Here is a 56,947-nt window from a genome sequence, read left to right on the forward strand (position 1 = left end):
CCTCCTTGTAAGGGAGGTGCTCTCCCAGCTGAGCTAAACGACCTGGGAATATTGTCTTCACCTGCTGTGAAGAAATGGTGGGTCGTGCTGGATTCGAACCAGCGACCAATTGATTAAAAGTCAACTGCTCTACCGACTGAGCTAACGACCCTCACCACGACCAGTGCCGACTGCATTACTGCTCCGGCTCTGACGGCGGCCTATATTACGGATTTATCATCCTGGCGCAATAGAAAAATCTTAAATTAAATCTGATTGTTCACTGCGCATACAAAGCAGAGAGTTCTTTACAAGAGTGTTACGAAAACAGTGACATGCAGCAATGTCACAGCTTGGCCAGACTCTGTTTGGCCAGCTGGGCCGGCGAGGTGTTGGGGTAACCCTTGATCACCTGCTCATAGAAGGCCTTGGCCTCTGCTTTTTTGCCGTCAAGCTGGGCGAGCATGCCGAGTTTCAGCAGGGCATCGGCCCGCTTGGGTGACTTGCTGTATTTGTTCGCCACCGTGGAGAACTGGCTCGCGGCCCCCGCCCTGTCGCCCTTGTTGAACATCAGCTGGCCAAGCCAGTAGTGGGCATTGGGAACATAGCTGGAGTTCGGGAACTGCTTGATGAACCCTTCGAAGGCAGGAATGGCCTTGTCGTAGTTCTTCTCCTTGAGCACCATGTTCACGGCCGCGTCGTAGGCCTGGTTCTCATCCTGGTTGGTGGAGTAGTTGGCTGCCGCGGCAGGAGGCGTTGCAGCAGGTGTTGCGGGCGCGGCGGCAGGCTGGCTGTTGGCCACCTTGTCGAGCTCTTGGTAGAGTTGGCGCTGGCGCTCCTGGGACTGCTCCATCTGGTAGGTCTGCTGTTCCAGCTGACCACGCAGCTCGGAGACCTCCCCTTGCAGGGAGTCGACCTGTTGCTGCAGTTCGGCCTGCAGACGCAGACGGGCGTTGAGGGTACGCTCCAGCAGAGCAACCCGGTCTTCCAGGCTGCCGGTCGGTACGATGGCACCATTGTTGCCGCTCAGCACCACGCCGCTGCTGCCAGAATCCCCGCTCAGATCGCTCACGGGTGCCGCCGCTTGCGCATTCAAAGCAACCAACACGGCCAGCGCAACACCAGCTTGCTTGTACACAGATTTCATTCGGATCAAACCTTAGCGTTTAGTGCAAATAAAACGGCCAGCGCATAATCGCTCGCTGATACAGATTTCATTCGGATCAAACCTTGACGTTTAGTGCAAATAAAACGGCCATCGAAATGGCCGCTTGCATATAAACGAACTTCGTTCGACTCAAACCTTAGTAAACCAGGACCGCACGGCGGTTCTTGGCAAAGGCTTCCTCGGTGTGGGACAGATCCAGCGGCTTCTCTTCGCCATAGCTGACGATGGAGAGCTGCTCGGCCTGCACACCCAGGGTTTGCAGATACTTGGCAACAGCCTTGGCACGACGCTCACCCAGCGCGATGTTGTATTCCGGCGTACCGCGCTCGTCGGCGTGGCCTTCGATCAATACCTTGACGCTCGGACGTTCACGCAGGTAGCTGGCGTGGGCATCCAGCAGGTCGGCGTACTGACCCTGAATGTCGTAACCATCGTACGGGAAGTAGATCACGTTGTCGCGTTGCAGCGCTTCGAACTTCTGACGCATCTGCTCTTCCGGGGACAACATGCCGTTGGCGCCGCCGGTTTGTACACCGCCCATGCCGTCGGTCATGCCGGACTCGGCGCCAGCGGCGTCGGAGTCGGAAGAGGAGCTACAGGCAGCCAGGGTGAACAGTGGCAGTGCGATGGCCAGACCCTTGAGCAGTTTATTGAGTTGCATGCTATTTCCTTAAACCTTTATAACAAAACAAAAAACAATCGATTTTTATCAATTCAAGAAGGGCGACCAAGCTGGTGCACGAATTTCACCGCTACTGGTCGGAAGCACTGCCTTGAAGCGACCGTCGGTCGACACCAATGCGAGACTCTTACGACCCTGATAGATGGTGGCATAAATGATCATGCTGCCATTGGGAGCCACACTTGGCGATTCATCCAGAGCACTCTGGGTCAGTACCAGCATGGCTCCATTTTCCATATCCTGGCGAGCGATGCGATATTGTCCCTGAACCCGGGTCACCATCACCATGGACTTGCCGTCCGGTGTGATGGATGCCCCCTGGTTGGAATCCCCTTCCCAGGTCATCCGGCGAGTCATGCCAGTCGCCAAATTTACGCTATAAATCTGGGGTTTGCCACCACGTTCAGAGGTGAACAGCAAAGTTTGACCGTCCGGCATCCAGGAGGGTTCGGTGTCGATGGTACGGTTATTTGTGACTCGAGTGAGTTGCTTGCTAGCAACATCAACGACATAGATGTCAGGCTGCCCATCTTTGGACAGAACAATAGCCAAACGACGACCATCTGGAGACCACTCCGGCGCACCGTTGATGCCACGGAAGCTGGTGATCAGACTGCGCTGCTGGGTGTAGATGTCCTGCACATAGATCTCGGACTTCTGGTTCTCGAAGCTCACGTAAGCCAGCTTGCTGCCATCCGGCGACCAGGCCGGGGACATCAGGGGTTCACGGGAGCGCAGCAGAGTCTTCTCGTTGTAGCCGTCGTAGTCGGAGATCCGCAGCTGATACGGGAACTGGGTGCCCTGCTGCACGGAGACATAGGCCAGACGAGTCAGGAAGGCACCACGCTCACCGGTCAGACGCTCGTAGACGATGTCGGAGATGCGGTGGGCAAACTGGCGCATCTGGGCACCCGGGATGGTCGCCATGCGGCTGTCCAGGATGTAACCGTTCGCTTCACCGCCCTGGGTCTTGGCCAGCTGGCCTTTCAGGACGTCGACCAACTCGAAGTTGATCTTGTAGGTACCATCACCCACGGCGGCGATGGAGCCGACCACCACGGCTTCGACCCCCTGGGAAGCCCAGGGTGCGAAGTTGATCTCGCCGCTGGTGCTCGGCGTCTGTGGCATCTGGCCACGGGCCAGCGGCTTGAACTTGCCGCTGCGCATCAGGTCGTTGGAGACCACTTCCGCGATATCCTGCGGCAACTGGCCATTGCCCTCCCACTTGAAGGGGGCGATGGCGATGGGGCGCGCACTGTCGATACCGCCGGTGATGACGATGTCCAAGGCCGCCTGAGCGCTCTGGCCTAGCAGAAGGCAGCCAACCAAAGCAAAAAACACTTTTCTTATCATGGCTTAAATACTCTGTTCCAAAAAAATGAGAGGTGAAATCCCTTTATCAGCAGATGCTGCCAACCACGGTCATTGACCCCGTTCTATCACGCTTAGATGCTCGGTTCTAACTTGAGGTTAAACTCCTTCAACATCTCGAATGCCGCCGGATCCTTCGGCACCGGCAACTGGTTGGCCTTCAGAACCGCCGCCTTGCCGGAGCGGCAGACCGCCGGATCACCCTGACCGTTGTCCACCGAGATGACGAAGCCGCTACTGGCCAACTTGACACCGATAGTACATGTTTTGCCCCGCATGGTGGGATCCAAAATCATGTAACGCTCGACCGTGGCCTTGATGAGGGCGGCATACTTGTCGACTTCGCCCTTGGCGGCTGCCGATGCTGCCTGACTGCGCGCATTGGCCTCGGCGGCCAACTGCTGCTCCATCATGGCTTCCATCTCTTTTTGCAACTTGGCCTCTTCGGCCGCCTTGCGCTTGCGCTCCGCCTCAATCTTGGCCTTTCTGTCGGCCTCGGCCTTCGCCTTCTTCTCTGCGTCAGCTTTTGCCTTCTTGTCAGCCTCTTCCTTCGCCTTCTTCTCGGCCTCGGCCTTGGCTTTCTTCTCGGCTTCCGCCTTCGCCTTTTTCTCGGCTTCGGCCTTGGCCTTCTTCTCGGCTTCCGCTTTCTTGGCCTTGGCCTCTTCCGCCTTGGCCTTCTCTTCAGCCTGCTTCTTCTCCAGCTCTTCTTTTTTCTTCTTGAGCGCCAGCGCCTTGGCCTCTTCCGCCGCCTTGCGTTCGGCTTCGGCCTTCTTGGTCTTCTGCTCTTCCAGCTTGCGGGCTTCCTCGGCTTTCTGGGCCTTCTCTTCCGCCTGCTTCTGTTCAGCCTCTTTCTTCTGCTTGTCGGCTTCGGCCTTGCGGGTCGCCTCTTCGGCCTGCTTGCGCTTGGTCTCGGCGATACGCAGACGCTCCTGCTCCTGTGCCAGCTCGCGTTTGACGCGCTCAGCGTCTTCCTTGTCCTTCTGCTGCTGTGCAGCCTTGGGCTGGGCCTGCTTCTGCTGCTGGACCTGCTGCATCTGCTGCATCTGCTGCTCCAGCATTTCGCTGTCCATCATGACCGCATTGACGATCTGTCCCTTGGACTCGGGGCGCTTGGGTTTGCTGAAGTCGACACCGACCAGCAGGATGATGCCGATGATCAGATGCAGCAGCAGCGACGCGACGAGATAACCGGAAATACCACGCTTCACATCCATCTCCGTCAGTTCACCGGATCCGTCATCAGACCAACCTGAGGCACACCGGCTTTCTTGAGGGCCACCATCAGCAGGATCACCTCCTCGTAGCGCACGGACTTGTCACCGGCGACCACCACGGGCGCGTTCTGGTTGATGGCCAGATAGCCCATGGCCTTCTCGGTGATGTACTGCTGCATCGCCTCTGGGGTGCCGCTCGGTACGGGCTCGTCATCCGCCTCGCCGGCCTTGATGACGTACTCACCCTCGGTATTGACGCTGACGATGAAAGGCGGCTTGGAGTCTTCCGGCAATTGCTCGGACTCCGCCTGGGGCAGGTCGACCTTGACCCCCTGCGTGATCACGGGCGTGACCGCCATGAAGATGATGAGCAGCACCAGCATGACGTCGATATAGGGCACCACGTTGATCTCGGCGACCTTCTTGCGTTTGAGCCGCTGATAGGTTTGCATTACTTCTCACCCTGCTGTGCGATTTGGCGGTTCAGAATGGTGGTGAACTCGTCCATGAAGTTGGCGTAGGCGTTTTCCAGCCGTTCGACCTTGTTGGTGAAGCGGTTGTAGAAGATAACGGCCGGGATGGCGGCAAACAGACCCATGGCGGTGGCGATCAGCGCCTCCGCGATACCCGGTGCCACCATCTGCAGGGTCGCCTGCTGAACCTGGCCCAGAGCGATAAAGGCGTTCATGATCCCCCAGACGGTACCGAACAGACCGATATAGGGGCTGATGGAGCCGATGGTCGCCAATACCGGCAGGTTGGACTCGAGATCGTCCACTGCACGGGACAGGGAAACGCGCATGGCGCGATAGGTACCGTCCATCACCGCATCCTGACCGCGGGCACCGGCCTTGAGCAGGCGAGCATACTCCTTGAAGCCGGAGTAGAAGATGTCTTCCATGCCTTCGATGTCGTCACGACGGGAGGAGGACTCCTGGTAGAGACGATTGAGGTCGACCCCGGACCAGAATCTGTCTTCAAACTGCTCCGAGGCGAGGTTGGCCGCCTTGATGGCCTTGGAGCGCTGGATGATCAGCGCCCAGGAGACGACCGACATGCCCATCAGGGTCATCATGACCAGTTTCACCAACAGACTGGCTTGCCAGAACAGGCCAATAAACGAAATTTCAGCGTGCACTTAACAGCACTCCCTTGATTTTTTCAGGTATTGCAACAGGTTTCATTTGCGGATGACTGACACAGGCGATCTGTACCATGGCCTGAGTGATCAGCCGTCCATCAGCCGCCAGGATCTGCTGTGAAAAACGCATGGAAGCGCGTTTCACCTCAGTTACTTGCGTCATTACGGTCAGCAGTTCATTGAAGCGGGCCGCCGCGCGGAAGTCGATTTCGGCGCGACTCACCACAAACGCGATCCCCGCCTGCAGCAGGACATCCTGTTCGATGCCGCCTGCGCGCAGGAATTCGGTGCGGGCCCGTTCCATAAACTTGAGATAATTGGCGTTGTAGACGATGCCTCCGGCATCCGTGTCTTCGTAGTAGACACGCACCGGAAACTCAGAGACTTCCCCCATAAAAATCTGTGATCCATTCGACAGTCAGATGGGGGGCTATCATAGCGCAGGGCTGAATAGGAAAGAAGCAGGGGGAGACAGGGAAATCCCCTCTCACCCTGTTTTTTATGGCGTGCTGCGGCGCCGACAGGCCGAAGACCACAGGGCTGTCAGCATCGCAAGAAAAGCGGACAAGAGCAGTGGCTGCGAGCGGCGTGACGAGCGAGGTTCTGTCGCTCTGACCGGGCGACGGCACGCCCCCCAAAAAAGAAGAAGGAGGTGGGCTGATGCCGACCTCCTTCATCATTTATGGCAGGTAGTAGCTGCTGGTCAGCCAGAGCCCGTAGAGCAGGCTGGGCAGGGCGAGCCAGGGGAAGAACAGCACGCGACCCACCAGGCTGCGCGGGTGAAACCCCAGTCCATGCATGACACCGCAACAGACCGCCCACATCAGCCAGGGCGCAAGCCAGAGGCCGTGCTCACTGGTGTTGGCCGCGACCAGGTTGGGCGCCTGCAAGATGGCGACAGCCAGCAGGGCCGCCGCCAGCAGCATCAGACCTTGCCATGGCTGGCGCTCCAGAGGAGCGGCCAGCCGGGCGAGCCTGTCACTTGTCTTCATCAATCTGACGATCCAGGTTCTCGGTGTGCTCCAGCCAGAGCGCATTGATAATCCCAAACGCACAGGCCAGCAGCAGCCCCAGGATCCAGGTGAAATACCACATATCAGGGCACCTTCTTAGTAGAGCGATTGTTGGTTGTCTTCGATGTGCTTGTTACTCACCCGGCCGAACATCTTGATGTAGGTCCAGATGGTGTAAGCCAGCACGGTCGGCACGAAGACGACTGCGACTACCGTCATCACCTTGAGGGTGTTGAAGGAGGCGGTGGAATCCCACATGGTCAGGCTCTGGGACGGCTCGAGGCTCGAAGGCATCACGAACGGGAACATGGAGAAGCCCGCGGTCAGGATGATGCCGGCGATGGCCAGGGAGGAGAACAGGAACGCCACCCAACCCTTGTCCAGCTTGGCCGCCACGGCGGTCAGCAGACACATCACCAGACCCAGCACGGGTGCGGCAATCATCCAGGGATAGAGGTTGTAGTTCTGCATCCAGGCACCGGCCTGCACCACCACTTCCTTGTGAAGGGGGTTGGTGACGGCGTCGGTGGCGACGGAGCCCACAATCACATAACCATCCATGCCGCTCACCCAGACACCGGCCAGGGCGAACAGCACCAGGGTCAGCAGGGAGAAGATCATGGCGGCGGTGCGAGAGCGCGCCAGCACTTCACCTTCGGTCTTCATCATCAGCCAGGTTGCACCCTGGGTGATGATCATGAAGAGGCTCACCAGACCGGCCAGCAGACCGAACGGATTGAGCAGGCCGAAGAAGTTGCCGTGATAGGTCATCATCAGGAACTGGTTGAAGCTGAACGGTACACCCTGCAGCAGGTTGCCGAACGCCACCCCGAAGATAACAGGGGGAATGGCGCTACCGGCAAACAGAGCCCAGTCCCAGTTGGAGCGCCACTTGGCGTCTTCCTGCAGGGAGCGGTACTTGAAGCCGACCGGACGGAAGAACAGCGCCATCAAGGTCAGGATCATGGCGATGTAGAAGCCGGAGAAGGCCGCCGCATAGACCATGGGCCAGGCGGCGAACAGGGCTCCACCGGCGGTCACCAGCCAGACCTGGTTGCCTTCCCAGTGCGGCCCCATGGTGTTGAGCATCACGCGACGCTCCACATCCTTCTTGCCGACGAAGGGGAGCAGGGCGCCCACCCCCATATCGAAACCGTCGGTGATGGCAAACCCGATCAGCAGCACGCCGACCAGCACCCACCAGACCAGACGCAACAGTTCGTAATCAAACATGGGTCACTCTCCTTATGCCTTGCTCTGTTCGAAGTGGTACTTGCCCGTCTTCAGGCTGCTTGGGCCCAGGCGCGCATACTTGAACATCAGGTACATCTCGATGATCAGCAGTACTGTGTAGAACAGGAAGATCCCGATCAGAGAGAACCAGATCTCGGACGCAGGAATGTTGGATGCAGAGACATAAGTCGGCAGCATCTCGGCGATGGTCCAGGGTTGACGACCATACTCAGCGACAAACCAGCCAGCCTCGATGGCGATCCAGGGCAGCGGAATGCCGTACAGCAGCGCCTTGAGCAGCCACTTGCGCTCGCCGATCTTGTGGCGGGTGCTGTCATAGAAGGCCAGACCGATCAGCACCAGCATCAGGATGCCGCAGGCAACCATGATGCGGAAGGCGAAGAACAGCGGCAGTACCTGCGGGATGGAGTCATCCACGGCAGCCTTGATCTGCTCGTCGGTGGCGTCGGTCACGTTGGGGGTGTAACGCTTGAGCAGGAGACCATAGCCCAGATCCTGCTTCACTTCGTCGAAGCGGGCGCGGGTATCGTCGGACTTGTCACCGGATTGCAGCTTGGTCAGCAGGTCGTAGGCGGTCATGCCGTTGCGCACGCGCAGCTCATGCTCGCTCTTGAGATCCTTGAGACCAGTCACCTGACCGTCGAGGGAACGGGTGGCGATGATGCCGAGGGCATAGGGGATCTTGATGGCGTAGTCGGTGCGCATCTCCTCCTGGTTCGGGATCCCGAACAGGGTGAAGGATGCCGGAGCCGGCTCCGTGTTCCACTCGGCCTCGATGGCCGCCAGTTTCACCTTCTGCACTTCCCCGGTCTCGTAGCCGGACTCGTCACCCAGCACCAGCACGGAGAGGATGGAGGCCATGCCGAACGCGGCCGCGATGGCGAAGGAGCGACGAGCGAACGCCACATCACGATTCTTCAGCAGGTAATAGGAGGAGATCCCGAGCACGAACATGGCGCCCGTGGTATAGCCTGCCGCCACGGTGTGGACGAACTTGACCTGTGCAACCGGGTTGAACACCAGGTCGGCGAAGCTCACCATCTCCATGCGCATGGATTCGAAGTTGAACTCGGCACCCACCGGGTTCTGCATCCAGCCGTTGGCGACCAGGATCCACAGTGCGGAGAGGTTGGTCCCGAGCGCCATCAGCCAGGTAGCCGCCAGGTGCTGGCGCTTGCTGAGACGATCCCAACCGAAGAAGAACATACCGACGAAGGTGGACTCCAGGAAGAAGGCCATCAAGCCTTCGATGGCCAGCGGGGCCCCGAAGATGTCGCCGACATAGTGGGAGTAGTAAGCCCAGTTGGTACCGAACTGAAACTCCATGGTGAGCCCGGTGGTAACCCCGAGGGCAAAGTTGATACCGAACAACTTGCCCCAGAACTTGGTCATGTCCCGGTACACTGTGTTGTTGGTCATCACATAGACAGACTCCATGATCGCCAGGATGAAGGCCATCCCCAGCGTCAAGGGTACAAACAGGAAGTGATAAAGGGCCGTCGCAGCAAATTGGAACCGCGATAGGTCTACCACATGCTCAGCAATCATGATGTTTCCTCACCGATTATTGGCACGGCTATTTTAAGTTTTAAGGACAAAGCTTCCATTGGAAGTCCCCGAACGGTCGGTCACCCCTCGCGGACTGACCGGATTCGACTGCCACCACATTAACAACAAGGCAATATACAGGAACAAAAAAAGCTAATGTTTAACATCTAATAAACAATAGCCAGGGTTCTATTCCCGCCTATAATGATCGCTGTTTTATATCACCTTTATTTGATTGAAATCAATGTAAAACCGCCCTCAATACATGTTTTTTCAAGGTAACTTATGGGGCTTTCCCCATTAATTATGGGAGCTTCATCACAAAAAAACGATAAGTCGTAAATAATTGATTTAAATCAATTTTATGACTCACTAAAATAGTTTCAATTCTGTTAAACAAATACGCAACCCCGGAAATAAAGCCTTCGCATCTCGATTATTTCAATAAATGGCCAGGCTCATCCAAAAATCAATTTAAACCCAGTAAAAACACATGTTTATGCGGATTGACACCCCCACCAAAATCATTAGTTTATCTAATCAAAAGCCCATAGATTTTCTTGTTTGCCCCACCCGGAAAGAGCTCCTACAATGCGCCTCGCAGTGAGGGCATACCTCTGAATACAGGCCGGTCATTCCGGGTTCCCGGTACGTATTCGATGAACATTTCGAACCTGTTTGTTGGGATTAATGATGAAAAAGTTTGTTGCCAAGACCATCCGTTACTACAAGCTTTCTTTCGTTCAACTCTATCAAATGAACCGACTCTGAAGCCTCGCGACGGCTCCTCTGTTTTTTCCCGACCGGTCTGCAGACGCGCTCACTGTCTGTGAACATCCATCCTGAATTGTCTTTGCCCACCGCCTGTGCCGTGGGCTTTTTTTTGCCTGCAAAACAAAAAGCCGCCTCAAGGGCGGCTTTTTGGTTCATATCGCAACGTCTACTGATCTGCCGGTCGTTCCAGACCAAAGTGTACGTAGGCTCTCTGAGTTGCGATCCGCCCTCTGGGTGTACGTTGCAGATAGCCTTGCTGGATCAGATAAGGTTCCAGCACGTCTTCTATGGTGTCCTTCTCCTCACCGATGGCGGCGGCCAGGTTGTCGAGCCCGACGGGCCCCCCCATAAACTTGTCGATGACGGCCAACAATAGCTTGCGATCCATGAAGTCGAAACCTTCATTGTCCACGTCCAGCATGTCCATGGCTCGGGCCGCAATGGGTCCGTCAATTCGCCCGTCAGACTTCACCTGGGCAAAATCTCGTACCCGCCTTAACAAACGGTTAGCAATGCGCGGCGTCCCCCGGGAGCGACGGGCTACCTCGAGAGCGCCGTCTTCCGTCATGTCGAGCCCGAGGCAGCGGGCGCTGCGAGAGACGATGTCGGTCAGGTCCTTGACGTTGTAAAACTCGAGGCGCTGCACGATGCCAAACCGGTCACGCAGGGGGCTGGTGAGGGAGCCGGCCCGGGTGGTGGCACCGATCAGGGTGAAGGGAGGGAGATCGAGCTTGATGGAGCGGGCCGCTGGCCCCTCCCCTATCATGATGTCGAGCTGGTAGTCCTCCATGGCCGGATAGAGCACCTCCTCCACCACCGGGCTGAGACGGTGGATCTCGTCGATGAAGAGCACATCGTTCGGTTCTAGGTTGGTGAGGAGTGCCGCCAGATCGCCGGCCTTCTCCAGCACGGGGCCCGAGGTGGTCTTGATGTTGACCCCCATCTCGTTGGCGACGATGTTGGCCAGCGTGGTCTTGCCAAGGCCGGGAGGCCCGAAGATCAGCAGATGATCGAGGGCCTCCCCGCGCTGGCGGGCGGCCTCGATGAAGATCTCCATCTGATCGCAGACGTGATCCTGTCCGGTGTAATCGGCCAGCTTTCTGGGCCGGATGGCCCGATCGATGATCTCGTCCTCACGGGCGGCACCGGCCGAGATGAGGCGATCCGCTTCAATCATTGTCTACCTCACACCAGGCTGCGCAGGGATTCACGAATGATCTCCTCTACCGACATGCCGTCGGCGGCCACCTTGCTGACGATCTGGCTGGCCTGCTGCGGCTTGTAGCCGAGGGCCACCAGTGCACTGGCCGCCTCCTCGCTCGCATCCGGGGCACGCAGCGGGCTCTCTTTCGCGGGCAGGGTGATTTCGGCCGGGGAGAAGAGATCGTGGCTGACCCAGCCCTTGAGGCGGTCTTTCATCTCCACCACCAGGCGCTCGGCGGTCTTCTTGCCCACGCCGGGCAACTTGACCAGGGAGCTTATCTCCTCGCGCTCGACGCTCATCACAAACTGGGTGGCCGTCATGCCGGAGAGAATGGCCAGGGCCAGCTTGGGGCCGACCCCGTTGGTCTTGATCAGCTCGCGAAACAGCGCCCGCTCCTGCTTGTGGTTGAAGCCGTAGAGCAGCTGGGCATCTTCACGCACCACGAAGTGGGTGTGAATGACGGCCTCCTTCCCGAGTTCGGGCAGATCATAGAAGCAGCTCATGGGCATATGAACCTCATATCCCACCCCTCCGACTTCCAGCAACACCTCGGGGGGTTGCTTCTCGATGATGACGCCTCTCAAGCGACCGATCATGTTCTTTTCCTCGCCACGCAGACTCTCGCAAATTGGGTCATAGCATAAAGAATAACTGGATAAGTATCCAGCATAGGTCCATGCAGATCATGGGATGACCCGCTCTTCATACCCGGCCATTTCCCTCGTTCAGAACACAGTCTGTCACTTTATTTTCCATCGGGGATGGCACATCTTCGTCATTGATTGAACACTGAAATGGTCTTGTTCGGCACCAGGGAAGGCTTGAATCATGAAAATCGTCACCACATCCAACCTCGGACTCACCATTCTGCTCGGCTGCACCCTGGGCATGGGGGGGATCGGCTGGTATGGCAGCCAGCGGCTGGCTGATCTGCTCTCCTACGTCCTGGGTGCCGCCTGGCAGACGGCAGATGGTGCCATGGAGGGCTCCATCGAACTCGGCAACCAGTCGCTCTATATCCAGAAAATGCTCTCGGGGATCCCCCTCGACGCACCGGAGCTGCAACGGGCCAAAGAGGCGGCCAGCGACGCTTTGCGCCGGGTGGAGCAAGGCGGGCTCATCGATGCGGCGGCCATTACCACGCTGAAGCAACATGAGCAGACCTATCAGCAAGAGCAGGCACAGCTGCTGACCCTCTATCGCACCTTCACGAGCGCCGATGAGGCGCTGCGCGCCAGTTCGGAACGCATGTCACGCCTCTCGACCAGGCTGGAGGTGATCGGTGACGAGGCCGTCGAGAGCCTCACCCGCTCACCGGATCAGGCCATCAGCTGGAACGGCGGCCTCGCGACCCGCTGGCAGGCGGCCGATGGCGGCATGGAGGCCAACATCGGATTCCTGCGCCAGCTCTATGCGCTGGAGAAGATGCAGAGCGAAGGCCCCACTCCTGCCATCCAGGCCGAGCTGGCACAAGCCACCCGCTTCTATCAGGACGCGGTTGACGGCATGCTGGCAACCGGCCAGTTCGATGTGCCCGGTGACGGGGAGTTTGCAGGCCAAATGCTCTCCACCCAGTATCGCGCCCTGCAAGCCGACAATGCCCGCCTGATCCGTGAATGGACCACAGCCCTGAGCGCTTATCAGAACCAGCTGGCCCGTTACGAAGACAGTGCCGACCAGCTCAGGCTGGCTCTGGTCGAGGTCGAGGCCCAGGGGGACGCCACCGTCGAGGATCAGGTTCACCAGCTCAACGCCATCATCGACTACACCAGGGGACTCATCCTGGGGGGCTTGCTGCTCAGCCTGCTGATCGTCACCTGCTGCGGCTTCTGGCTGGTACGCACCATTGTTCGCCCGCTACTCCAGGTCGACAAGCGCATGCAGGACATCGCCGCCGGGGAGGGAGATCTCAATGCCCGCATCAACCTCTCACGCGACGACGAGATTGGCTCCCTGGCCGGCAGCGTGGATCGCTTCATCGAGAAGCTGCAGAAGATGATCAGCGCCACCATGGACAACAACCGGCACATCAACCAGCACGTGCACACCTCGGTCAACCGGGTCCAGGCCATCAGCCAGAGCAGCCGCCAGACCGCAGCGCATGCCCAGGCGCTGCACCACGACAGCGAGCGGATGGTGCAGGTGGCCACCACCATCTCGGACAACTGCAACCTGGCGGCACACAACGCCAACGAGGTGCGCCAGCTCACCACGCAAAGCAGCCAGTATGTCTCCTCCGCCACCGCCGGCATGCAGCGGGTGGTCATGGAGGTGGGTGAATGTGCCACCGCCATCAACGCCCTCAAGGAGCAGGCAGGGCAGATTGGCCAGATCATCTCCACCATCAGCAATATCTCGGAGCAGACCAACCTGCTGGCACTCAATGCCGCCATCGAAGCCGCCCGGGCGGGCGAGATGGGGCGCGGTTTTGCCGTGGTGGCCGACGAGGTGCGCACCCTGGCCAATCGCACCGCCACCTCCAGCGCCGAGATAACGGACGTGATCAACAGCATCCAGCAGCAGACAGAGCAGGCCTATCTGATGATGCAACGCAACCTGAAAACCGTGGAATCGGGTATGGCGGACTCCGACAACACCAAACAGATCCTGTTCAAGGTAGAAGAGGCCATCGATCAGCTCGCCGACATGGTGCAACAGGTGGCAGAGGCGACCAGCCAGCTCTCCCACACCCTGGGGCACACCACGGGCAAGGTTTCGGATATCAGCCTGCAGGCCCAGACGGGCGAACAGGAAGCCCAGGAGTGCCTGCAACTGGCCTCCTCCCTCCATCAGGCCAGCCAGCAGCAACAGCAGTTGCTGTCGCAATTTCGGGTCTAGTGCGGGCGGAGCAAGGCCCCCGCCCTCCCCCCAGCGCCGCTGAATTTAGCCCTTGGGCCGGGGGGCTTCGCCTGTTAAAATTCCGCACTTGAAATTTTCCAGGGCCAAGCCGCCCGAACTAGCGAAGGTCTACCGCGATGCGTACCAGCCAATATCTGCTTTCCACTCTCAAGGAAACCCCCTCCGACGCTGAAGTTGTCAGCCACCAGCTGATGCTGCGCGCCGGGATGATCCGCAAACTCGCTTCCGGCATGTACGCCTGGCTGCCGACCGGCCTGCGGGTCCTGAAGAAGATTGAAAACATCGTCCGCGAAGAGATGAACAATGCGGGTGCCGTCGAAGTATCCATGCCGGTGGTACAGCCCGCCGAGCTGTGGCAGGAGTCCGGCCGCTGGGATGACTACGGCCCCGAGCTGTGCCGCCTGACCGACCGTCACAACCGCCCCTTCGTGCTGGGGCCGACCCACGAAGAGGTGATCACCGCGCTGGTCCGTTACGAAGTGAACAGCTACAAGCAACTGCCGCTGAATCTGTACCAGATCCAGACCAAGTTCCGCGATGAAGTGCGCCCCCGTTTCGGCGTGATGCGCGGCCGCGAATTCCTGATGAAGGATGCCTACTCCTTCCACATCGACAAGGCCTCCCTGGTCGATACCTATGAGAAGATGCACGCGGCCTACTGCACCGCCTTCACTCGCATGGGTCTGAACTTCCGCCCGGTGCAGGCCGATACCGGCTCCATCGGGGGCACCGGCTCCCACGAATTCCAAGTGCTGGCCGAGAGCGGTGAAGACTTGATCGCCTTCTCCGATACATCCGATTACGCCGCCAACATCGAGATGGCCGAAGCCCTGGCACCGGCTGGCGAGCGCGCTGCCGCAACCAAAGCCCTGACCAAGGTGGCCACCCCGGCCGTCCACACCATCGACGAAGTGGCCGCTTTCCTGAACGTGGCGCCGACCGCCATCGCCAAGACCCTGCTGGTACTGGCCGAGGAAGACGAGCACGGCAAACAGGCCGTCATCGCCCTGGTACTGCGTGGCGACCACGAGCTGAACGAAATCAAGGCCGAGAAGCTTTCTGGCGTGGCTAACCCGCTGACCTTCGCCAATGACGAGCAGATCAAAGCGGCCGCCGGTTGCGACGCAGGCTCCATCGGCCCGGTCGGCTTTGCCGGTCGCATCATCGTCGATCGCAGCGCCGCCCATCTGAGCGATTTTGTTTGCGGCGCCAACGAGACCGGTTTCCACCTGACCGGTGCCAACTGGGATCGCGACATCGCCGCTTACGAAGTGGCCGACCTGCGCAACGTGGTGGAAGGCGACCCGAGCCCGTGCGGCCAGGGCAAGCTGCTGCTCAAGCGCGGTATCGAAGTGGGCCACATCTTCCAGCTGGGTACCAAGTACTCCGAAGCGATGAAGGCGAGCGTGCTGAACGAAGGCGGCAAGTCCGTCACCATGGAGATGGGTTGCTACGGTATCGGGGTTTCCCGTCTGGTGGCTGCGGCCATCGAGCAGAACAACGACCAGTACGGCATCATCTGGCCGGATGCCATCGCCCCGTTCGAAGTGGCCATCGTGCCGATGAACATGCACAAATCCGAGCGCGTGGCCGAACAGGCGCAACAGTTCTACGCCGAGCTCAAAGCCGCCGGTGTGGACGTGCTGTTTGACGACCGCAAGGAGCGCCCGGGTGTGATGTTCGCCGACATGGAGCTGATCGGTGTGCCCCACGCCATCGTCATCGGTGACCGTGGTCTGGACAACGGCGTGGTGGAGTACAAGTGCCGCCGCACCGGCGAGAAGCAGGAAGTGGCCATCGGCGAGATCGTTGCCCTGCTCAAGGCCAAGCTGGGTCGCTGATAACGCCGACACCGCCTTTCGCTTTTCATAGGAAAGCCCCGAGTGCCACGGCATTCGGGGCTTTTTATATGGCTCTCAGCCATGATGCACAAAAATGCGTCTCCAGCGTGAACCAATGAGATAACTGCATTGCCCTGTACACGGTACGGCTGATTTCCTAGACTGGCGCTCTTTACCCAGCTTGCCCGAGAAGTTATGTCCATCGCCTCAGCCAATACCGTTGTCGTGCTCGACTTCGAGACCACAGGGCTTTCACCCGGACAAGGGGATAGAGCCATCGAGATCGGTGCCGTCAGAATCAAGGATGGTCATATCAGTGAGCGTTTCTCGGCATTGATGAATCCGGGCTTCAACGTGAGCAGTTTCATCGAGCAATATACCGGGATCAGCAATGCCATGCTGAAACAGGCTCCCCCCTGTAACGAGGTGATGGCGGATTTCGTCGACTTTATCGGTGATGACAATCTGGTCGCCCACAACGCCTCCTTCGACAAGCGCTTTCTGGATGCGGAAATAGAGCGATTGCCGGCGCAATACCGCGGCCAGTTCGCCTGTTCCCTGCTGCTATCGAGGCGCCTGTTTCCCGATGCCCCGGATCACAAGCTGGGTACCCTGGTGCAATACCGGAGCCTGCCCAATGACGGGGTGTTTCACCGTGCCCTGGCGGATGCAGAGGTGACGGCCCACCTCTGGCTTGCCTTGTTGGAAGAGCTGGCGTGTCGACATGGCATTATCGACCCGGACTTTGCATTGCTGCTGACCCTTGGCAAGAAGCCAAAACAGGTGATTCCATCCTTCCTGCGGGAATATGCGACTCGGAAATAATATGTGCCGATATGCATCATCAATCATCCATGCCATGTCGGCACTGAATTTCCCCGCCTTCAAATCCATGATGGCCCGGCGTAAAGAGAGGCAGGCAAGCAGATAATTTAGCACTGCACATCAATGAAAAAGCGCGCCAAATGGCGCGCTTTTTTTCCTTGTCATCTGGCGACGGGGCCGGTTCACGGCGCTTCAGGCATTGCGACCGATAAAGAGATCGGTCACATGGCAGCTGCTTCTCGCGGCCAGCGCATCCAGCATGTAGGCTGCCGCGTCTTCCGGCGTCATGAAACCACTCGAATCCACGTGATCCGAATTCTCCCAGAACTCGCTGCGGATCCCGCTCGGATAGAGGTTCACCAGTCGCAGGGGAGCACTCTTCAGCTCGGCCCGCAAGGATTCGAGAAAGCCGCGCATCCCCCATTTGGAGGCGCAATAGAGGCTCTCGTTGGCCTTGCCGGTCTGGGCGGCGGAGGAGAGCACATTCGCCAGCACGCCGCCCTGGTCGCCGATGAGGCGCACCGTCTGCTGGGCCACCAGTATGGTGGAGATGAGATTGCTCTCCACCACCCGGCGGATCTGCTCGGCGGTGTAGACACCCACCGGGCCGAACTCGCCGACACCGGCACAGTGGATCACCATGTCGGGCAGGCCGCCCCACTCCACCGCAGCGGCAAAGGCGACATCCACCTCTTCGTGGTGTGCGAGATCGGCGGCAATGCCGATCACCGCCTTGCCGAGCAGCTCTTCCTGCTCCTGCAGTTTCTGGTAACGGCGACCCATCATGGAAACCTGATGGCCGCGTTCAACCAGCCCTATGGTCAGGGCGCGGCCCAGTCCGGACCCCGCGCCAGTCACTATGATGTGGCCCATGTGTGCTCCTCAGGGAGATCAGAAGGTGAATTCACCACCGATGAACCAGCCGTCGATGGTCTGATCGACGCGGTCGAAGTCCATCTCGGCCTCACGCCAGCCGGCGCGGATCTTGAGCGGCACGGAAGAGAACTTGTAGGAGCCGCCCAGACGGTAGTCGTAGTTGTCGGCATCCTGCACGCGGGCATCACCGAAGGCGGCAAAGCCGGTCCCCGGGATGCGCACTTCGGCGCCGGTGTAGGCCATCAGCACATCCTTGTCATAGGAGTAGTGCTGGGTGTTGAAATCACCGTCGTAGCGACGACCGGTCAGACCCAGGTCGATCTGGAACAGGTCGTTGTTGAACAGGCGATAGTAGAGGCTCAGGTCGTAAGCCAGCAGATCGTTGTTGAAGCTGCCGCCGCTGCTGCTGAAGTCGGACATTTCGAACTTGGCGTTGGGCAGCAGCAGGATGCCGTGCTCCAGTTGCAGGTAGCCGCTCCAGTTGTAGTTCTCGTCGTAGCTGCCATCGGCACCCACGCTGCTGACCTGGCCACTTCCCTGGGCATTCCACAGATCGGCACCCGCCGCAAAACGCCAGTCATTGGCGGCCATGGCCCCATGGCTGAGCAGAGCCATCACAGTGCCGGCAATCAGGGTCTTCTTCATCACTTCGCTCCATTTTGGACTGGAAAGGCCATCATTTTACCCGCTGGGCAAGGAATACCTAGAGTAAAAAGCTGAACAAGCGTCCATAAATGTCAGTGCGTCATCCCTTTCATGGGTTCGACCGGCTTCACGGGCAGGCTCAGTGACAGCGTCTGTCCATCGTCCAGGGTCAGGGTCAGCGGGAAGGGCGTGCCCTGGGCCAGGGTATGGATGTCGAACAACATGATGTGCAGGCTGCCGGGCTTGAGCACGGCCTCCCCCTTGGCCGGGATCTCGATGCTCTCCACCTGGCGCATCTTCATGACGCCGTTCTCGTGCAAATGGGTGTGCAGCTCGACACGGCCCGCCTCAGGGGACGCCCCCGCCACCAGTTTCACCGGTTTGTCCCCATCGTTCCTGAGCACCATGAACGCCGCCGTGTTCGGCGAGCCAGGGGGCAGCAGGCGCACATAACCATCGACCGCGTCGACCTTGGCCAGGGCCGGGGCGGCCAGAAGCAGTGCCATGGTGGAATAAAACGCACGTTTAAACATGGTTGAAATCCTTTTATGATGTTGTTAAACGAGACAAAGCTTACCCCTGTGGCAAGCTTTTGACAGCCCCCGACAACAAGGATTCAGACATGGCCCTCACAATTCTGGCCGAACAGCAGGACGGCTTGCTCACCCTGACCTTCAATCGACCGGAAAAGCGCAATGCCCTCAACACGCAGACGTATCTGGCGCTGACCGACGCACTGCGCCAGGCCGCCCGGGACGAAGAGGTCCATGTGCTGCTGTTGCAGGGCCAGGCGGAGTGCTTCACCGCCGGCAACGATCTGGCCGACTTTGTTGGCAAGCACGCCCTTGAGCCGGACGATCCCATCCTGCAATTTCTGCACACCCTGGCCGACTTCCCCAAACCGGTGATCGCCGCCGTGGGCGGCCCGGCAGTCGGCATAGGCACTACCCTGCTGCTGCACTGCGACCTGGTCTATCTGGCTGACAACGCCCGGCTGCAGCTGCCTTTCGTCGAGCTGGGACTGGTGCCGGAGTTTGCCGCCAGCCTGCTGCTGCCACGCGCCGTCGGTCACCTCAAGGCGGCGGAACTGTTGCTGCTGGCAGAGGCCATCGATGGAGAAGAGGCGCTGCGTCTCGGGCTCGCCAACCGGGTGCTGGCCCCGGCGGACCTGCTCCCCTTCGCTCGGGAGCAGGGACTGAAACTGGCGGCCAAGCCGCCGATGGCGCTCCAGAAGAGCAAGGCGCTGCTCAAGCAGGAGCTCAAACAGGCGGTGCATTTCGTCATCGACCTGGAAGCGCGCGCCTTCGCCCAGGCCCTGCAAGGGGAAGAGGCGCAAAGCCGCATCGCCAGCAAGCTGCAAAAACGGCGCTGAACTCAGTTGAGACGGAACCGGCCTATCAGCTCGCAGCCCTGCACCCTGTCCTGCACCTGGATAAGCCGGGCAATCTCCGGATTGGGGTGGCGCTTCAAGAAGGAGAGCAGGGCAGCGCGACAGCAGCCCAGCTCGCTGATGAGGGATTCGCACTCCCGGTTGGGGCACTGGGGCACCAGGGCGGTGACCAGCTCGGAGGCGAGCTTGAGGTAGCGCAGTTCATAGGCGGGCTCTTCCATGGCACGCCAGAAGTCGGCCATGCGGTGACAGGTGGCGACCCGCATGCTGGCCAGTTCGTCCAGATCCCCGGAGGCCAGCTCATAGACTTCCCCCAGGGCCTGCTGATAGAGGCAGATCGCCGTGCCCAGAGCCCCCATGCCAAGGGCATTCTCCGCCTCCAGCATGTAACGTTGCCAGTTCTGATGTTCCATGTTCCTCTCCTTTGCCGACACGAGTGGAGTCTGTATCATGGCCAATCGAGAACAAATATCAACCAGACCCTTTGTGCTGGTTTTTATAGCACTTGGCTACCTGGGGGCGTCTCGATTACGATCCTCACCCTCGATATTCAACTGCATGCATCACTCATGACGCCTCGTCTCCCTCAAATGCTGGGCTGCTCCCTGCTCTGCATCCCCCGCATGCTGGTCTGGATCTATTAGCTGCGCTCAATCGAACGCCACTAACCAGATCCATCAACAAGAGGGAATACCAAGATGAAACCCTGCAAGCACTGGTCTCAGGTCGAATATCTGCACCTGACTGTGACCAATCCCAACATCTGTCTCAAAGGGAAGCACAGCTACTACTCCGGCGCCTGGGACGGTCCGTTCGAAGACGCCGCCGTACGCTATCTACATGGCGACAGCTTTAGCCGCCATCCCGACACTGGCTGGGAACCGCTATGGCATATCGACAGACTTCACATCGGCGACTACGTGCAGATCGCCGCAGGTGTGAAGATCCTGATGGGGGGCAACCATACCCACAATACCGACTTCATCAGTACTTATCCGTTTCTGGAGATGGAGGCACTCAAGCGCAGTTATCGACCGGCTGGCGATACCCGCATAGGCAATGATGTCTGGATCGGCATGGACACGATGATTATGCCCGGAGTCAGTATTGGTGATGGTGCCATCATTGCAGCGCGCTCGCTGGTCAATCAGGATGTCCCCCCCTACGCCATGGTCGCAGGGACGCCCGCCAAAGTCCTGCGAATGCGTTTCGGCGATGACGACATCGTGCGACTGCAGGCGCTGGCCTGGTGGGACTGGCCCGATGAAAAGGTACAGGCGCTGCTCCCCTGGATCCAGCAAGGGGAAGTGTCCCTGCTAGAGCAAGCGGCCAAGCAGTGGCAAGAGCATTCGAGCCCACTCACTGGGCGCTGAATACAAAAAAGGGCGACCCGGTGTCGCCCTCTCTTGTGAATATATTTGCTCATTTCGCAATTTGTGACGGATTGACGCGACACTGCTTGCCGGGGTAACCAGGCAGATCCGCCGCCTTGCTGCTGCACGCCAGCCGTTTGGCTTCGGCGAGGCGATCCGCGAGGTTGACCTCATCGATCGGCTGCCAGGCCATCTGCTGGCCGAGCCAGCTGGCCCAGGCAAACTCGACGAAGTAGACCTGATCCTTCTTGCTGAAGTAGCCCGCATCCTGCAACAGCCCCGCCAGGGTGCGGTAGGGATAATCCGGCAACTCACCGATATGGCCGGGCAACTGCTCGGGAGTCAGGGGTTGACCCCGTTCATCCTTGAGCCAGGCCCAGTGGTTGTTCTGCATCTGGCTACAGAAATTGGCCCTGTCCTGCAACCGTGCAATCACCTTGACCCTGACCTGCTTCACCCCCTGCTGCCACAGCGCCTTGGTCAGGTGGTGCCTGTCCACCAGCCAGTAACCCCCATCCGGCGCGATGACGATAGGGATCTCTTTCTTTTTCATCAGCTTGTCGAGCTGCTTCTCGCTCTTGTCCGCCAGCTCCCGGGCTGTGGTATCCACCTGCAACTGCCCCACGCCGCCCTGGGTGGGGTGCAGCGCCTCTATGTTCACTTCGCACCAGCTTCCCACCGGGCTGCTCTTCTCGCACGGGGACAACGCCCAGGCGCCCTGGCTCAGCACGCAGGCCAACAAGATCCATGCTCTCATCACTCTCTCCTTTTCCTGGCGCTCACGGCGCCCCCTCGTTGACAGCCGCATCGGATATCATGGGACTCATGCTGGCGGTCTGACCAGCAAAGGGGATATCATGATTTCCCATCTGCCGGCGATGCATTCTCGCCGAGTTTTCTCCCCGCTTCACACATTTTGAAGGATTCACCATGAAAGGATGGAGCCCCCTGCTGGCCCTGCTGGGCTGTGCCTGCGTCCAGGCCGCCGATGTGCCGCCCGGTACCCCACTCGCCGCTGAACAGGCCGTCGTCCGTCATCTCAAGGATGAACCGGCGAGCCTGAGCCCCCTCAAGCTGGTGGGACTGCCGGAGCTGCAGGTCCTCAGGGACCTTTACGAGGGGCTGCTGACCCAGGGACCGGACGGCAAGGTGCTGCCCGGGGTGGCCGCGAGCTGGGAGAACAAGGACAACCGGCAGTTCACATTCCATCTGAGGCAGGATGCCCGCTGGTCCAACGGCGACCCCGTGCGCGCCGCCGACTTCGTCTATGGCTGGCGCAAGCTGGTTGACCCCAGGGAAGCCGCCACTTTCGCCTGGTTCGCCCAGCTCGCCCGCTTCGACAAGGTGGACGACATAGTGGCAGGCAAGCTGGCCCCCGATGCGCTCGGGGTGGAGGCCGTCGATGACCATACCCTGAAGGTGACCCTCTCCCAGCCGGTGCCCTATTTCCTGAGCCTGCTGACCCATCCCAGCCTGTCGCCCCTGCACCGGGCCAGCATGGAACAATATGGCAACCAGTGGACCCAGCCCGGCAAGCTGGTGGGCAACGGCGCCTTCGTGCTGAGTCACCGGGTGGTGAACGAGAAACTGGAGCTGACGCCCAATCCCTACTACTGGGATCGCGCTCACACGGTGCTGACCCGCGTCACCTTCGTGCCCATCAACCAGGAGAGCGCGGCCACCCACCGCTATCTGGCCGGGGATCTGCACATCACCGAATCCTTCCCCAAGGAGCAGTACCAGAGCCTGATGGCCCAGATCCCGGGGGAGGTCTATACCCCGGAACAGCTCGGCACCTACTACTACGCCTTCAACACCCAGCGCCCGCCCCTCAATGATGTGCGGGTGCGCCAGGCGCTCTCCTACACCATCGACAGGGGCCTGATTGCCGACAAGGTGCTGGGCACCGGGGAGAAACCGGCCTACCACTTCACCCCGGACGTGACCGCCGACTTCGACCCCAAGCCCAATCTGCTCTCCACCAGCAGTCAGCAGGCGCTGGACGAGCGTGCCAGAGCCCTGCTGAAAGAAGCGGGCTACGGCCCAAGTAATCCCCTCAAGCTGACCCTGCTCTACAACACGGCGGAAATTCACAAGAAGATGGCGCTGGCCATCGCCAACCTGTGGAAACAGAAGCTGGGGGCCCGGGTCGAGCTCACCAACCAGGAGTGGAAGACCTATCTCGACAGCCGTCAAAGCGGCCAGTTCGAGGTGATCCGCTCCTCCTGGGTCGCCGATTACAACGACCCCTCCGCCTTCCTCGGGCTCTGGGGATCGGGCCACAGCGGCAACATGGCCCGGTTCGCCAACCCGGCTTACGACAAGCTGCTGGCGCAGGCGGCCAACAGTCAGGATCCCGCAGAACGGGCCCGCCTGTTCGATGAGGCCGAGGCCATCTTGCAGAAGGAGGCCCCCATCGCCCCCATCTACCAGTACACCAATGCCCGGCTCATCAAGCCCTGGCTCAAGGGGTATCCCATCAACAACCCGGAAGACGTGGCCTACAGCCGTCAGCTCTACCTCGTCAAACACTGAGTCCGGGGAGGGGTCGGGACATCTGACCCCTCCTGGCACTGTTCCTGTTCAAGTTCCCGGCATAAAATGCCGCCTCTTTTCATTCATCAACCCCGTGATCCGATCCTGCCATGCGTGCTCTGCTCCTGATTGCCCTGTTTGTTGCCCTTCCCGCCAAGGCCGCCGATGAAACCGAATGCCGCCAGGCCTTCCTCGAATGGATGTTGAGCCAGCAGAAGCAGTTCAGCGACCGCAAGGCCAGCAAGATGGAGCGGCGCAATGCCGAACGAGCCATCGATCAGGCCCGGGATGCCTTCGCCAAGCAGGAGAGTTTCTGCCAGGCCATGGCCTGGGTCGCCAGCGCAGAAGACAATGACCCCCGCTTCAAGCCGAGGACGGGGGAGATCCACGACTTCACTCCCCGCGGCTGAGCCGCCATCTACGACTTTTTTCAGCCTTTCCCGTGTTGATTTATTGACCCAAGCCAAGGTGGTGTAACAGTCCGCATCTACAATGACGCCGTAACAATCACAAAAATAAAAAATAACTTTATCAGTTACTTGGCTCATTCAGGATGCGCACATGACCACAACCCGGCACGAAGGGGAGATCCGTTTCCCCGATCACATATCACTGATCTCGACCACGGATCCCGCCAGTCACATCACTTATGCCAACCAGCACTTTTGCGATGTGGCGGGCTACAGCGCGACCGAAATGGAAGGGGAGCCCCACAATCTGGTCCGCCACCCCGACATGCCCAAGGCCGCGTTCGCCGACATGTGGCGCCGCCTGCAACAAGGCAAGAGCTGGATGGGGCTGGTAAAGAACCGCGCCAAGAGTGGTCAGTTCTACTGGGTCAACGCCTACGTCACGCCGATTCTCAACGATCAGCAGCAGATCATCGAATACCAGTCGGTCCGCACCCGTCCCCAGGATCACGACATCGCCTGGGCAGAGCAGCTCTATGCCCGGATCCGTGACGGCAAGGCACTGCCCTGGCTGACCCGGCTGACCCTGGAGCCGGGGCAGCTGTGTCTGCTGCTCTCTGGCACCGCCCTGCTCGGCATGGGGGCCAGTCTGGTCACCGGCCAGCCGGGGTGGGGAGTCATCACTCTGCTCTGCTTGCTGGCCCAGATGGGACATGGCTGGCATCTGCAACGGCGGCTGGCCAGGCTGCTGGCCACGGCGGGCGAGGAGCAGGGCAGCGCCCTTTGCCAGGTGCTCTATGCCAGGCGTCAGGACAGCCTGGCCGCCCTTGAACTGCTGCTGCGCATGAAGAAGGCGGAGCTGCGCGCCGTGGTAGGTCGCAGCGCGGACACCAACCAGCAGATCCTGCAGGCGGCGGAGGATGACAGGGGGCATATCCAGACCATAGACACTCACCTGCAACAGCAGCGGGCCCAGAGCGAGCAACTGGCGGCGGCCATCACCCAGATGAGCCAGTCCATCCGCGATGTGGCTGACAATGCCCACCAGGCCAATGCGCTGGTGGGCGAGGTCCAGCAGGTGTCCGCCAGTGGCCAGCAGGCGCTGGCCACCACCCGGGATTCGGTCGACAGGCTTCATCAGGAGCTGGACGCCAGCCAGGGCGTGCTGGCGCGCCTGACCCAGGACAGCCAGAAGATCAACGGCATTCTGGAGGTGATCGGGCAGATTGCGGATCAGACCAACCTGCTCTCCCTCAATGCGGCCATCGAGGCGGCACGGGCCGGTGAACAGGGGCGCGGCTTTGCGGTGGTGGCCGACGAGATACGGGCCCTGGCCCAGAAGACCCGCAGTTCCACCGGCGAGATAAGCGACATGATAGGGGCGCTGCAACAGAGCACCCGGCAACTGTCCGATGGCATGGAGCAGGGGGCCCAGACATCAGTGCTCTGCCAGCAGCACATGGGGGCCACCGCCGAGGTGCTCGACCAGATCAACCGGATGCTGGCCCGGGTGACCCACACCAGCGACGAGATAGCCCAGGCGGTGAGCCAGCAGGCGGATGTCACCAGCACCCTGGATCAGGGGATCCACCAGATCCACCAACTGGCGAGCCACACCGCGGACAACAGCCGTCAGGCCCTCGATGGCATCACCCTGCTGGTGGAGCGGCTGCAAAACCTCTCCCGCCTGATCAACCAGTTCCACGACTGACCCCCTTGCCGTGTAGTTTGGCGCGCCCCCGGGCGCGCTGCCGATCTCTCCTCTCCTTCACGACGACAGGCTCCCGCCGGGGGCAGGAAGTCCGTCTCAGGATTTGCCCTTGAACTGCTTGATGCTGCGCTTGCCCTGGGTGCGACGGTTCGCCTGCTTGTCTCTTGGCGCCCGTTTGCTCTCCCCGCTGGCGGGTTTGTCGGTCACCGGGAAACCTGCCAGCGCCGCCAGGGGCAGGGGCCGACCGGTCAGGGCCCGGATCCCCTCGAGCGCCTCCCCATCCCCGTGGCAGGTAAGGGAGATGGCCAGACCGCTCTGTCCGGCACGGGCGGTACGACCGATACGATGCACGTAGACGGGCGCATGCTCCGGCAGATCCAGATTGATCACCACGGGCAATGCCTCCACGTGGATGCCGCGCGCCATCAGGTCCGTGGCCACCAGCACCCGCACCCTGCCCTCCTTGAAATCCGCCAGCGCCTGCTCCCGCGTGGCCTGATCCTTGTTTCCGTGCAGGGCCGCCACCGTCATGCCAGCCCTGGCGAGTTTCTTGGCCACCCCGTCCGCGTCGTCCCTGGCACTGATGAAGACCAGCACCTGGGGCCACTCTCCGGCCTCCAGCAGGGCGATCAGCGCAGGCACCTTGCTGCTCCTGTTGACCAGATAGAGCCGCTCCTCGATGTCGTTCACCAGGCTGTTGAGCGGCTCGGCCTCGATGCGCACCGGATCCTGCAGCAGGCCCGAGGCCAGGCTCTCCAGCTCGACCGGCAAGGTGGCGGAGAAGAGCATCTGCTGCCGCGCCTCCGGCATTGCCTTCATCAGCCACTGGATATCGGGCCAGAACCCCATCTCCAGCAGGCGATCCGCTTCATCCAGCACCAGCATGCGCAGGGCACCCAGCCCCAGCGTCTGCTGGGCCAGCAAGTCCCGCAACCGTCCGGGGGTCGCCACCAGCAGTTGGGGGCCGAGAGCCAGTTCCCGCTCCTGCCACTCCTGGGCCACCCCGCCACACAGGGTCAGAAGGCGCACCCCCAACCCGTCGGCAATCTCCTGCAGGGCGGCGCTCACCTGGCTTGCCAGCTCCCGGGTGGGGACCAGTACCAATCCCTGTACCCGGTCGCTGGCTGCGTCCAGCCTCTGCAGCAGCGGAAGGCCGAATGCCAGGGTCTTGCCACTGCCGGTCCTGGCCAGGGCAAGCAGATCCCGTCCTGACAAGGCAGCAGGAATGGCTAGCTGCTGAATGGGGGTCGGTTTTTCCAGCGCGGCGGGCAGCAGGGGCAACAGGGCGGGGTCAAGGGCGAGTTCGTCAAACGTCATGGGGATCGCAGATACAGGCTGAACGAGGATGTGGAGGCGAAGTCTAGCCAGACCCACCCCATAAGTAAAAGGTTCGGGAGCGCAATAAAAACGGCCTGCCCCGTGTGAACGGGGCAGGCCGTCAGGCAATCAGCCTGTGGCGCGACTTACAGAACGGCCAGGGCGGCGGCGTAGTTCGGCTCGTCGGCGACTTCGGCCACCAGCTCGCTGTGCAGCACCTTGTCGTGCTCATCCAGTACCACGATGGCACGGGCAGCCAGACCCACCAGCGGGCCGGAGGAGAAGGCCACGCCGTAGTCCTGCAGGAAGGAGACGCCACGCAGGGTGGAGAGGTTCACCACCTTGTCCAGACCCTCGGCGCCGCAGAAACGGGCCTGGGCGAACGGCAGGTCGGCAGAGATGCACAGCACGACGGTGTTGTTCAGAGCGCTTGCCTGCTCGTTGAACTTGCGCACGGAAGTGGCGCAGGTCGGGGTGTCGACGCTCGGGAAGATGTTCAGGATCTTGCGCTTGCCGGCGAAGGTCGCCAGGGTCGCATCGGACAGATCGCCAGCAACCAGGGAGAAGGGCTTGGCCTGCTCACCGGCAACGGGGAAGTGGCCGGAGACGGAGACGGGGTTGCCTTGCAGGGTGACGGTATTGCTCATGTTAGGTCCTTGATGATTGATGTGGGATCCAGGGTCCCCAGTATAGGCCCGCCACGGGATGACAAACACCCGCTAATGAAAGGGATTTGGCATCCCTTTGCATCCCCCCTGCTCCAGAGGCAGCTCAGCGGCCACTGACATGGCCCCGGACAAAGAGGAGAAGAGGGCTTGACCTTGGACTTTACACCAAGGTTTACACTCGGCTCAGTCATCCAGGATCCCGCAGGGGCGGGATCCCTCAAGAGGAACGCATCATGAGCAAATCCTGCTGCAGCCATCAACACGCCGCTGCCCCCATCAAGGCCGTCAGCAAGGCCGCCACCCCACAGGCCGGGCACAGCCACACCAGCCACTGCTGCGACAACGGGGCACAGGCCAGTGGTGTCGCCAACCCGACCCGCCACGATCATCAGGGGCAAAGTGGCGCAGACGGCCCGGGGGATGAAGAGCCCCCCAGAGGCACTTGCGCCACCGACACAGCCCACGAGCACGATCATCATGAGCAGGGGCACGAGCACGCCCACACGGCCGCCGCGACCGAGCCGCCGCTGGCTACCCCCGAGCAGAACAGCCGCCGCCATAGCTGGCAGGTGCTGGGCATGGATTGTCCCAGCTGTGCCCGCAAGATAGAGACCGCCGTCAGCCGGGTGGAGGGCGTACAGCAGGCTCGGGTGCTGTTTGCCACCGAGAAGCTGGTGGTGGATCTGGCCCCCGGCCTCTCCCCCGATCCCGTTACCGCCGCCGTGCTGGCCGCCGGCTTCCAGCTCAAAGGAGGCGTTCAGAACACGGCTCGCAGCGAACCGGGCCGCAGCCCGCAGATGCAGAGGGTCAGTAACCTGCTCGGCAAATACTGGCAGCCCCTGTCGCTCGCCGGATTGATGGGGATGGCGGCCCTGCTGCCGAACCAGCTCGGTCAGCCGCTCTTTACCCTGGCCACCCTCTGGGGGCTGTGGCCCATCTCCCGCAAGGCGTGGGCACTGACCAGAAGCGGCTCCCCCTTCGCCATCGAGACCCTGATGACGGTCGCCGCCGTGGGGGCCCTGTTCCTCGGCGAAACCGCCGAAGCGGCCATGGTGCTGCTGCTGTTCATGCTGGGGGAACATCTGGAAGCCTACGCCGCCGGCCGCGCCCGCGCCGGGGTCACCGCCCTGATGGCGCTGGTGCCCGACAAGGCGCTGCGCATCCGCACCACTGCCGAGGGCGAGGTGCGGGAAGAAGTCGCTGCCGACCAGCTGCGCCCCGGTGACATCATCGAAATCGCCCCGGGTGCCCGCCTGGCCGCCGATGCCCGCCTGCTCGACCCCCTCGGCGCCTTTGACGAGAGCGCCCTGACCGGCGAATCCATCCCGGTGGAGCGCCGCCGGGGTGACAAGGTCCCCGCCGGCAGTCTGGCGGCGGATCGGGTGCTGCGCCTCGAGGTGGTGTCCGAACCCGGCAACAACGCCATCGACCGCATCCTGCACCTCATCGAGGAAGCCGAGACCCAGCGCGCCCCCATCGAGCGCTTCATCGACCGCTTCAGTCGCTGGTACACCCCGGCCATGATGCTGGTCGCCCTGCTGGTAGTGCTGGTACCGCCGCTCGCCTTCGGCCAGGGCTGGGATGAGTGGGTCTATCGCGGGCTGGCGCTGCTGCTCATCGGTTGCCCCTGCGCCCTGGTCATCTCCACCCCGGCGGCGGTCACCTCGGCGCTGGCGGCAGCCACCCGGCAGGGGGCCCTCATCAAGGGGGGCGCCGCCCTGGAGCGCCTCGCCCACATCGATACCCTGGCCTTCGACAAGACCGGCACCCTGACCCTGGGCAAGCCGCAGCTGACCGAGCTGGTGAGCCTCAATGGCCAGCCTGAGGCCGACCTGCTGGCGCTGGCGGCCGCCATCGAGCAGGGCTCCCACCACCCGCTGGCCCGCGCCGTGGTGACGGCGGCCAGCGAACGGGGCCTCAGCCTCGCTGCCGCCCAGGAGCTGCGTGCCCTGCCCGGCATGGGGGTGGAAGGTCGCATCGACGGCTCCCTCTGGCAATTGCTGGCGCCGAGCCGGGTCGCCACCCTGGATGCCGCGATGCAGGCCCGGGTCGCCACCCTGGAGCAGCAAGGCAAGACAGTGGTGGTGCTCGGTCAGCCCGACGTCGCCCCGGCCGCCCTGCTGGCCCTGCGCGACCAGATCCGGCCGGAGGCGGCTGCGGCGCTGCAAGAGCTCAACCAGCTTGGCCTGCAGAGCATCATGCTGACCGGGGACAACCCCCGCGCCGCCGAGGCGATCGCCACCGAGCTCGGCATGGGCTGGCGCGCCGGCCTGCTGCCGGAAGGCAAGGTAGAGGAGATAAGCCAGCTCGCCAGCACCCGCAAGGTGGCCATGATCGGCGACGGCATCAACGACGCCCCGGCCATGAAGCGGGCCAGCATAGGCATCGCCATGGGAGGCGGTACCGACGTGGCGCTGGAGACCGCCGATGCGGCACTGACCCACAACCAGCTCGGCGGGGTCGCCGCCATGATCCGGCTCTCCCGCGCGGCGCTGGCCAACATCCACCAGAACATCGCGCTGGCGCTGGGGCTCAAGGCCATCTTCCTGGTCACCAGCCTGCTCGGCATCACCGGCCTGTGGATTGCGGTGCTGGCCGACACCGGCGCCACCGCCCTGGTCACCGCCAACGCCCTGCGCCTGCTGCGAAAACGCTAGTCCGGCCGTTAACGGTACAACCAACAGCCGCCCCAACGGGGCGGCTTTTTTATTGCCTCGCCCACAGCAAAGAAAAAGCGCGGCTGCCGGTCGGCAGTCGCGCTTTGCTTACTCTCTCGGTGTTATCCCGCCCTTGGCGAGGCGGAATTCAACCCGGGGCTGCCGAGCCAGCCCCGGGCTCGATGGGAAAGACTTACTTGGCGCTGCACTCCTGGATGATGACGCTGCCCACCTCGCCGGAAGTCTGGGTCGGGTCAACCTTCACCAGGAAGCTCCACAGACCCTGTTCCAGCGTGATGCTGTTGTTGCCCATGCCGCCGTCGCCGTGCTGGAGCGGGTAAACCTGCTCGGGCTCCAGTGCGATCAGGGTGCCACCGGCATCCTTCACGAAGAACTGCTTGCTCCAGTTGCCATCGTCGTTGGCAAACTTGAAGTCAAAGCTGCCCGCGTAGTTGAAGGCGGCCTGATAGATGGCGAGGTTGCCTTCCATCCCCTTGTAGCTCAGCTGGTAGGCCGGCTGGGCGTTCCAGTCGCTCAGACTGCCACGCACATAGAGCGGGAAGCCGAGCGGATTGCCCGCGACGGTATCCAGCACCTTGCAGCTCTGCGCCGGTTCGGTGTAGCTGATACTCAGGGTCGGCTTGTCCTTGTTCATGGCGGTAAAGACGAACTTGTAGGTGCCAGCCTTCTCCACGTTGAACGGCAGATCCCCGCCATTGGCACAGAGCGTATTGACCTGGCCGGTCGCAAGCTGGTCGGTATCGCTGCACTTGCCGTAATTGACGGGGCCGCTCCACTCGTTGCCAGCGATCTTCACCTGGGTCGACCCCAGCTGATCCGCCGTCACCTCGGTGGTGAACTCATAGGTGAAGTTGCCACTGAAGTTCATCTTGTTGACCGGATCCCACTGATTCAGGAAACCGCGCACGAACACCTCGGTGTCACCGAAGGGAGGCAAGGTGCTCAGATCCGTCTTCTTGCTCACCGGCAGCCCCGCGCCCTGGGCACCGCTCTGCGGCTTGACGAACACCGCCGCCGACCAGGCGCCAAGGGTCAGCTGACCGCTGTCATTGGCCGCACCGCTGGCGATGCTGTCGGAGTCACGGTGGGCACCGCTCAGGACCATGCCGGTCAGATCGATGGGCTGATCCTTGCCGTCACGGAAATCGCCGATGCTCTGGGGCTGATTGGTGGCGTTGATCATCACCACCAGGCCGTCGATGGCCGGATCCAGATCCGCACCGGCGCCCACCCCGTCATCCACGCTCATCACGATGAGACCCGGGATCTGCTCAGGGCCGGTGTTGCGGAAGTCGACCCGCTTGATCACCTCGGCGCCGCTGCCAAGACGCAGCAGACGAGAGGATTGACGCAGTTCGGAGAGCTCCTGGTAGAAGTTCACCATCTGATGCATCTCGGCCGAACCCGGCTTGGCGTGCTGGCCGAGCACCTGCTCGATCAGCTCGTAGTTGGCCTCGTCCTTGTCCTTGCGCGGCAGCCCTTTGTCAAAATTATTGTCACTTAAGCCGTAGTCGACCCGGTTGTACCAGTCACCGGAGTCGTAGCTGTCCCGCTCCATGGACTTGGAACGCAGCAGCTCGACACCCGCGTGGGTGAAGGGAATGCCCTGACCCAGCATGGCGGTCGCCAGAGAGACCCCCTGCATCCGCACCAGGTCGGCCCCGGCGGGTGCCTTGTACACCAGGTTGTCGAACAGAGTCTGGTTGTCGTGCTTGTCGACATAGTTCTGGATTTCGGTCGGATCCTGGGCATAGCCCGCCGGTTGACCGTTGTAGTCGATGTCGGAGCCTTTCTTCGGAATGCCGTCCTTGTCGGTCAGCACGAACTCCTTGAGGTTGCCCGCCATGCCGAGGCGCACCAGATCGGACTGATGCAGGGCGGTGGCGAGATCGACGCCGTCCAGCTCGTTGGCATCCACCAGGGCGCCGTTGCCAAAGCCCTGGGTCTTGCGAATGGCTTCGCCGCCGTCGAACGGGCTGCCGCCGCGCACCGCATCACGCAGCCGGTCGGAGAAGGAGCCGATGCCGGTACCGGCCAGGTGCTTCTGGGTCGCCTGTACGAAGCGCTTGTCATCCTGTACCTCACCGAAGTTCCACCCCTCACCGTAGAAGTACATGTCCGGATTGACCTTCTTCACCTCGGCCAGGGCCTGCACCATCTGATCTTTCGGGTGATGGCCCATGAGGTCGAAGCGGAAGGCATCGATCTTGTAGTCCCGCGCCCAGGTGACCAGGGAGTCATCCATCAGCTTGGCGAACATGGCGTGTTCCGGCGCCGTGTTGGAGCAGCAGGTGGAGTTTTCCACCGAACCGGTCTCCGGATTGAGGCGCTGGTAGTACCAGGGCACAATCTTGTCGAGCACGGATTTGGAACCGAGACCCGCTTCGTTGGTGTGGTTGTAGACCACGTCCATCACCACGTTCATGCCGATGTTCTGCTTGATGGCCTGCACCATCTCGCGGAACTCCTTGATCCGGGTCGTCCCCTCCGCATTGGTGGCGTAGGAGCCTTCCGGGGTGGTGTAGTGGTAGGGGTCATAGCCCCAGTTGAAGGAGTCCACCCCGCGCAGATAGCCGTACAGCTCCTGCACCACGGGGTTCTCCTTGCTGTCGCTGGCTTGCAGATCACCGAGCACGGCTTCGATGGTCTCGCCGCCACCACAGTGGCTGGCAAACCTGGAGTTCTTGACCTCGGGATTGACCTCGCACAGCTTGCTGAAGTCATCGCCGATGTTGGCCACCTTGGCCGGGTCCTCGTTGACGGTGGCGATGTCGAACACCGGCAGCAGGTGCAGGTGGCTGACGCCGCTCTTGGCCAGGGATTTCAGGTGGGTGACGGGCACGCTGTCGCTGTCGGTCAGCCCGAGGAACTTGCCGCGGTGCTCCACCGGCGTCGACTCGTCGTTGCCGGTCAGATCCCGGACGTGGGCCTCATAGATGGTGATGTCGGCGGGGTTCTTCTGGCTGTGGGGCGCCTTGAGGCTGTCCCAGCCTTCCGGCTTGAGGGCCGGATCGTCGAGATCCACCACCTGGCTGAACTCGGAGTTCATCGCCAGGCTCAAGGAGTAGGGGTCGGTCACCTGATAGGATTCCAGCTTGCGGCTGACCGGGTGATAGACCTGGATGTCGTAGCGGTAGTATTTGCCGACAAGATCGCTGCCCCCCTGCACGCTCCAGCTGCCGCTGGCCTCGTCCAGGGTCATGGCGCGCTCGCCAAGCGACTTGTGCTGCTCGTCGAACAGCGCCAGCTTGACCGACTTGGCGGTCGGTGCCCAGAGCCGGAAGGTGACATTGCCTCCCTCCACCACGGCGCCGTAGGCCAGCTTGGTGGCCGCTTCGCTGTAAAGGGCATCGAGGGCACCGGCACTCTGCACCAGGGTCGCCCCCTGCAGGATGCCGTCCGCATCGGTCCCGATGGCGACCAGCTCACCCTTGAGCAGGGGCTTGAGATCTTTCCCCGCAGGCAGGGCGAAGGCGGCGGCATCCTTGAGGTGCGGGTATTTGGCCTGCTGCTCTTCGGTCAGGCTGGTCGGAGTCAGCTTGAGGTAGGGGAAATCGAATACACCCTCGCTGTTTGCGGTGATGGTGCCTGACTCTGTGTAGTAGAGGCGCACATAGGGCTTGTCCTTGCCCCCTTGCCAAATCAGGGTGTTGTCGTCGATGAGGTGGGCACTGGCCCCCGCCACGCCGAAGGCGGCGGTGAAGGCTTCCGCCCGGCTGCCGAAGATCTCGTTCTTGCCGGCGACGATGGCCACGGTGCGATCCGGGTGGTCGTTGAAGACCACCTTCATGTCGCTGCCGGTCAGGTTCGCGAGATCGCCGTTGCGGGCGATGAAGTTGATGCAGCCTTCCATCTTGGAGAGCGGCACGACCCAGGCCGGACCAAAACTGTCCGCCGCGGACGGCGTCTTGCTCTTGTCATCCCAACCGGTGTTGAGGCCGCCCTCCGAGGTCGAGTTGCAGGCGTCGTTGTTCCACAGGTGCAGGCTGTGGCTGGCGAACGGGCCGGTGACACCGCGCGCCGCGCTGGTCTGGGTATCCACCAGGGCGATGACCGCTTCGTCGGGGCCGGCCGTCAGCAGTTCGGCCGGGGGCTGGACGTTGGGAAGACGAGCGACGGGCTCATCCTGAGGGGCAGGAGCAGAAGAACTGTTGTCGTTACAGCCTGACAAAAGCGCGAGCAGTGAGGCTGTTACCAGCGCCACTTTGGTCTTTTTCATATCCATTTTTTTATAATTCCCGCTGTAGTTAGTCTCGATATCCGAGTACCCGGTCATTGCCGAGCGGTGTCATATTAATCAGCGGGAATTGCCGTAAATGTGAGCGGATGGGCAAAAAAAACCAATCCGCATCAACAAGATAACGTTTTCATAACGAAAATTCGATCGCGCTCACAGACCTGGCACCGCTTTCGGCCCATACCAGCGAGAAGAGGGGAGCGAGTGACGAAATCAATGTCCAATCAAATGGATAGAGGGGGCTGGGTGATGAAACGGATTGAGGAGCAGGCCAGGCGGCTGGACCAGGAGTATCAGGGCATTGCCCAGTTGTTCGATCAGTTCTGCCAGCAGGCCGGCGTGCTCGCCGAACGCTATCACTTCTTCAACTGGCCGGATTATGAAGAGAGCCCGCCCCTCGCCCGCGCCTTCACCCTGCTGGGGGAACCACGGGAGCTGCGGCTGCGCTGTCAACCCGGCGAGGGGGGTTCCCTGAACGGCCTCCTCCAGGTGTGTGGCGAGGAAGGCAAGGTTCACGCCAGCCTGGGCTTTCATGCCGACGGCCACCTGCTGCTGGAGCCGGGCCGCCTGCTCGACGACCCGCCGGGACTGCTGCTGAGGCTGATGCTGGGCTCCCTCTGGCAGGATCAGGGGAGCGAGCCTCCCCGCTGACACCCGCCAGGGGTGTCAGTCGGCAGACACTTCGATGGTCAGGTGCACCAGCTCCTCGTGGATGGCGAGGCGCTCGCGGATCGCCTGTGCCGGGACCGGGGTCGCCATCTGCAACGACATCGCGGCGGCATACTGCATCTGCCCCACCCGCCAGACGTGCAGATCGCGGATCTCGGCGCCAGGCAGCTCGGCAATCACCTCGCGGATCTCGTCCACCAGGGGCGCATCCATCTCCGCATCCAGCAAGACGCGCCCGGTATCACGCAGCAACCCCCTGGCCCACACCGCCACCAGCACGGCCCCGGCGATGCCCATCAGGGGATCCAGCCAGTCCGCCCCCCACAACATGCCTCCCACCAGCGCCAGAATCGCCAGCACCGAGGTGGCCGCGTCCGCCAGCACGTGGAGGTAGGCGGCGCGCAGGTTGAGATCCTGATGGCCGTGGTGGTGATCGTGCGAGTGGTCGTGATGACCGTGATGGTGGTCGTGACCATGGTGATGGCCGTGATCGTCCCTGAGCAGCCAGGCACAGGCCAGATTCACCAGCAGGCCCAGCAGGGCAATGCCGATCGCCTGCTGATAATGGATGGGGCTGGGGTCCAGCAACCTGGCCACCGACTCGAACAGCATCAACCCCGCCACCCCCACCAGCAGCAGGGCGCTACTGAAGCCCCCCAGCACCTCTATCTTCCAGGTACCGAAGCTGAACCTGTGATCCCGCGCGAAGTGGCGGGCAGCGCGATAGGCCAGCACCGAGAGGCCGAGGGCCAGGGCATGGGAGCTCATGTGCCAACCGTCGGCCAGCAGCGCCATGGAGTTGTAGAACCAGCCGCCACCGATCTCCGCCACCATCATGACGACGGTGAGCAGCACGGCCCAGCGGGTCTTCTGTTCGGCCAGGGGATTCCCTTCGTGGACGACGGGGTGGTGGCAGTGGGATGAGGCGAGGGATGGCATGGATTTCTCCTGAAAACGAGGATGCTATATACTATACCCCAGTATAGTTTTATTGATCGAGAGGATCCTGCATGTCACACACGGTTCACGACAAGAAGAAGCTGCTGGCACGGGTCAGGCGCATCAAGGGGCAGACCGGTGCCCTGGAGATCGCCCTGGAACAGGAAACAGACTGCGCCGCCATCCTGCAGCAGATCGCCGCCATCCGCGGCGCCGTCAACGGCCTGATGCTGGAGGTGCTGGAGGGGCACATGCGCGAGCATCTTGGCGCCGAGGAGGCGACCCATGCCGAGCGGCTGGACGATCTGGATCAGGTGGTGAGGGTACTGCGTTCCTATCTGAAATAAGGGCGCCCGGTGATGACGGGCGCCCCTGTCAGTCGAAGTCCGCGTAGGGGGTGAGAGGCCTTGGCGGCATATCGAGATCCCCTTGCCAGGGCTTGAAGGTGTAGCGCAGGAACAGGGTGACATGGCTGGGGGCATAGTCATCCGCCTGCTGGATGTCCACCCGGCCACCGATGCGCCAGTGTTCCGTCAGCCTGTGTTCCACCACGCCATTCAGGGTGTAGCCGAATCCACTGCTGCTGCCCCCTTTCACAGGCGCATTTCTGTCTGGCAAACCGCTTGGCAACAGGCCTTCCAGCGGGTAGCGACGGCTGTCGTCGGTGCGGGCGTAGGACCAGGATCCCGATCCCCCCAGCTCCCATGACCAGTCCGGGGTACGCTGCCGGTAGCTGACCGGCACCGAGAGCGAGAAGTACCCCTGCGGGCTGTAATAACCCCCTTGTCCCAGGGTATAGCCCCCCAGATCCTGCTGGTAGTGCCACAGCATGGTGCTGAGCCCCACGCTGGCACGGCGATGGGTCTCGTTGACGAACTTGTAATAGCCCCCTCCCATGAGCCGGGTGCGCCAGTTGTCGGGCACGTTCTTGCCGGTCAGCAGGTGCTGCTGGGCGCTGCCCCAGAACCCGACGGCCCCTCCCAGATCCCGGCTGAGATCGAGGCGGACCCCGTTCGCCCGCACCCCGCCCCAGCTGATGCCCGTGCCCGGATCCACCGTTCCCCCATAGGAGAGCAGCGAGCTGCTGACGGGCCGACGCGAGAGGGTCATCCCCCACCCCAGCGTGTGCCAGTCACCGGTCAAGGTGGCGCCACCAACCCAGTCCACCACCTCGAAACCGAGGGGCGTGGTCCCCAGATCGAACGCCCAGGCCCCCCGCTGCCAGCCTGCAGCCAGGGTGGTCCCCCGGCTCTGCTGGTGCGCGTCCCCGCGGCAGTCCCTGGCCGCACAGGTACCGAACTGCGCCCGGTAAGGGGAGTCCGGCAGATCTCCGGTATCCATGTCGACCAGTTCAAGGCGGCCGAAGGCGGTACCACCGGCCAGCGACGTATCCAGCTGCGCCATCTGGGTCAGCGCCCGCAGATCCGAATAGCCCCCGGTACCGCTGGAGCCCCAATAATCGCTGTCGAGGGAGAAGGTGGTCTGGCTCTGCCGGTAATGCCTGTCGAGATCGCTGCGCAGGCCGGATGCCAGCCACCCCTCCCCATCCTGACTGCGGGCCAGCCGGGTCAGCGCCCCCCCCTCCAGATCCTCGCGGGGGGCCAGACCTGCGGCCACCAGCCCCTTGCGATCCCGCACCAGAGCCCCTTCCACATCATGCTCGGCAACGCGCTGGCGGGCGGCATCGCGCCAGAACAGCGCCGTCTGCTGGGAGGCCGGTTGCATCGCCACCAGGGGTTCGTAGTCGGTGAAGATGGCGCGGGCTGTCTCGCCCTCTCCCAGCGCCTGATAGAGATTGGCTACCCGGCGGTAGTAGTTGGCCCCCTCCGGGGGCAGCGGGCTGACCGGCCAGGCGGGCAGCCAGTGACGGGCCTTTGCCAGATCGCCCCTGGCCCTGGCCAGTTCGGCCATGCCGAGCCTGGCCTCGGGCTGTTGCGGCGTGCGGGCAAGCACCTCCTGATAGCGCTGCTCCGCCAGTGCATAGGCCCCCCGATCCGTGGCCCACTCCGCCAGCATCAGGCTCGCCTCTTCAGCCGGCTGCAACGGCTGAAGCAGGCGTTCGGCCCCCTCATCATCCCCGGCCTCGTGACTCGCCCTCGCCCTGGCGAGCACCTCGTCACGGGCGAGGCGCCGATCCAGCGCATCCATGTCCTGTGTCCAGCCGGACCTAGGGATGGCGGCCAGCACCCCTCTCGCCTCCACCGTCTTGTCCTGCCCCGAGAGATAGAGGGCGGTGGCGTAGCGCAGGGTGGCGTCCTGGGGCCGCGCCGCCAGCCGTTCCCGCAAGAGCCGCTCCCCGCTCCCGGCTTCCCCGAGACGGGCCCGGGTATCGGCCACTCGATAGGCCAGCCACACCTCTTCCGGGGTCAGCGCAAGTGCCTGCTCGCGAAGGCGCAGCGCCGCCGCCACCTTGCCGGCCCGATCGAGCTGATCGGCCTCCTCCTGCAACAGCCCGGCCTTGAGCCGCCGCCCTTCGGCCTGCATCCCGGGGGGGCCCTGCTGCTCCAGCAGGGCCAGAGCACGCGCCGGATCCTGCTCCTTGTAGAGATCGAACAGGCGGGCCAGTGCCCGCTCCCGCGCGCTCCCCATGGCGAGCGCCTTGCGGTAGGCGGACTCCGCGTCGGCATCGCGATGGCGGCCACGCTCGCTGTCTCCGAGCCCCAGCCAGGCTTCGGGCTCACGCCCATCCTGGGCGATGGCACGGCGATACAGGGTCGCCGCCTCATCCCACTGCTCCCGTTCCAGGGCGCTGCGCCCCTGGCTCACCAGCAGCCAGTAGCGGTTGGTGGCCAGCAGGCTGCGCCATTTGTCCTTGTCGGTCACCTCGGGGTGTGCCAGCACCCGTTCAAACTGGGCGATGGCCAGCGCTCGCTGATCGTTGCGGGAGTAGGCCTGCCCCAGGGCCCCCATGAGTTCGGGATCCCCCGGGTTGGCAGCCAGGGCACGCTGCAAGCGGGAGATGGAGGCACCACCTCCCGCCGTGCTTGCGAGCGCCGACTGGCGTGCGCGATAGGCAGGCGAGGCCCACTTCTCCTCCTGGGTAGCGAGCAGCTGTTCCGCCTTGGTGGTATCCCCCTCGCCAAAGAGCACCATGTACTCCTGCAAGGCAGCGATACTCCCGGGCCCGATGGGCAGGGATTCGATGTCCGCGAGCCAGATCTCGGCGGCCTCGTCCCGTTGATAGGGATCTCGCGCCATCTCGCGCAACAGGTTCTGCGCCCCCTGGCGCCGACCGTCCGCCAGATAGAGGCGAGCCAGCCCGCCCCGCACTCTGGGCTCACCCGGATATTGCCGGTTGAGTGCCTCCAGGGCTGCCAGCCCCTTCGCCTTCATGGCCGGGATCCGTGTCTGCAACAGGGCATAATCCACCGCCACGTCGAGATTGGGGGGCAAATCACCGGAGAACAGGGAGCGATAGAGACGCTCGGCCTCCTCCAGCCTGCCGGCGCTGGTCAGCAGCCTGGCTTGTTGCAGTTGCTGGCGCCTGGCCGGTTCGTTCAGGGCCAGGTTGGCCATGCCCTGACGATAGAGCGCAGAGTCGGGGTCTTGCTTGCCAAGGCGGGCAAGCAGTGCCCCGGCCTCCTTGACCTTGCCCTGGCGCAGGGCCTGACGGGCCTGGGCTGCCAGCAGCTCCGGATGATCGGGCTCCACCAGGGAGAGGGAATAGAGGCTGTTGCTGACGAGATCTTCCCGCCCACGAGCCTCGCCAATCCTGACCTGCTCCAGCAGCCAGGCCACCGACTGTACCGTCCCTTGCGCCAGGGCTCCGCTCATCAGGCAGGCGAGCAGGCACCCCAGGGTCACTCTGCCTGACATGACTCGCTCCAATCCGGCTGCAGGGTACCGTCGGCGGCAAAGCGATAACGCCCCTGATCCCAGCCTGCGCCGAACAGGGTCAGCACGCTGCCGTAGTAGGCATCCGCATCCAGCCCGTGATCGGAGACCTGCTTGCGCAAGGTGACCTGCGCCGGCAAGCCCCGTGACAGGGGCAGGAGGGCGGCGGCAAAGCCGCTCGGCCCCTTGCCCTGAACCTGGCCGCTCAGGCTGGAGACCCGCTCGGGAAGATGACCCGATTCGGTCAGCTGCGCCAGCATGGGGGCAAAATGGGCCACCAGGGAAGCCCTGGCGGGATCCTCCTCGCTCAGCATGCCGAGCCAGAGATAGACGCGGATGGCGTCATAGCCACCGGTGTCGCCCTTGTCCGCCGTCACCTGCCATCCCTTGTCGGCCTGCCAGTCCACCCAGTCCGGGGCAAAGCCACGGGGCGCACTCTCCTGCAACAGCTTGGGCAAGAGGGCCCGCATCTCGCCCCAGGGCCCCTGGAAGGAGGCGAATCTGGCCAGCAGTTGTGGAGGCAGATAGCTGGGATTGAGGGTCCAGCGTCCCTCCCCCTCATAGCCTTTCGCCCCGGGCTGCAACACGGGGCCGAGACCCGGCAGCGTGGCGACCTCTTCCCGGGCGATGCGGCGCAGCAACAGGGTGCCGAGGGCAGAGTAGCTGTGGTTGTCCCACAGGCGACCTGCCTCCAGCAGGCTGTAGGCTATCCAGAAATCCGAATCGGACGCGCTGTTCGCGTCCAGCACGCCCCAGTTGCCGTCCTGCTGCCTGCCCCAGAGCCAGGATGGCAGGAAGCCGGTCAGATCCCCTCGGGCGAGCTGCCGCTCCGTCCAGTCGAGCAGGCGGGCAAAGGTCTCCCTGTCATCGTTGACCAGGGCGAAGAAGAGGGCATAGCTCTGGCCTTCCGAGGTGGTGATGCGGCGCCCCTCGGCAGGGTCGATGACCCTGCCCTCTTCGCTGATGTAGTGCTGGCGAAAGTGATCCCACTCCGGCCAGTGGCAGACGGCCTGCGCCGGGAGGGAACAAAGGGCCCAGAGGAGCAGGGCACCACAGACATTTTTCATCTGAGTCATCTCTTAATCTTCCTTCAGACGGCGGCGGCTGGCACTGGCAAGCAGCACCCGCAGGCCCCAGCCCAGTACCAGCATGCAGAGCAGGGTCAGCCCGGCAAGACGCACCGGATAACGGGCAAACAGTTGCCAGAGACGCTCCCACCACGGCAGGTAGCCCACCTCGTAGCGATCCCCCACCACCAGGCTCTTCACCCCGGATTCCCGGATGATGGCCACCGAGCCTGCCACCTGATCGCGTAGGGTCCGGGTCTGCAGGGCATCATTGAGCAATGTGACCCCCGCCGGCCCATCCGCCAGCAAGGCCACCAGGCTGCGCTGATCATGGGTCGGCGATTGCAGCCCCAGGATGACGGCGATGGCCCGATTGCCCGTCATGCCCACCCGGGCCTGGGGCTGGCGATCGGCCATGGTGTGCAGCAGATCCCCCTTGTGCTGGCGGGTTGGCTCGTTGACCCAGCTGCGCGTGGATTGCAGCAGGGCGTCGGGGGCCAGATCCCCTCGAAACTCCTCCGGCAGGGTGCCGATGAGCAGGGTGTCCCGATCCGCGGTGCGCGCTCGCTCCCAGTCGTCCAGAACCTGCAGGGAGAGCGCCGGATACCCGGTCTCGGCCCCGATGGCACCGACGGCATCGAGCAAGGTGGTGATCTGCCCGGGATGGGGTCTGGCCGGCATGACAATCTGGGTGTCGGCGAGATCCGCCATCCGGCTGAACGGGAAGCCGGCATAGGCGAACGCCTTGAGGTCGGGCATCTCGATGAAGTGACGATAGCCGGTGAAGTCGATGGTGGAGCCCTCGTCGATGCGCACCTGATGGGCAGGCGGCATCACCAGGTCGCAACGGCCATCCTCCGTTCCTCCCATGTATTGCTGGGCATACTCGAACGAGAAGCTCAGGCTGTTGGCCTGGGTGGTCTTGAGCCCGGGCATGCGCAGTGCCATGGTGTCGCCATCGTCGGCAAACCAGAGCGGCAGGGTCAGCAACCGCTCACTCTTGACCTCGCCGGGCTCGAGCGTGAACGACTTCATGAGCTGGCCGTTGACCCCCACATCCAGCCGGGAACCGTCGCGCAGGGTGGGCGAGGTATGGTGATACTTCAGCTCCGTCCTGATGCCGTTCTCCCCCAGCAGATAGAGATCCGGCGGCAGGCGCAGCGTCAGGTTCATGGGCCACAGCGTGCGTCCCGTTGCCTGCAACTGGCCCGGGTACTCCGTGAGCTCATCAAAGCGCATCTTGCGATCCAGTCGCACCCAGTTCGGGGCATCGTAGGGTTGACGCGGGGAGAGCGGCTTCACCTCGTCCACCATGACGCTCTGGCCACGCAGCATGACATCGCCTCGCGCCAGCCCCTGCACCGCCGTCAGCAGATCCTGCTGATCCCGCCCCAGGATCAGCAGCAGCTTCACATAGGGATTGCCGGGGGAGCTGATCATGTCGATGGTGGGCCCCTTCACCTCGGGATAGTCCACCAGGAAATCGGGGCGCGCGTCATTGGTGGCAAAGATCACGGCGTTGCGATCCGGCAACTGGTTGATGAGCACCGGGAAATGCTGGCCCCGCCACTGGGCCTTGGTGCCGAACCAGGAGGCCAGCACCGCCGCCGCCTGCTGCTGCTCCGGGGGCACTGAGCCCGTGAACACCATGGGCAGAGTCAGCTTGCCATTGTCCCGCACGTCGAGGAACGGCATGGGGAAGAAGGAGAGCTCGTTGCGCACCGGCAGGGTCTGCAACTGCAGGGTCAGCTTGCTGTCCCGGTTGACGTTGAGCCAGAGGGTATCGCTCGCCGGGTTCTCGCACACTTTCTGATAGTGGCCGACGAAGCTCACCTTGAGGCGGTTGAAATCCTTGGCATAGCGGGGATCCAGCTCGATGCTGGCATGGGTCATCGTCCCCATCTGATCCTGGTTGAGGGCCGTCACCCCCATCAGCTCGTCATTGAGATAGACCTTGACCTGGGAGATGAGCGGCAGCAGGGAGGGCGATGGCGTGAAGTTCAGGTCCAGGGTGGCCCGGGTCACCACCTCGTCCCGCCGCACGGTGAAGTCGGCCAGTCCGTCTGGCGCATTGCCGCGCAGGGACAGGGTGCCTGGCGATGATGCCATCTGTTCGAAGCTCATCCCCTGGGTGCGCACCGGAGCGGGAACAGGCGGCAGGGGGCCGACGGCCTCGGCGGCGGTCGCACCCTGAGCCATCAGCAGGAGAGGAATAAGGTAGCGTTGTGGTTTCATCATCCTTTCACTGTCTGTGAGGTCGGAGTCCCGGCCCGGAAATCTGGGGAGACGCGACGGGGAACGAAGGAGAGGAGCCAGCGAGCCAGCTTCTCGAGGAGGATACAAACAAAGCCGATGGGTGAGGTACGGGCCAGACGCCAGTAAGCCCCCCAGCCGAGCAGGGTAATGTCGATCAGGCTGTGGAGGGGGCGATCCTTGCCCAGACGCTGCTGCCACAGGGACCAGGTATCGGCCCGGGCGAAGGTGCACTGGATGAACTCGACATGCTGCGCCTGCGCCATGGGTTCCAGCTCCAGTCCCAGCTTGCAGCCGAACACCCGCTGCACCTTGGCGGCGAACGCCTGCTCCCGCTGGTCATGGCGCAGCAGCAACCAGACCCTCTCCTTGTCGGCCAGGGGCAGGGGCGCCTCGAGCAGCACCCCGACCCCCCCGTTGGAGTAATCCCTGACGGTACAGGGGTAGAGGTGACCGTTCGCCAGCCTGATGGCCGCCGGCATCACCATCTCCACCCTGGGGTTGGCACGGACCTGGCGCGACTCGAAGGCCACCGCCAGGGCGCCGCCCAGTATGGTCATGTTGTAGAGGGTCCAGATCATGCTGAGGATCAGGGTCGGCACCTCGTCGGCAGGGCCGGTGCCGATGCGCCAGAGGCCGAACCCCAGCCCGCACAGATTGAGCAGGATCAGCAGCAGATAGGGGCGGGAGACCGACAGATCGAGGAACACCTCCTCCGTCATCCCCCCCTTGGCAGTCACGTTGAACGTCCCCTTGTGAGGTGCAAAGAGCGCCACCGTGGTCGGCCTGGCGATGTACCAGGCCAGCACCGTCTCATAGACCTCGCCCCAGAAGGAGTGGCGCACCTTGCCCTGCAACCGGGAGTTGGTCAGAGCGCTGTGGAAGATGTGCGGCAACATGTAGAGGGCGATGGCCGCCGCCGGGGCATAGATGATGTAGGCGTGCAGGATCAGGAAGGCGAGCGGCGCCGTCAGGAAGATGAGCCTCGGTATGCCCGAGAGGAAATGCAGCATGGCATTGAAGTAGCACAGCCGCTGCCCCAGCTTGAGCCCCTTGCCGAAGAGAGGGTTGTCCAGACGCAGGATCTGCACCATGCCGCGCGCCCACCGGATGCGCTGACCGATGTGGGCAGAGAGGCTTTCGGTGGCCAGCCCCGCCGCCAGCGGGATCCGGATATAGGCCGAGGTGTAGCCGAGGCGGTGCAGCCGCAGGGAGGTGTGGGCATCCTCGGTGACCGTCTCCACCGCGATGCCGCCGATCTCGTCAAGGGCAGTGCGCTTGATGACGGCGCAGGAACCGCAGAAGAAGCTGGCATCCCACATGTCGTTGCCATCCTGCACCAGGCCGTAGAAGAGAGCCCCCTCGTTCGGCATCTTGCGAAACCGTTGCAGGTTGTGTTCGAACGGATCGGCGGAGAAGAAGTGGTGGGGGGTCTGGACCACGCCCAGACGGGGATCCCGGTAGAACCAGCCCACCGTCATCTGCAGGAAGGAGCGGGTCGGCAGGTGGTCACAGTCGAAGATGGCGACCAGCTCCCCGGTGGCCATCTTGAGGGCGTGATTGATGTTGCCCGCCTTGGCGTGCTCATGGGTCGACCGGGCCACATAGCGGATCCCGGCCTCCTCGGCGAAGTCTCGAAACGCTGCCCGCCCCCCGTCGTCAAGCAGCCAGATGGTCAGCTTGTCGGCGGGCCAGTCGAGCCCCATGGCGGCGTAGACAGTCCCCTTCACGATGGCGAGATCCTCGTTGTAGGTGGGGATCATCAGATCCACGCTGGGCCACTGGGCCGGATCCGCCGGCAGTTGTGCCGGAGGGCGGTGCAGGGGCCATGCGGTCTGCCAGTAGCCGAGCAGCAGCACCAGCCAGGCATAGGTCTCGGCGGCCAGCAGCAGCAGGCCGCAGGCCAGGCTGACGGGATCGAACCAGTCGAGGGTCGAGGTGTAGCGCCACCAGATGTAGCGGCAGGAGATGGTGAGGGAGAGCACCATCATCATCAGCATGGGATAACGGCCCGGCACGGCCCGCAGGATGAAGGCCATGGCCGCCAGCAGGAGGACGAACACCAGCTGCGCCTGCAGGGTGAACGGCTGGGTGACGCAGAGCAGGGAGAGGCTCCCGGCCACCACGCAGAGCAGCACGCTCTTCCAGCGTGCCTCGCGGGGCGTGGCCCTGGCGGCGGCCAGCCCTTTCTCCTCCTGGCGGGCCAGGAAGGCGCCGAGAGTCTGTGTGCCCCGGTGCCAGATCCGCTGCCAGGAGGCAGGCCAGCGCAGGGGGATGGGCTGTGGGCGACGCACTATCATCCAGAGGCTCTGCAACAGAACGCGCAGGGGATCCCCCACCCGGGGGTGCGTCAGCTGGGGATAGAGCCCCCGGGCATGGCCCAGCACCCATTGCCAGCCATGACGCTCGAGGGGGAAGAGAGCCCAGGCCAGCAGCCAGCCCAGGGTCAATGCGGCCGCCCCCGGGCGGGAAGCCCCCCGCTCACGCAGTGCGCGATAGCGCTGCGAGCACCAGAGGCCCGCAGCCGGCGTCAGCAGCCGCACTCTCATCGGGGGGCCTCCCCCTCTGCCAGACACCAGGTCGCCAGGGCGGCCAGCTCGTGGGCAACCAGACTGGTGGGGGCATAGCGGCCGACCGGCAGCTTGGCGGCCATGGCCTCCGCCATGGCTTCGTCCCTGTGCAGATGAAGATTGAGCAGAGGGAGCCCCCCTGCCAGCCAGAGATCCAGCAACCCCTGCTGCAGGGCCCGCTGGCTGGAGAACTGGGTCACCAGCAGACGCTCATCGGCCGCCCAGGGGTGGCGGTGAAGCCGCACATGGCAGTTGGCATCCGCATTGACCACCAGCAAGCGCCTGCAGGGAATGACGGGGACCATGCCCAGGGGCAGATCCAGCAGCACCAGATCATAGCCATCGATCCCCGCCAGCCACTCGGCCGACGCCCCCTCCCCCCCGCCATGGGAGAGCAGATCCAGTCCCTCCTCCCGGCGGTGAAGCGCACCTCGCCACTCCCGCGCCGGCTGGGTCAGCCGACTCCAGCCTCCCGGATCGTCATGGGGCAGGCCAAGGTGGATGCCAAGCTGGTTGTCCGGGCAGAGATCCACCGCCAGTACCCTTGCCCCCTGCTCATGGGCAGCCTGGGCCAGTCCGGCCACGATGGCGGTGGTCCCCACACCTCCCCGGATCCCCTGCAGGGCGATCACCTTCATGCAGACCTCCCCTCGCCAGTCCCCTCGGGCCCTTTCACTGCCACCTCCGCCAGCAGGGGGAAGCGTGCGCACAAGGCGGCGAGCCGCTCCCTGGCGGCAATATCCTGATAGGAGAGGCTGACACCAAAGGCCTGCTGGACCATGGCCACGTCATTGATCACCGTGCCCTCCACTGGGACGCCGAAGGGGGTCTGCATGTCTGATTGCCGTTCGCTGCGCATCGTCACTTCCGGTCTCATTGGGGATAGGGGACCCAGTCCCCCTGCCCCAGCTTGATGTGGTACTTGCCCTGATATTCGATCACCACCGAGCCCTGGTTCTCGGACACCGGCGGGGTCTGCGGCAGGTCGCCCAGCAGGGCATCCCAATCAATGGTCTCGCTCCCGAACACATCCTTCCCCACCAGCCTGGAGACCAGTTCTGATACCGCCAGGAAGCTGCTGGGGGTGTCCACGTTGCGGGTCGCTTCATGGGGCGCCTTGGTACCGAGCAGGGCAATCCCCACCGGCACCTGGGTGATGCTCGGGCTGGGAATGTCCCGCAGCCCGGCCATCTGCATCTTGTCGCCGGTGAGAGCGGCGCCGTGCTCAGGCACCATCACCACGGCCACCTTGCGGCCGGATTGCTCCAGCGTCGTCATGAAGTCGTCCAGCTGATCCAGCAGGGTCTTGAGCCTCTCCTTGTAGGGCGCTATCTGGCGGCTCGCCACATAGCGGTTGCCATCGTGCAGGGCGATGAGGTTGAAGAAGGTGATGTTGCGTGCCGCCTGACTCTGTGTCCGCTCGTTCAGCCAGCGGCCGAACAGGGCATCCCCGCGATAGATGGGTTCGCCATCGAAGGAGGCGAGATCATGGGCCAGCCCCTTCTTGTCCATGGGGGTCACATCCAGCCCGGCATACTGCTGCAGGCCGGTCAGGTAGTTGCCAAAATCCCCCGAGTGATCCATGGCCACCTGTTTGGCAAAGCCGAGCTGGGCCAGATTCTCGAACAGCAGACACTGCTTCGGCGCCGTCACATAGAGCCCCTGGTGGCTGGTCTGCCCGCAACTGGCCCGCAGCAGGCGAATGGAGCTCGGGCCGCTGTAGGAAGTGGCGGAGTTGAAGCGGTTGAAGCGAATGTCGAAGTGGGACCAGACCGGATGCCCGGTCAGGCCGCTCGCCTCCACGTCATGCCAGGCCAGGGAGCAGACATTGATGATGAGCACATCGAAGGGGGTCGCCTGGGCTGGCAGGCTCTCCGGGAAGTGCACCAGTCTCTCCTGCTCCTCCCGATAGAAGTCATCGAGATAGGCGTTGAGGTTCTCGTTGGTCGGCGGGGCACTCTGGTCAAGCTGCTCCTCCATGGGCAGCACTGAAGAGCGGGTCTCCTCCCGGGACGTGTTCAGGGCGTGCTCGCTCGCCCCCTTGCTGCTCGCGAAGGGATTGCTCACCTGGGGCGAGACCCAGAGCCAGAGCAGCGCCAGCAGGATCCAGGGGGTGAAGCGCAGCCACTGGGCGATGAACAGATAGAGCGTCAGCAGCACGAACCCCGCGCCGACCATCTCCCAATTGATGAAACGCCCGAGCAACTCCGTCCAGTAATCCAGGGTGAAGGAGAAGACCTGGCTGCCCTGGGAACGAATGCTCTCTATCCCCGGCAACCAGGTATCGTGATAGAAGATCCCCGCTCCCACCGGCAACGCCAGCCAGTGCCGCGCACGGCGCCACCCGGCCCTTGGCAGGGGAAAGATCAGGAAGGCGGTAAACACCAGGTTGATCAGGGGATGGAAGTTGAGATATCCCCCCCAGAGCAGGGCGAACTTGGCAAGAAAATAGACATTCCAGCCACCCAGGCCGTGCCAGTCCAGCCAGGGAGAATCGGCATCAGAAACGTGTCGGGTCATCGGCGATGAGTCACCTGTTATCGTGGGCCCCCCGAAGGGGCCGGGCACACTGCAATGGTTGTCAAAAGAATAGCCTGACTATTATGCAACTATTAATTTGTCTCAGGTGGCGCTGAACCTGACTCCCCCGGATGGGTGTAAGGGGAATGAGAGGGGCCGTATGTATCCATATATTATCCAAACGATCCCGATAAGGCAGCCTTCTCTGACAAAATGGGGGGAACGTGCAGACGGGATGCAGGATCCTGGCAAGGGCCCCGCGCTTACCACTGCGACAGACTTTGTCAGCCCTGTCGCCATCTCGAACAACTTGAGGCCACCTCTGGATTGCGCCATCATATCGGCCCGGCTGATGGCCGGCCGAATTGGACAGTCAACTTCAAGGACCCCCCATGTTTGAACACGTCGATGCCTATGCTGGCGACCCCATACTGACGCTAGTCGAGACCTTCCATAAAGATACCCGCGAGCAGAAGGTGAACCTGGGGATTGGCCTCTATTACGACGAGCAGGGCCGCATTCCGCTGCTGCCGTCGGTGCAGCAGGCCGAAGCGCAGCGCGCCGCTGCCCCGGCCCCGCGCCCCTACCAGCCGATGGAAGGCGCCGCCAACTACCGCACCGCGGTGCAGCACCTGCTGTTTGGCGCCGAGCATGAAGCGGTCAAGGCGGGTCGCATCGCCACCATCCAGACCATCGGCGGCTCCGGCGCCCTGAAGATCGGTGCCGATCTGCTCAAGCGCTACTTCCCGACATCCGAGGTGTGGGTCAGCAATCCCACCTGGGACAACCACAAGGCGATGTTCGAGGGGGCCGGCATCAAGGTGCACGACTACCCCTATTACGATGCGGCCACCGGCGGCGTGCAGTTCGACGCCATGATCGACTGCCTGAGCAGCCTGCCTGCGAAAAGCATCGTGCTGCTGCACCCCTGCTGCCACAACCCGACCGGGGTGGATCTCTCCCGTGCCCAGTGGGACCAGGTGATCGCCCTGGTGGTCGAGAAGAACCTGATCCCCTTCATGGACATCGCCTATCAGGGCTTCGGTGACGGGCTGGAAGAGGATGCCTATGCCATCCGCGCCATGGTGGCCGCCGGTGTCAGCTTCTTCGTCAGCAACTCCTTCTCCAAGAACCTCTCCTTCTACGGCGAGCGCTGCGGCGGCCTGTCGGTCATCTGCCAGGATGCCGAAGAGGCGAGCCGGGTGCTCGGCCAGATGAAGGCCACCGTGCGCCGCAACTACTCCAGCCCCCCCACCCACGGCGGTCAGATCACCGCGGCTGTGATGAGCCAGCCCGAACTGCACGCCATGTGGGTCGGTGAGGTGACCGAGATGCGCACCCGCATCAAGGCCATGCGCCAGAAGCTGTTCGAGGTGCTGAGTGCCAAGGTGCCGGGCCGCGACTTCAGTTACTTCATCAACCAACGCGGCATGTTCAGCTACACCGGCTTCACGCCGGAGCAGGTGGACCGCCTTCGGGAAGAGTTCGCCGTCTACCTGGTGCGCTCCGGTCGCATGTGCGTGGCGGGCCTCAACAGCCGCAACGTCGACTACGTGGCCGACGCCATGGCCGCCGTGCTCAAGGGCTAAGCCCGCAAGCCCCGCTCAGGCGGGGCTTTTCGTTTGTCCCCTTGCCCGTGGAACCGTAATGGATCTCATTGCCCTCTCCCGCCTCGGCGGTCGCCACCTGGTGACCCTGCATCTGCTGCTCGACACCCGCAGTGTCACCCGCAGCGCCGAGCGCCTCTGCACCACCCCCTCCACCGTCAGCAAGACCCTCAACCAGTTGCGCGAACTGCTGGGGGATCAACTGCTCTACCGCCAGGGCAACCAGTTGCTGCTGACCCCGTTTGCCGAACGCCTCGGCCCGACGCTGCGCCGCCTGCTGGGGGAGCTCAACGGCCTCACCAGCCAGGAAGGATTTGCCCCTGCCAACTGGCAGGGGGAGCTGAACCTGGCGATGCGGGAGAGCAGCATGATCTGGCCCATGGGGGCCGTACTGGGTCAGTTGGTGCAGGAGGTGCCGGGGCTGATGCCCGTCGTGCGTAACAAGGACGAGCAGGGACTGGCTGCTCTGGCGGCGGGCAAGCTCGACTTCGTGATCCTGCCCCACGATCAGAGCCAGCCCGGGGTCAATCAGCCCGGCCTCGTCTGGGAAACCTTGCGGGAGGACGAGCTGGTCTGCCTGATGCGCGCGGATCATCCGGCGTTGACGCGCCCCTGGGATCTCGATGCCTACCTGAGCTGGCGCCACATCGCCATTCGCGATCAGGAGCTGGCCGATCCCTTCTTCGAGCAGAGTCTGGCCCAGCGCCAGGTACGGCGCAGACTGGGGGCCACCCTGCCGGATTTTGGCAGCGCCGCCGCCCTGCTGCGCCAGAGCGATCTCATTCTCACGGCCGTGAAGGGCTGGGCTACCCGGGCTTGTACCCAGGGGCTGGTGAGCCGCCCCGTTCCCTTCGATTACGGCGCCGTGACCCACAGCCTGGTGTGGTATGGCCCCCTGGGGGAAGATCCCGCCCTGCGCTGGTTCCGTCAGCGCATCCTGCAACTGGCCCGGGAGCTGGACGCCCCACAATGATGCCTGGTGGCAGGACTCAGGGCTTCTTGGTATAGATGGGGCCTGGGAAAGAGGTGACGTTGTTGCCCAGTTCGGTGATGCGGGCGGCCCCCTGCTTGCGCACCTGATCGACCCGCAGCACGTGGTGCATGGGAATAAGGGTGCGGGTGACGTCGGCAAATTCGCTCTTCAGCTTCTCGTGGCTGGGGTCGACGATGAGCGCCGTGTGGGTGTCCCACACGAAGTGGGCGATCTCGATGAAACCGAACAGCTGGCCCTGATTCACCTCTCTTACATAGACTTCGTAACGCTCGCTGTGACAAATGAACTGCACTCGATAAAGGGCGTTGGATTCACTCATGGGTATCTGTTGGTGATGGACGGTTTGCCCATTCTAGCCGTCCCCTCGGACAGCCCCTATAGACAGAGTTCACAGTTGCGTCATATCGGGTCTCAGCATCCCGACGTGCCGCAGAGCTCAGATCGCAGGCAGCATCACCGACCCAAACCCCTTGGCCTTCAATGCGTTGGCAAGCACAGTCAGGTCAGCCGACCCGGCTTCTGGCCATGACAGCGCCTCCCCTCGCACCCCGTGGTGGCGAAAGCCGTTGAGGCGGATGGGCACGGGTCCGAGAGAGTGCAAGAAGGCGGCGAGCCCGCCATCCAACGTGCCGTCGGCAGTGAGATAATCGCTCTGCCCCGGCACCAGCAGCAGCCGCACCTCCGCCAGCTTGCCCGCCTGCGCCAGCAGTTGCAGCGAGGCCAGCACCCGCTCGCGGCCCCGCCCGGTCAGGGCCAGATGCACAGGCTCGCGCCACCCCTTGAGGTCTATCATGGCGCCGTCCAGCACCGGCAACAGCCGCTGCCAACCCGTTTCACCCAGGGATCCGTTGCTGTCGAGCAGGCAGGTGAGACGGGCCAGATCCGGCGCAGCCTTGATGGCCGTGAACAGGGCGATCACGAACGGCAACTGGGTGGTCGCCTCCCCGCCGGAGACGGTGACGCCGGTGAGCAGCGGGCCATAGCGGCGCAGCAGGGCCAGCACCTCGGCCACCGACATCTGGCGCGTCTTGGGGCTGGCGTGGCGAGGGCAGACATCGAGGCAACGGTCGCAGTGGGTACAAAGCTCGGCTTGCCAGCTCACCCGCCCCTCCTGCATCGCCAGGGCTCCGCCCGGGCAACCGGGCACGCAGTCACCGCAGTGATCGCACAACCCCATGGTGTGGGGGTTGTGGCAGCCGGGGCAGCGGAAGTTGCAGCCCTGCAAAAACAGCACCAGCCGGTTGCCGGGGCCGTCCACGCAGGAGAAGGGCAGCCAGCGGCTCACCGTCGCCCTGAGCTCGGCCCCCTTCTGCCTGCCGTTCTCAGTGCTCATTCAAGAGGGTCTCGATAGCCACCACCCGCGGTGCCCGCTGGCGGATCCCGGTCAGCTCGCTCGCCTCGGCGCCGAGGCTGGTGGTCTGCAGCCGCGAGCCTTCTGCCGCGAAGCGGGCCACATCGCGCTTGCGGATCATGTAGCCGGTCACCCGCACCAGATCGCTGTCCGCCACGTTGGCACTGAATTCGCGCATGCCGAGGGCGAAGGCCCCCTTGCAGAGCTGCAGCAGCGCCTGAGGGTTCTGGCGTATGGTGGGATCCAGGGTCAGGATCTCGCTGATCCCGGAGTGATAAAAGCCGTGGTGGGGCGCCAGGGCCAGCAGGTGACTGGCGGGATCCGGCTCCTCGCCATAGGGGATCCGTACCCCCGGGGTCACGCCCCTGTCCACGCTGAGTCCCCCCTGGGAGTGGAGCAGGGCGCGGCCGCCCCAGGCATGGGTCTGGCCCCTCCTGGCCACCCATTCGGAGAGGCGAGCCGAGATGCGATAGCCAAGCTGGTTGGCCTCATCGTCATGGCCATAGCGCCACGGCAAGCCTCCCTTCTCCATCAGCCGGTTCACCGCCTCCGCCATGCCAAAGATGCCGAACATGGGGACGAAACGCGCCTCCTCGATCAGCCCCTCCTCCACCAGGAAGCTGTCGAAGAAACCCGACTCCCGGTGCAGGAAGGCGGCGCGCACCTCGATGAGTCGCGAGGCCTGCTCGCAGTAGTGAGGCAGTGTGCGCGCCATGAAATCCTCAACCCCTGCGCTCTGCCCGGCCACGCCCTTGAGGGAAAGGCGCACCAGGGTATTGGCACCGCCCCCCAGGGGCAGGGCATTGTAGCAACTGACGATGCCAAAGCCGCGTTCGTCGAAGGTGTCCCTGTGCAGCGGATAGTTGACGATGTGGGGCTTGCTGCAGGCCGAGATGTTCTCGACCCCTTGCAGCAACAGGCTGTCCGGGGTCTGCACCGGGTCGTGGAACAGACTGAGATTCGGCGCCACCTGCTGGAGTTCCCTGTCGATGCGCAGGATCAGCCGGCAGATCCGGTTGTCGTCGGGGCCGATGTTGACGTGCATGAAGGCATCCGGCAGCACCCGATCCAGATAGATCCAGAAGGCCTTCAGCTTGCGATGGAGCGTTTCATCATCCAGCTCACCGACAAAGGGCAGCAGCAGGTGATCGAGGCGCCCCAGCCAGACCGGCATGCCGGTGACGGAGGGCACGTGATGGTAGAGGATGCGCAGGGCATCGAGGGCCTCGTCGAAGTCCAGGGGTGGCGCCAGCTCCAGCCAGGCCGAGCCCTGGCGCAGAAACCGCGCGTAATCCGGCAGCACGTAGCGCGGTTTGTGGGGAGCGTGCCCCTCGAACATGTCGCACAGCACCCCTTGTGCCATGGCATCCTGCACGGCGGCAGGCAACTCGGGGTAAGGCAACGCGTTTTCGGCGGCGAGCGCCAGGGCCCGACCCTTCTGGGCCGGTGAGAGCAGAGGGTCGCGCACGATGCGCTGGCAGGTTTCGGTGAAGGACATGGTTCACTCCGTGGCGGGTGGAACCAAAATCCTCACACTTGGGAGGTCTTTTTTGAAGTGACATTCCCAACAGGGCGGATATCCCATCAAGACATCCGCCATGCCGGATCACGGCACATCCTTCACCAGGGCCAGAACAGGGCCACGCCCCCCAGCCAACGCAGCAGGAAGAAGCCCCCCATGCCGACGACCACCACCACCAGGGTAGGCAGGCGCAGCAGGGTCAACACCGTCACCAGCAGGGTGGCGGCCAGGTAGTCCGGATCCCAGTCCAGCCCGCGGCCGGGCTCATAGCTGAAGACGATGGGCAGCCAGATGGCGGTCAGCACCGACTGGGCCGAGAAGCTGAGGAAAGCCCCCATCTCGGCCCCCGGCTGATAGCGGGTCAACCGCGAGAAGAAGGCAAAACGGTTGAAGAAAGTGATCAGGGCCAGCAGCCCTATCATCAGCCAGCCCATGATCACCTCCTCATCCGGTGCAATACATAGCCCACCACCATGCCGGCCAGGGCCGAGACGATGATGTGGATCTCCGCCAGCAGCGGCTTGGTGACGAGTGCCGTCCCGCCGCTCACCAGAGTGGCCGCCACCATGGGCAGGTTCTTCATGGCGGGAAGCGTCATGGCGATAAAGGTGGCGGCAATGGCAAAGTCGAGCCCCATCTTGTCCAGCCCGTCAATGTACTGGCCGGCGGCGATGCCGAGCAGGGTCGCCATGTTCCAGAACAGATAGAAGACAAAGCCCGCGATGAGCGCATAGGCGGGATTGAAGGCGCCGCTGCGCTCCCTCTCTTTCAGCGCCACCGCAAACATCTCGTCGGTCAGGAAGAAGGCGAGGCTGGCCCGCCAGCGCAGGGAGAGGGGCAGCACGTCGCGCCGGAAGGTGAAGCCATAGAGCAGATGCTGGGAGGTGATCACCATGGTGGAGCCCATGATGGGCAGCAGCGGCGTCCCCGCCCCGAACAAGGTGGTGGCTGAGAGCTGGGCCGCCCCCGCATAGACCAGCAGCGACATCAGCTGTGCCTGGAGCGGGCTCATACCCGCCTGAAGCGCCAGGGCGCCACACAGTATTCCCCAGGGGATGACGGAAATGGAGAGCGGGAGCATATCCAGGGTGGCACGCCACCAGAGCGCCCCCGTGCGCTCGGGCACAGGGGGGCGGGTTTCCGACATCATGGGATCATCCTTGTCACAGCCAATGCGAACCGGAAAAACTAGCACGGCGCAGGAGGCAGTGTCACGTCATGGTCTGCGACAAATGCAACGCCCGCATGAGAGCGGGCGTTGGCAGACAGGATCAGGGCTCGATGATGATGGGAGTGCCGGGCTCGATGGCGTTCCAGATCTCGTCCATCTCGTGGTTCAGCACCGCGATGCAGCCATTGGTCCAGTTGGACGGCTGCACCCTGCGATCCCCCAGGCTGTTGCGCTGGCCGTGGATCATGATCATGCCGCCCGGGTTCACACCCAGCTCGTTGGCGCGCTTGATGTCGTCCAGATTCGGGTAGTTGATGTGAATGGCCTTGTAGAAACCGGAGTTGCTCTTCTTGTAGTCCAGGGTATAGCGACCTTCCGGGGTACGCTGATCCCCTTCACGCTGCTTGTGTCCCTTGGGAGCCGGGCCCAGGGCAATCCAGTAGCGCTTCACTTCCTTGCCATCCTTCATCAGGGTCAGGCTGTAACTCGACTTCTTCACCACCACCATATCGGCGGACAGAGTGGCAAAACTCAACGCGGGCCACAGCCCCAGCAAACACAGCAATACGGCTCTCACTATCCATCCCTCTGCGAGCCTTCTGGGCTCTCTTGTTAGCAAATCATCTGAATGCCGCCACCCTCTGGTGGCGAGCGAGCGCCATGATATGGGATCGCCGTGAATACTCAATATATCGGGAGAAACATATCTGTGGCCAGCAGGGGGAAATGGCCGTCAACCCGCCATGCAGACACCCTGCCAAGGGTAGGGCGTCGCCTCTTGCCCGCAACCGGGGGCGCCTCAGCGCTGATCGTCAAGGCCAGGAAGATGGCGCAGGAAGAAAAACCAGCGGGCAGCGCCGTCAAGGACACTTGAGCCTGTCCACCAGCCAATCCAAGGCTGGCGCCATGGGGTCAGGCCATCTCAACCCACAAAAAAGAGCCCCTGATGGGGCTCTTTTGATGGTGCGATACCGGGCTCAGGCCAGGGTCACTGGTTCGGCGGTCTCGAGGCGCCGGATCCAGGCCTCGAAGTCTGCCAGCATGCGCGCCTCGGACTCGCTGTTGTCGGCGATGAGCTCGGCCCCGTGTACCACCCGGATATGGGCGTCGAGGGGCGTTCCCTCCCCTGCCGGTGGGCGCTGCCGCGCGGCCGCCATGCATGCTTGCGCCTGTTGCCACGCCTCGGCGGCACTCCGGTTGCACGCCTCTGCCAGCGGCACCGCACTGAAACCCTCGCCGGTGAGGCTCTGCAGTGTCTCGTCGTGGGTCATGCCGTTGCCCGGTCCCCAATAGTGGGCGGCCAGATCCGGCCCGATGCGCGGGTTGTCGGTGAGGTAGCCGTCGCGCCTCAGGAAATAAGCGCGGGTCTGCTCCACCGCCATCAGTGCCAGCAGATAGCCGTGATAGGCGCAGGCCGACTCCTGGTTCAGAAGGTGTGGGATGGCCAGCAGCGGGCGCGGGCTATCCACCCCCAGGATCTTGCGCTCCCACTTGCGGGCCAGGGCCAGCACGGCTGCCGGGGTGCGCTCGCTATCTGCCATGGCGTAGAGATCCCGCTCGAAGTAGGCCACCAGCGCGATCTGGCGCTCGTTGAAGGCGCGAAATGGCTGGCGCGCTTCAATCATGGCCTGGATAAGCGCATCGGGGATGGGTTCTCCCGCCGCGTTTCTGGCGTAGCGCTTGAGCCAGTCCGCGTCGTCCAGCAGGCTGTCGCAGAACATGGACTGGGTCTCGGCA

General features: G+C 62.9%; 50 protein-coding genes and 1 tRNA gene (1 of these 51 cut by a window edge). 13 read left to right on the top strand and 38 right to left on the bottom strand.

Annotation, left to right across the window (positions count from 1 at the left end; translation table 11 throughout):
• Positions 1-75 precede the first annotated feature (75 nt).
• The 15 genes from BGO64_RS11790 to ruvA all read right to left on the bottom strand — a co-directional run bounded on the left by BGO64_RS11790 (position 76) and on the right by ruvA (position 11,944).
• Positions 76-151, bottom strand: a tRNA-Lys gene (locus tag BGO64_RS11790).
• A gap of 174 nt (positions 152-325) precedes the next feature.
• The gene (gene ybgF, locus BGO64_RS11795) at positions 326-1,126 is read right to left on the bottom strand and encodes a tol-pal system protein YbgF (RefSeq protein ID WP_194860015.1); all 801 of its coding nucleotides are present in this window, start codon (positions 1,124-1,126) and stop codon (positions 326-328) included.
• 157 nt (positions 1,127-1,283) lie between these two features.
• The gene (gene pal, locus BGO64_RS11800) at positions 1,284-1,808 is read right to left on the bottom strand and encodes a peptidoglycan-associated lipoprotein Pal (protein ID WP_010672877.1); all 525 of its coding nucleotides are present in this window, start codon (positions 1,806-1,808) and stop codon (positions 1,284-1,286) included.
• Positions 1,809-1,856: 48 nt separating this feature from the next.
• Positions 1,857-3,182, bottom strand: a complete 1,326-nt coding sequence (gene tolB / locus BGO64_RS11805) for a Tol-Pal system beta propeller repeat protein TolB (protein WP_010672876.1) — start codon at positions 3,180-3,182, stop codon at positions 1,857-1,859.
• A gap of 92 nt (positions 3,183-3,274) precedes the next feature.
• A complete protein-coding gene (gene tolA / locus BGO64_RS11810) occupies positions 3,275-4,414 on the bottom strand; it encodes a cell envelope integrity protein TolA (RefSeq protein WP_286700715.1) in 1,140 nt (379 codons plus the stop codon).
• A gap of 5 nt (positions 4,415-4,419) precedes the next feature.
• Positions 4,420-4,866 carry a protein TolR gene (gene tolR, locus BGO64_RS11815; protein WP_010672874.1) on the bottom strand — a complete coding sequence of 149 codons (447 nt, stop codon included), beginning with the start codon at positions 4,864-4,866 and terminating at the stop codon, positions 4,420-4,422.
• The gene (gene tolQ, locus BGO64_RS11820) at positions 4,866-5,552 is read right to left on the bottom strand and encodes a protein TolQ (RefSeq protein WP_010672873.1); all 687 of its coding nucleotides are present in this window, start codon (positions 5,550-5,552) and stop codon (positions 4,866-4,868) included. The genes tolR and tolQ overlap by 1 nt, the downstream gene beginning before the upstream one ends.
• Positions 5,542-5,949, bottom strand: a complete 408-nt coding sequence (ybgC, locus tag BGO64_RS11825) for a tol-pal system-associated acyl-CoA thioesterase (RefSeq protein ID WP_286700716.1) — start codon at positions 5,947-5,949, stop codon at positions 5,542-5,544. The genes tolQ and ybgC overlap by 11 nt, the downstream gene beginning before the upstream one ends.
• A gap of 286 nt (positions 5,950-6,235) precedes the next feature.
• A complete protein-coding gene (locus BGO64_RS11830) occupies positions 6,236-6,547 on the bottom strand; it encodes a cyd operon YbgE family protein (protein WP_124244088.1) in 312 nt (103 codons plus the stop codon).
• Positions 6,534-6,650, bottom strand: a complete 117-nt coding sequence (cydX, locus tag BGO64_RS11835; protein ID WP_005331536.1) for a cytochrome bd-I oxidase subunit CydX — start codon at positions 6,648-6,650, stop codon at positions 6,534-6,536. Before cydX ends, BGO64_RS11830 begins: the two co-directional genes overlap by 14 nt.
• Positions 6,651-6,664: 14 nt before the next feature.
• Positions 6,665-7,801, bottom strand: coding sequence for a cytochrome d ubiquinol oxidase subunit II (cydB, locus tag BGO64_RS11840; RefSeq protein WP_010672870.1), 1,137 nt, complete (start codon positions 7,799-7,801; stop codon positions 6,665-6,667).
• 12 nt (positions 7,802-7,813) lie between these two features.
• Positions 7,814-9,370, bottom strand: coding sequence for a cytochrome ubiquinol oxidase subunit I (locus BGO64_RS11845; protein WP_010672869.1), 1,557 nt, complete (start codon positions 9,368-9,370; stop codon positions 7,814-7,816).
• A gap of 687 nt (positions 9,371-10,057) precedes the next feature.
• A complete protein-coding gene (locus BGO64_RS11850; RefSeq protein ID WP_029313687.1) occupies positions 10,058-10,300 on the bottom strand; it encodes a hypothetical protein in 243 nt (80 codons plus the stop codon).
• 10 nt (positions 10,301-10,310) lie between these two features.
• Complete coding sequence (gene ruvB, locus BGO64_RS11855; protein ID WP_045523367.1) at positions 10,311-11,321, bottom strand: Holliday junction branch migration DNA helicase RuvB; 1,011 nt, start codon at positions 11,319-11,321, stop codon at positions 10,311-10,313.
• An 8-nt stretch (positions 11,322-11,329) separates the two neighbouring features.
• Entirely contained in the window at positions 11,330-11,944 is a 615-nt protein-coding gene (gene ruvA, locus BGO64_RS11860; RefSeq protein WP_010672867.1) for a Holliday junction branch migration protein RuvA, read from the bottom strand.
• 232 nt (positions 11,945-12,176) lie between these two features.
• Between ruvA and BGO64_RS11865 the strand changes: the two genes are divergently transcribed.
• The 3 genes from BGO64_RS11865 to BGO64_RS11875 all read left to right on the top strand — a co-directional run bounded on the left by BGO64_RS11865 (position 12,177) and on the right by BGO64_RS11875 (position 16,873).
• Positions 12,177-14,186: a methyl-accepting chemotaxis protein gene (locus BGO64_RS11865; protein ID WP_286700717.1), complete on the top strand. Its 2,010-nt coding sequence runs from the start codon at positions 12,177-12,179 to the stop codon at positions 14,184-14,186.
• Positions 14,187-14,323: 137 nt separating this feature from the next.
• Entirely contained in the window at positions 14,324-16,048 is a 1,725-nt protein-coding gene (locus tag BGO64_RS11870; RefSeq protein ID WP_286700718.1) for a proline--tRNA ligase, read from the top strand.
• 195 nt (positions 16,049-16,243) lie between these two features.
• Positions 16,244-16,873, top strand: a complete 630-nt coding sequence (locus tag BGO64_RS11875; protein WP_049635944.1) for a 3'-5' exonuclease — start codon at positions 16,244-16,246, stop codon at positions 16,871-16,873.
• Between the two features lie 192 nt (positions 16,874-17,065).
• On the opposite strand, the gene BGO64_RS11880 is transcribed toward BGO64_RS11875, so the two are convergent.
• The 3 genes from BGO64_RS11880 to BGO64_RS11890 form a co-directional block, all read right to left on the bottom strand.
• A complete protein-coding gene (locus BGO64_RS11880) occupies positions 17,066-17,746 on the bottom strand; it encodes an SDR family oxidoreductase (protein WP_103244239.1) in 681 nt (226 codons plus the stop codon).
• 18 nt (positions 17,747-17,764) lie between these two features.
• Positions 17,765-18,394: a TIGR04219 family outer membrane beta-barrel protein gene (locus BGO64_RS11885; RefSeq protein ID WP_043155850.1), complete on the bottom strand. Its 630-nt coding sequence runs from the start codon at positions 18,392-18,394 to the stop codon at positions 17,765-17,767.
• Between the two features lie 92 nt (positions 18,395-18,486).
• Positions 18,487-18,927: a copper chaperone PCu(A)C gene (locus tag BGO64_RS11890; protein WP_286700719.1), complete on the bottom strand. Its 441-nt coding sequence runs from the start codon at positions 18,925-18,927 to the stop codon at positions 18,487-18,489.
• Between the two features lie 89 nt (positions 18,928-19,016).
• Here BGO64_RS11890 and BGO64_RS11895 point away from each other — a divergent pair, with 89 nt between their 5' ends.
• Positions 19,017-19,766 carry an enoyl-CoA hydratase-related protein gene (locus BGO64_RS11895; protein WP_286700720.1) on the top strand — a complete coding sequence of 250 codons (750 nt, stop codon included), beginning with the start codon at positions 19,017-19,019 and terminating at the stop codon, positions 19,764-19,766.
• Positions 19,767-19,768: 2 nt separating this feature from the next.
• Here the strand turns inward: BGO64_RS11895 and BGO64_RS11900 are convergent, their stop codons facing one another.
• The gene (locus BGO64_RS11900) at positions 19,769-20,197 is read right to left on the bottom strand and encodes a DUF2753 family protein (protein ID WP_010672859.1); all 429 of its coding nucleotides are present in this window, start codon (positions 20,195-20,197) and stop codon (positions 19,769-19,771) included.
• Positions 20,198-20,482: 285 nt separating this feature from the next.
• Between BGO64_RS11900 and BGO64_RS11905 the strand changes: the two genes are divergently transcribed.
• Positions 20,483-21,157, top strand: coding sequence for a CatB-related O-acetyltransferase (locus BGO64_RS11905; protein WP_043155848.1), 675 nt, complete (start codon positions 20,483-20,485; stop codon positions 21,155-21,157).
• 49 nt (positions 21,158-21,206) lie between these two features.
• Here the strand turns inward: BGO64_RS11905 and BGO64_RS11910 are convergent, their stop codons facing one another.
• Positions 21,207-21,914 (bottom strand): ParB-like protein, encoded by a 708-nt coding sequence (locus BGO64_RS11910; protein WP_286700721.1) that lies wholly within the window; start codon positions 21,912-21,914, stop codon positions 21,207-21,209.
• Between the two features lie 173 nt (positions 21,915-22,087).
• Between BGO64_RS11910 and BGO64_RS11915 the strand changes: the two genes are divergently transcribed.
• The 3 genes from BGO64_RS11915 to BGO64_RS11925 all read left to right on the top strand — a co-directional run bounded on the left by BGO64_RS11915 (position 22,088) and on the right by BGO64_RS11925 (position 25,813).
• Complete coding sequence (locus tag BGO64_RS11915; RefSeq protein WP_128296424.1) at positions 22,088-23,692, top strand: peptide ABC transporter substrate-binding protein; 1,605 nt, start codon at positions 22,088-22,090, stop codon at positions 23,690-23,692.
• Between the two features lie 110 nt (positions 23,693-23,802).
• Positions 23,803-24,102: a hypothetical protein gene (locus tag BGO64_RS11920; RefSeq protein WP_010672856.1), complete on the top strand. Its 300-nt coding sequence runs from the start codon at positions 23,803-23,805 to the stop codon at positions 24,100-24,102.
• 151 nt (positions 24,103-24,253) lie between these two features.
• The gene (locus BGO64_RS11925) at positions 24,254-25,813 is read left to right on the top strand and encodes a methyl-accepting chemotaxis protein (RefSeq protein WP_210600064.1); all 1,560 of its coding nucleotides are present in this window, start codon (positions 24,254-24,256) and stop codon (positions 25,811-25,813) included.
• A 96-nt stretch (positions 25,814-25,909) separates the two neighbouring features.
• Here the strand turns inward: BGO64_RS11925 and BGO64_RS11930 are convergent, their stop codons facing one another.
• Positions 25,910-27,130, bottom strand: coding sequence for a DEAD/DEAH box helicase (locus BGO64_RS11930; RefSeq protein ID WP_139736411.1), 1,221 nt, complete (start codon positions 27,128-27,130; stop codon positions 25,910-25,912).
• 146 nt (positions 27,131-27,276) lie between these two features.
• Entirely contained in the window at positions 27,277-27,777 is a 501-nt protein-coding gene (tpx, locus tag BGO64_RS11935; protein ID WP_010672853.1) for a thiol peroxidase, read from the bottom strand.
• A 254-nt stretch (positions 27,778-28,031) separates the two neighbouring features.
• Between tpx and BGO64_RS11940 the strand changes: the two genes are divergently transcribed.
• Positions 28,032-30,455, top strand: coding sequence for a zinc/cadmium/mercury/lead-transporting ATPase (locus BGO64_RS11940; protein ID WP_286700722.1), 2,424 nt, complete (start codon positions 28,032-28,034; stop codon positions 30,453-30,455).
• Between the two features lie 193 nt (positions 30,456-30,648).
• Here the strand turns inward: BGO64_RS11940 and pulA are convergent, their stop codons facing one another.
• On the bottom strand, positions 30,649-34,701 hold the full coding sequence (pulA, locus tag BGO64_RS11945; protein ID WP_286700723.1) for a pullulanase-type alpha-1,6-glucosidase: 4,053 nt from the start codon (positions 34,699-34,701) through the stop codon (positions 30,649-30,651).
• Between the two features lie 261 nt (positions 34,702-34,962).
• Here pulA and BGO64_RS11950 point away from each other — a divergent pair, with 261 nt between their 5' ends.
• Positions 34,963-35,364: a hypothetical protein gene (locus BGO64_RS11950; protein ID WP_041211001.1), complete on the top strand. Its 402-nt coding sequence runs from the start codon at positions 34,963-34,965 to the stop codon at positions 35,362-35,364.
• 15 nt (positions 35,365-35,379) lie between these two features.
• Here BGO64_RS11950 and dmeF read toward each other — a convergent pair whose 3' ends face one another.
• The gene (gene dmeF / locus BGO64_RS11955) at positions 35,380-36,321 is read right to left on the bottom strand and encodes a CDF family Co(II)/Ni(II) efflux transporter DmeF (protein ID WP_103260817.1); all 942 of its coding nucleotides are present in this window, start codon (positions 36,319-36,321) and stop codon (positions 35,380-35,382) included.
• Between the two features lie 71 nt (positions 36,322-36,392).
• On the opposite strand from dmeF, the gene BGO64_RS11960 reads away from it, so the two are divergent.
• Entirely contained in the window at positions 36,393-36,668 is a 276-nt protein-coding gene (locus BGO64_RS11960) for a metal/formaldehyde-sensitive transcriptional repressor (RefSeq protein WP_041210999.1), read from the top strand.
• Positions 36,669-36,696: 28 nt separating this feature from the next.
• On the opposite strand, the gene bcsC is transcribed toward BGO64_RS11960, so the two are convergent.
• The 7 genes from bcsC to bcsG are packed head-to-tail and all read right to left on the bottom strand — an operon-like array spanning position 36,697 to position 48,565.
• Positions 36,697-40,137: a cellulose synthase complex outer membrane protein BcsC gene (bcsC, locus tag BGO64_RS11965; RefSeq protein ID WP_286700724.1), complete on the bottom strand. Its 3,441-nt coding sequence runs from the start codon at positions 40,135-40,137 to the stop codon at positions 36,697-36,699.
• Positions 40,122-41,231: a cellulose synthase complex periplasmic endoglucanase BcsZ gene (gene bcsZ / locus BGO64_RS11970; RefSeq protein ID WP_286700725.1), complete on the bottom strand. Its 1,110-nt coding sequence runs from the start codon at positions 41,229-41,231 to the stop codon at positions 40,122-40,124. The genes bcsC and bcsZ overlap by 16 nt, the downstream gene beginning before the upstream one ends.
• 3 nt (positions 41,232-41,234) lie before the next feature.
• Positions 41,235-43,457 (bottom strand): cellulose biosynthesis cyclic di-GMP-binding regulatory protein BcsB, encoded by a 2,223-nt coding sequence (gene bcsB, locus BGO64_RS11975; RefSeq protein ID WP_286700726.1) that lies wholly within the window; start codon positions 43,455-43,457, stop codon positions 41,235-41,237.
• Positions 43,457-46,024, bottom strand: coding sequence for a UDP-forming cellulose synthase catalytic subunit (gene bcsA / locus BGO64_RS11980; RefSeq protein WP_286700727.1), 2,568 nt, complete (start codon positions 46,022-46,024; stop codon positions 43,457-43,459). The genes bcsB and bcsA overlap by 1 nt, the downstream gene beginning before the upstream one ends.
• On the bottom strand, positions 46,021-46,683 hold the full coding sequence (gene bcsQ, locus BGO64_RS11985) for a cellulose biosynthesis protein BcsQ (protein ID WP_139736406.1): 663 nt from the start codon (positions 46,681-46,683) through the stop codon (positions 46,021-46,023). The genes bcsA and bcsQ overlap by 4 nt, the downstream gene beginning before the upstream one ends.
• A complete protein-coding gene (bcsR, locus tag BGO64_RS11990; protein ID WP_010672842.1) occupies positions 46,680-46,904 on the bottom strand; it encodes a cellulose biosynthesis protein BcsR in 225 nt (74 codons plus the stop codon). The genes bcsQ and bcsR overlap by 4 nt, the downstream gene beginning before the upstream one ends.
• 14 nt (positions 46,905-46,918) lie before the next feature.
• Positions 46,919-48,565 (bottom strand): cellulose biosynthesis protein BcsG, encoded by a 1,647-nt coding sequence (gene bcsG, locus BGO64_RS11995; RefSeq protein ID WP_286700728.1) that lies wholly within the window; start codon positions 48,563-48,565, stop codon positions 46,919-46,921.
• Between the two features lie 392 nt (positions 48,566-48,957).
• On the opposite strand from bcsG, the gene BGO64_RS12000 reads away from it, so the two are divergent.
• A complete protein-coding gene (locus tag BGO64_RS12000) occupies positions 48,958-50,154 on the top strand; it encodes an amino acid aminotransferase (RefSeq protein WP_102949194.1) in 1,197 nt (398 codons plus the stop codon).
• Between the two features lie 58 nt (positions 50,155-50,212).
• Positions 50,213-51,145 (top strand): LysR family transcriptional regulator, encoded by a 933-nt coding sequence (locus BGO64_RS12005; protein WP_286700729.1) that lies wholly within the window; start codon positions 50,213-50,215, stop codon positions 51,143-51,145.
• A 16-nt stretch (positions 51,146-51,161) separates the two neighbouring features.
• On the opposite strand, the gene BGO64_RS12010 is transcribed toward BGO64_RS12005, so the two are convergent.
• From BGO64_RS12010 to BGO64_RS12040, 7 genes are all read right to left on the bottom strand, one after another.
• Entirely contained in the window at positions 51,162-51,485 is a 324-nt protein-coding gene (locus BGO64_RS12010) for a DUF1820 family protein (protein WP_039039461.1), read from the bottom strand.
• 117 nt (positions 51,486-51,602) lie between these two features.
• Positions 51,603-52,451 (bottom strand): YjjW family glycine radical enzyme activase, encoded by an 849-nt coding sequence (locus tag BGO64_RS12015; protein WP_202044804.1) that lies wholly within the window; start codon positions 52,449-52,451, stop codon positions 51,603-51,605.
• Positions 52,452-52,488: 37 nt separating this feature from the next.
• Positions 52,489-54,015: a YjjI family glycine radical enzyme gene (locus BGO64_RS12020; RefSeq protein ID WP_286700730.1), complete on the bottom strand. Its 1,527-nt coding sequence runs from the start codon at positions 54,013-54,015 to the stop codon at positions 52,489-52,491.
• Positions 54,016-54,137: 122 nt separating this feature from the next.
• Positions 54,138-54,473 carry an AzlD domain-containing protein gene (locus tag BGO64_RS12025; protein WP_049635961.1) on the bottom strand — a complete coding sequence of 112 codons (336 nt, stop codon included), beginning with the start codon at positions 54,471-54,473 and terminating at the stop codon, positions 54,138-54,140.
• A 2-nt stretch (positions 54,474-54,475) separates the two neighbouring features.
• On the bottom strand, positions 54,476-55,189 hold the full coding sequence (locus BGO64_RS12030; RefSeq protein ID WP_134997060.1) for an AzlC family ABC transporter permease: 714 nt from the start codon (positions 55,187-55,189) through the stop codon (positions 54,476-54,478).
• Positions 55,190-55,310: 121 nt separating this feature from the next.
• Positions 55,311-55,787 carry a L,D-transpeptidase family protein gene (locus BGO64_RS12035; RefSeq protein WP_029313677.1) on the bottom strand — a complete coding sequence of 159 codons (477 nt, stop codon included), beginning with the start codon at positions 55,785-55,787 and terminating at the stop codon, positions 55,311-55,313.
• Positions 55,788-56,187: 400 nt separating this feature from the next.
• On the bottom strand, positions 56,188-56,947 hold the final stretch of the coding sequence (locus tag BGO64_RS12040; RefSeq protein ID WP_286700731.1) for a M3 family metallopeptidase. 1,091 nt of this gene lie beyond the right edge of the window; 760 of the gene's 1,851 nt are visible here — the last part of the coding sequence; its start codon lies off the right edge, out of view; the stop codon is at positions 56,188-56,190.

The sequence above is a fragment of the Aeromonas sp. 62-46 genome, from assembly GCF_001898585.1.
GTDB lineage: Bacteria > Pseudomonadota > Gammaproteobacteria > Enterobacterales > Aeromonadaceae > Aeromonas > Aeromonas caviae.

What these genes read in the sequence shown, in the direction of transcription:
- bcsZ (WP_286700725.1), bottom strand. Translation starts at nt 41,231, where the DNA reads ATGACTCAGATGAAAAATGTCTGTGGTGCCCTGCTCCTCTGGGCCCTT.
- pal (WP_010672877.1), bottom strand. Translation starts at nt 1,808, where the DNA reads ATGCAACTCAATAAACTGCTCAAGGGTCTGGCCATCGCACTGCCACTG.
- BGO64_RS11865 (WP_286700717.1), top strand. Translation starts at nt 12,177, where the DNA reads ATGAAAATCGTCACCACATCCAACCTCGGACTCACCATTCTGCTCGGC.
- pulA (WP_286700723.1), bottom strand. Translation starts at nt 34,701, where the DNA reads ATGGATATGAAAAAGACCAAAGTGGCGCTGGTAACAGCCTCACTGCTC.
- cydX (WP_005331536.1), bottom strand. Translation starts at nt 6,650, where the DNA reads ATGTGGTATTTCACCTGGATCCTGGGGCTGCTGCTGGCCTGTGCGTTT.
- ybgF (WP_194860015.1), bottom strand. Translation starts at nt 1,126, where the DNA reads ATGAAATCTGTGTACAAGCAAGCTGGTGTTGCGCTGGCCGTGTTGGTT.
- BGO64_RS11870 (WP_286700718.1), top strand. Translation starts at nt 14,324, where the DNA reads ATGCGTACCAGCCAATATCTGCTTTCCACTCTCAAGGAAACCCCCTCC.
- BGO64_RS11885 (WP_043155850.1), bottom strand. Translation starts at nt 18,394, where the DNA reads ATGAAGAAGACCCTGATTGCCGGCACTGTGATGGCTCTGCTCAGCCAT.
- bcsR (WP_010672842.1), bottom strand. Translation starts at nt 46,904, where the DNA reads ATGCGCAGCGAACGGCAATCAGACATGCAGACCCCCTTCGGCGTCCCA.
- BGO64_RS11960 (WP_041210999.1), top strand. Translation starts at nt 36,393, where the DNA reads ATGTCACACACGGTTCACGACAAGAAGAAGCTGCTGGCACGGGTCAGG.
- tolB (WP_010672876.1), bottom strand. Translation starts at nt 3,182, where the DNA reads ATGATAAGAAAAGTGTTTTTTGCTTTGGTTGGCTGCCTTCTGCTAGGC.
- bcsA (WP_286700727.1), bottom strand. Translation starts at nt 46,024, where the DNA reads ATGAGAGTGCGGCTGCTGACGCCGGCTGCGGGCCTCTGGTGCTCGCAG.
- BGO64_RS11940 (WP_286700722.1), top strand. Translation starts at nt 28,032, where the DNA reads ATGAGCAAATCCTGCTGCAGCCATCAACACGCCGCTGCCCCCATCAAG.
- tpx (WP_010672853.1), bottom strand. Translation starts at nt 27,777, where the DNA reads ATGAGCAATACCGTCACCCTGCAAGGCAACCCCGTCTCCGTCTCCGGC.
- BGO64_RS11845 (WP_010672869.1), bottom strand. Translation starts at nt 9,370, where the DNA reads ATGATTGCTGAGCATGTGGTAGACCTATCGCGGTTCCAATTTGCTGCG.
- BGO64_RS12020 (WP_286700730.1), bottom strand. Translation starts at nt 54,015, where the DNA reads ATGTCCTTCACCGAAACCTGCCAGCGCATCGTGCGCGACCCTCTGCTC.
- BGO64_RS11890 (WP_286700719.1), bottom strand. Translation starts at nt 18,927, where the DNA reads ATGTTTAAACGTGCGTTTTATTCCACCATGGCACTGCTTCTGGCCGCC.
- BGO64_RS11920 (WP_010672856.1), top strand. Translation starts at nt 23,803, where the DNA reads ATGCGTGCTCTGCTCCTGATTGCCCTGTTTGTTGCCCTTCCCGCCAAG.
- BGO64_RS11905 (WP_043155848.1), top strand. Translation starts at nt 20,483, where the DNA reads ATGAAACCCTGCAAGCACTGGTCTCAGGTCGAATATCTGCACCTGACT.
- ruvA (WP_010672867.1), bottom strand. Translation starts at nt 11,944, where the DNA reads ATGATCGGTCGCTTGAGAGGCGTCATCATCGAGAAGCAACCCCCCGAG.
- bcsC (WP_286700724.1), bottom strand. Translation starts at nt 40,137, where the DNA reads ATGTCAGGCAGAGTGACCCTGGGGTGCCTGCTCGCCTGCCTGATGAGC.
- BGO64_RS11910 (WP_286700721.1), bottom strand. Translation starts at nt 21,914, where the DNA reads ATGAGAGCATGGATCTTGTTGGCCTGCGTGCTGAGCCAGGGCGCCTGG.
- BGO64_RS11880 (WP_103244239.1), bottom strand. Translation starts at nt 17,746, where the DNA reads ATGGGCCACATCATAGTGACTGGCGCGGGGTCCGGACTGGGCCGCGCC.
- BGO64_RS12030 (WP_134997060.1), bottom strand. Translation starts at nt 55,189, where the DNA reads ATGATGTCGGAAACCCGCCCCCCTGTGCCCGAGCGCACGGGGGCGCTC.
- BGO64_RS12025 (WP_049635961.1), bottom strand. Translation starts at nt 54,473, where the DNA reads ATGGGCTGGCTGATGATAGGGCTGCTGGCCCTGATCACTTTCTTCAAC.
- BGO64_RS11850 (WP_029313687.1), bottom strand. Translation starts at nt 10,300, where the DNA reads ATGAACCAAAAAGCCGCCCTTGAGGCGGCTTTTTGTTTTGCAGGCAAA.
- BGO64_RS11930 (WP_139736411.1), bottom strand. Translation starts at nt 27,130, where the DNA reads ATGACGTTTGACGAACTCGCCCTTGACCCCGCCCTGTTGCCCCTGCTG.
- BGO64_RS11925 (WP_210600064.1), top strand. Translation starts at nt 24,254, where the DNA reads ATGACCACAACCCGGCACGAAGGGGAGATCCGTTTCCCCGATCACATA.
- ruvB (WP_045523367.1), bottom strand. Translation starts at nt 11,321, where the DNA reads ATGATTGAAGCGGATCGCCTCATCTCGGCCGGTGCCGCCCGTGAGGAC.
- ybgC (WP_286700716.1), bottom strand. Translation starts at nt 5,949, where the DNA reads ATGGGGGAAGTCTCTGAGTTTCCGGTGCGTGTCTACTACGAAGACACG.
- dmeF (WP_103260817.1), bottom strand. Translation starts at nt 36,321, where the DNA reads ATGCCATCCCTCGCCTCATCCCACTGCCACCACCCCGTCGTCCACGAA.
- tolR (WP_010672874.1), bottom strand. Translation starts at nt 4,866, where the DNA reads ATGCAAACCTATCAGCGGCTCAAACGCAAGAAGGTCGCCGAGATCAAC.
- cydB (WP_010672870.1), bottom strand. Translation starts at nt 7,801, where the DNA reads ATGTTTGATTACGAACTGTTGCGTCTGGTCTGGTGGGTGCTGGTCGGC.
- BGO64_RS11875 (WP_049635944.1), top strand. Translation starts at nt 16,244, where the DNA reads ATGTCCATCGCCTCAGCCAATACCGTTGTCGTGCTCGACTTCGAGACC.
- bcsQ (WP_139736406.1), bottom strand. Translation starts at nt 46,683, where the DNA reads ATGAAGGTGATCGCCCTGCAGGGGATCCGGGGAGGTGTGGGGACCACC.
- BGO64_RS12010 (WP_039039461.1), bottom strand. Translation starts at nt 51,485, where the DNA reads ATGAGTGAATCCAACGCCCTTTATCGAGTGCAGTTCATTTGTCACAGC.
- BGO64_RS11950 (WP_041211001.1), top strand. Translation starts at nt 34,963, where the DNA reads ATGAAACGGATTGAGGAGCAGGCCAGGCGGCTGGACCAGGAGTATCAG.
- BGO64_RS11915 (WP_128296424.1), top strand. Translation starts at nt 22,088, where the DNA reads ATGAAAGGATGGAGCCCCCTGCTGGCCCTGCTGGGCTGTGCCTGCGTC.
- BGO64_RS11900 (WP_010672859.1), bottom strand. Translation starts at nt 20,197, where the DNA reads ATGGAACATCAGAACTGGCAACGTTACATGCTGGAGGCGGAGAATGCC.
- BGO64_RS11830 (WP_124244088.1), bottom strand. Translation starts at nt 6,547, where the DNA reads ATGAAGACAAGTGACAGGCTCGCCCGGCTGGCCGCTCCTCTGGAGCGC.
- BGO64_RS12005 (WP_286700729.1), top strand. Translation starts at nt 50,213, where the DNA reads ATGGATCTCATTGCCCTCTCCCGCCTCGGCGGTCGCCACCTGGTGACC.
- BGO64_RS12000 (WP_102949194.1), top strand. Translation starts at nt 48,958, where the DNA reads ATGTTTGAACACGTCGATGCCTATGCTGGCGACCCCATACTGACGCTA.
- BGO64_RS11895 (WP_286700720.1), top strand. Translation starts at nt 19,017, where the DNA reads ATGGCCCTCACAATTCTGGCCGAACAGCAGGACGGCTTGCTCACCCTG.
- tolA (WP_286700715.1), bottom strand. Translation starts at nt 4,414, where the DNA reads ATGGATGTGAAGCGTGGTATTTCCGGTTATCTCGTCGCGTCGCTGCTG.
- bcsG (WP_286700728.1), bottom strand. Translation starts at nt 48,565, where the DNA reads ATGACCCGACACGTTTCTGATGCCGATTCTCCCTGGCTGGACTGGCAC.
- bcsB (WP_286700726.1), bottom strand. Translation starts at nt 43,457, where the DNA reads ATGAAACCACAACGCTACCTTATTCCTCTCCTGCTGATGGCTCAGGGT.